The 57671-nt window shown below is 51.8% G+C and carries 45 protein-coding genes and 1 other RNA gene (2 of these 46 cut by a window edge); 26 read left to right on the top strand and 20 right to left on the bottom strand.

The features are described 5' to 3' along the window. A protein-coding gene (locus tag BT142_RS01770) for a glycoside hydrolase family 94 protein (RefSeq protein ID WP_072416477.1) crosses the window boundary here: on the top strand, window positions 1–121 show its 3' portion. It extends 2297 nt beyond the left edge of the window; only the last 121 of its 2418 coding nucleotides appear in the window; the start codon falls outside the window, past its left edge; the stop codon is at window positions 119–121. Window positions 122–193: 72 nt separating this feature from the next. Here BT142_RS01770 and BT142_RS01765 read toward each other — a convergent pair whose 3' ends face one another. Next, complete coding sequence (locus BT142_RS01765) at window positions 194–772, bottom strand: hypothetical protein (protein ID WP_139182152.1); 579 nt, start codon at window positions 770–772, stop codon at window positions 194–196. Window positions 773–915: 143 nt separating this feature from the next. Here BT142_RS01765 and BT142_RS01760 point away from each other — a divergent pair, with 143 nt between their 5' ends. The 3 genes from BT142_RS01760 (at window position 916) to thrH (ending at window position 3100) form a co-directional block, all read left to right on the top strand. Beyond that, a complete protein-coding gene (locus BT142_RS01760; RefSeq protein WP_072416475.1) occupies window positions 916–1128 on the top strand; it encodes a helix-turn-helix domain-containing protein in 213 nt (70 codons plus the stop codon). A gap of 187 nt (window positions 1129–1315) precedes the next feature. Continuing rightward, window positions 1316–2245 carry a LysR family transcriptional regulator gene (locus BT142_RS01755; RefSeq protein ID WP_072416474.1) on the top strand — a complete coding sequence of 310 codons (930 nt, stop codon included), beginning with the start codon at window positions 1316–1318 and terminating at the stop codon, window positions 2243–2245. 246 nt (window positions 2246–2491) lie between these two features. After that, on the top strand, window positions 2492–3100 hold the full coding sequence (thrH, locus tag BT142_RS01750) for a bifunctional phosphoserine phosphatase/homoserine phosphotransferase ThrH (protein WP_072416473.1): 609 nt from the start codon (window positions 2492–2494) through the stop codon (window positions 3098–3100). 79 nt (window positions 3101–3179) lie between these two features. Here thrH and BT142_RS01745 read toward each other — a convergent pair whose 3' ends face one another. Further along, on the bottom strand, window positions 3180–3551 hold the full coding sequence (locus tag BT142_RS01745) for a type II toxin-antitoxin system PemK/MazF family toxin (protein WP_072416472.1): 372 nt from the start codon (window positions 3549–3551) through the stop codon (window positions 3180–3182). A gap of 205 nt (window positions 3552–3756) precedes the next feature. On the opposite strand from BT142_RS01745, the gene BT142_RS01740 reads away from it, so the two are divergent. The 8 genes from BT142_RS01740 to BT142_RS01705 all read left to right on the top strand — a co-directional run bounded on the left by BT142_RS01740 (window position 3757) and on the right by BT142_RS01705 (window position 12385). Beyond that, complete coding sequence (locus tag BT142_RS01740; RefSeq protein ID WP_072416471.1) at window positions 3757–4359, top strand: DUF3592 domain-containing protein; 603 nt, start codon at window positions 3757–3759, stop codon at window positions 4357–4359. Window positions 4360–4373: 14 nt separating this feature from the next. Beyond that, on the top strand, window positions 4374–4820 hold the full coding sequence (locus BT142_RS01735) for a DUF3592 domain-containing protein (RefSeq protein ID WP_072416470.1): 447 nt from the start codon (window positions 4374–4376) through the stop codon (window positions 4818–4820). Between the two features lie 24 nt (window positions 4821–4844). Continuing rightward, a complete protein-coding gene (locus BT142_RS01730; protein WP_072416469.1) occupies window positions 4845–5351 on the top strand; it encodes a cob(I)yrinic acid a,c-diamide adenosyltransferase in 507 nt (168 codons plus the stop codon). Between the two features lie 306 nt (window positions 5352–5657). Then, window positions 5658–8006 (top strand): GH25 family lysozyme, encoded by a 2349-nt coding sequence (locus tag BT142_RS01725; protein ID WP_072416468.1) that lies wholly within the window; start codon window positions 5658–5660, stop codon window positions 8004–8006. A 340-nt stretch (window positions 8007–8346) separates the two neighbouring features. Then, window positions 8347–9267, top strand: a complete 921-nt coding sequence (locus tag BT142_RS01720; protein ID WP_072416467.1) for a hypothetical protein — start codon at window positions 8347–8349, stop codon at window positions 9265–9267. A gap of 24 nt (window positions 9268–9291) precedes the next feature. Next, entirely contained in the window at window positions 9292–10713 is a 1422-nt protein-coding gene (locus tag BT142_RS01715; RefSeq protein ID WP_072416466.1) for an ABC transporter substrate-binding protein, read from the top strand. A 155-nt stretch (window positions 10714–10868) separates the two neighbouring features. Beyond that, complete coding sequence (locus BT142_RS01710) at window positions 10869–11732, top strand: NAD(P)-dependent oxidoreductase (protein ID WP_072416465.1); 864 nt, start codon at window positions 10869–10871, stop codon at window positions 11730–11732. 65 nt (window positions 11733–11797) lie between these two features. Continuing rightward, on the top strand, window positions 11798–12385 hold the full coding sequence (locus BT142_RS01705; protein WP_072416464.1) for a dipicolinate synthase subunit B: 588 nt from the start codon (window positions 11798–11800) through the stop codon (window positions 12383–12385). Between the two features lie 49 nt (window positions 12386–12434). On the opposite strand, the gene BT142_RS01700 is transcribed toward BT142_RS01705, so the two are convergent. Then, window positions 12435–12686 (bottom strand): hypothetical protein, encoded by a 252-nt coding sequence (locus BT142_RS01700; protein WP_072416463.1) that lies wholly within the window; start codon window positions 12684–12686, stop codon window positions 12435–12437. 416 nt (window positions 12687–13102) lie between these two features. Here BT142_RS01700 and smpB point away from each other — a divergent pair, with 416 nt between their 5' ends. The 4 genes from smpB (at window position 13103) to ssrA (ending at window position 15179) form a co-directional block, all read left to right on the top strand. Continuing rightward, window positions 13103–13576: an SsrA-binding protein SmpB gene (gene smpB / locus BT142_RS01695; RefSeq protein ID WP_072416462.1), complete on the top strand. Its 474-nt coding sequence runs from the start codon at window positions 13103–13105 to the stop codon at window positions 13574–13576. After that, window positions 13573–14121, top strand: coding sequence for a hypothetical protein (locus BT142_RS01690; RefSeq protein ID WP_072416461.1), 549 nt, complete (start codon window positions 13573–13575; stop codon window positions 14119–14121). Before smpB ends, BT142_RS01690 begins: the two co-directional genes overlap by 4 nt. Continuing rightward, window positions 14118–14624, top strand: coding sequence for a hypothetical protein (locus BT142_RS01685; RefSeq protein WP_072416460.1), 507 nt, complete (start codon window positions 14118–14120; stop codon window positions 14622–14624). Before BT142_RS01690 ends, BT142_RS01685 begins: the two co-directional genes overlap by 4 nt. A gap of 182 nt (window positions 14625–14806) precedes the next feature. Then, window positions 14807–15179: a transfer-messenger RNA gene (ssrA, locus tag BT142_RS01680) on the top strand. 1048 nt (window positions 15180–16227) lie between these two features. Here the strand turns inward: ssrA and BT142_RS01670 are convergent. Further along, a complete protein-coding gene (locus BT142_RS01670) occupies window positions 16228–17340 on the bottom strand; it encodes a cohesin domain-containing protein (RefSeq protein WP_072416459.1) in 1113 nt (370 codons plus the stop codon). Window positions 17341–17992: 652 nt separating this feature from the next. Here BT142_RS01670 and BT142_RS01665 point away from each other — a divergent pair. Then, entirely contained in the window at window positions 17993–20371 is a 2379-nt protein-coding gene (locus tag BT142_RS01665; protein WP_072416458.1) for an amino acid permease, read from the top strand. A gap of 65 nt (window positions 20372–20436) precedes the next feature. Here the strand turns inward: BT142_RS01665 and BT142_RS01660 are convergent, their stop codons facing one another. The 7 genes from BT142_RS01660 to BT142_RS19490 form a co-directional block, all read right to left on the bottom strand. Next, window positions 20437–21294, bottom strand: coding sequence for a MetQ/NlpA family ABC transporter substrate-binding protein (locus tag BT142_RS01660; protein WP_072416457.1), 858 nt, complete (start codon window positions 21292–21294; stop codon window positions 20437–20439). Window positions 21295–21362: 68 nt separating this feature from the next. Then, window positions 21363–22073 (bottom strand): methionine ABC transporter permease, encoded by a 711-nt coding sequence (locus BT142_RS01655; RefSeq protein ID WP_072416456.1) that lies wholly within the window; start codon window positions 22071–22073, stop codon window positions 21363–21365. Beyond that, a complete protein-coding gene (locus tag BT142_RS01650; RefSeq protein WP_072416455.1) occupies window positions 22070–22858 on the bottom strand; it encodes a methionine ABC transporter ATP-binding protein in 789 nt (262 codons plus the stop codon). Before BT142_RS01650 ends, BT142_RS01655 begins: the two co-directional genes overlap by 4 nt. A 413-nt stretch (window positions 22859–23271) precedes the next feature. Beyond that, window positions 23272–23454, bottom strand: a complete 183-nt coding sequence (locus tag BT142_RS01645) for a helix-turn-helix domain-containing protein (protein ID WP_072416454.1) — start codon at window positions 23452–23454, stop codon at window positions 23272–23274. Window positions 23455–23468: 14 nt separating this feature from the next. Further along, entirely contained in the window at window positions 23469–23861 is a 393-nt protein-coding gene (locus tag BT142_RS01640; protein WP_072416496.1) for a pyridoxamine 5'-phosphate oxidase family protein, read from the bottom strand. Window positions 23862–23866: 5 nt separating this feature from the next. Beyond that, a complete protein-coding gene (locus BT142_RS01635; RefSeq protein ID WP_072416453.1) occupies window positions 23867–24349 on the bottom strand; it encodes an HD-GYP domain-containing protein in 483 nt (160 codons plus the stop codon). Then, window positions 24247–25557, bottom strand: coding sequence for a hypothetical protein (locus BT142_RS19490; protein WP_072416452.1), 1311 nt, complete (start codon window positions 25555–25557; stop codon window positions 24247–24249). The genes BT142_RS01635 and BT142_RS19490 overlap by 103 nt, the downstream gene beginning before the upstream one ends. Window positions 25558–26186: 629 nt before the next feature. On the opposite strand from BT142_RS19490, the gene BT142_RS01625 reads away from it, so the two are divergent. Both BT142_RS01625 and BT142_RS01620 read left to right on the top strand, forming a co-directional pair. Further along, window positions 26187–26927 (top strand): LytR/AlgR family response regulator transcription factor, encoded by a 741-nt coding sequence (locus BT142_RS01625; protein ID WP_072416451.1) that lies wholly within the window; start codon window positions 26187–26189, stop codon window positions 26925–26927. Then, on the top strand, window positions 26924–28252 hold the full coding sequence (locus BT142_RS01620; RefSeq protein ID WP_072416450.1) for an ATP-binding protein: 1329 nt from the start codon (window positions 26924–26926) through the stop codon (window positions 28250–28252). The genes BT142_RS01625 and BT142_RS01620 overlap by 4 nt, the downstream gene beginning before the upstream one ends. Before the next feature lie 808 nt (window positions 28253–29060). On the opposite strand, the gene BT142_RS01615 is transcribed toward BT142_RS01620, so the two are convergent. Genes BT142_RS01615 through BT142_RS01600 form a run of 4 tightly spaced genes read right to left on the bottom strand, consistent with a single transcriptional unit; the run spans window position 29061 to window position 33675 of the window. Further along, window positions 29061–30467: a DUF4340 domain-containing protein gene (locus BT142_RS01615; protein WP_072416449.1), complete on the bottom strand. Its 1407-nt coding sequence runs from the start codon at window positions 30465–30467 to the stop codon at window positions 29061–29063. After that, window positions 30464–31981: a GldG family protein gene (locus tag BT142_RS01610; protein WP_072416448.1), complete on the bottom strand. Its 1518-nt coding sequence runs from the start codon at window positions 31979–31981 to the stop codon at window positions 30464–30466. Before BT142_RS01610 ends, BT142_RS01615 begins: the two co-directional genes overlap by 4 nt. A gap of 16 nt (window positions 31982–31997) precedes the next feature. Then, window positions 31998–32729, bottom strand: coding sequence for an ABC transporter permease (locus BT142_RS01605; protein WP_072416447.1), 732 nt, complete (start codon window positions 32727–32729; stop codon window positions 31998–32000). Window positions 32730–32742: 13 nt separating this feature from the next. Further along, window positions 32743–33675 carry an ABC transporter ATP-binding protein gene (locus BT142_RS01600; protein ID WP_072416446.1) on the bottom strand — a complete coding sequence of 311 codons (933 nt, stop codon included), beginning with the start codon at window positions 33673–33675 and terminating at the stop codon, window positions 32743–32745. A gap of 711 nt (window positions 33676–34386) precedes the next feature. Here BT142_RS01600 and BT142_RS01595 point away from each other — a divergent pair. Continuing rightward, window positions 34387–37026, top strand: coding sequence for a glycoside hydrolase family 48 protein (locus BT142_RS01595; protein ID WP_072416445.1), 2640 nt, complete (start codon window positions 34387–34389; stop codon window positions 37024–37026). Between the two features lie 140 nt (window positions 37027–37166). Here BT142_RS01595 and BT142_RS01590 read toward each other — a convergent pair whose 3' ends face one another. Beyond that, window positions 37167–37949 carry an AraC family transcriptional regulator gene (locus BT142_RS01590; RefSeq protein WP_072416444.1) on the bottom strand — a complete coding sequence of 261 codons (783 nt, stop codon included), beginning with the start codon at window positions 37947–37949 and terminating at the stop codon, window positions 37167–37169. Window positions 37950–38276: 327 nt separating this feature from the next. Here BT142_RS01590 and BT142_RS01585 point away from each other — a divergent pair, with 327 nt between their 5' ends. The 4 genes from BT142_RS01585 (at window position 38277) to BT142_RS01555 (ending at window position 47269) form a co-directional block, all read left to right on the top strand. Further along, complete coding sequence (locus tag BT142_RS01585; protein WP_072416443.1) at window positions 38277–40547, top strand: cellulase family glycosylhydrolase; 2271 nt, start codon at window positions 38277–38279, stop codon at window positions 40545–40547. Between the two features lie 628 nt (window positions 40548–41175). Next, window positions 41176–44568, top strand: a complete 3393-nt coding sequence (locus BT142_RS18385; protein WP_175444864.1) for a GDSL-type esterase/lipase family protein — start codon at window positions 41176–41178, stop codon at window positions 44566–44568. 683 nt (window positions 44569–45251) lie between these two features. After that, complete coding sequence (locus tag BT142_RS01560; RefSeq protein ID WP_072416442.1) at window positions 45252–45965, top strand: LytR/AlgR family response regulator transcription factor; 714 nt, start codon at window positions 45252–45254, stop codon at window positions 45963–45965. 2 nt (window positions 45966–45967) lie between these two features. Then, the gene (locus BT142_RS01555) at window positions 45968–47269 is read left to right on the top strand and encodes a sensor histidine kinase (RefSeq protein WP_072416441.1); all 1302 of its coding nucleotides are present in this window, start codon (window positions 45968–45970) and stop codon (window positions 47267–47269) included. Window positions 47270–47708: 439 nt separating this feature from the next. On the opposite strand, the gene BT142_RS01550 is transcribed toward BT142_RS01555, so the two are convergent. Continuing rightward, complete coding sequence (locus BT142_RS01550; protein ID WP_072416440.1) at window positions 47709–50252, bottom strand: glycoside hydrolase family 9 protein; 2544 nt, start codon at window positions 50250–50252, stop codon at window positions 47709–47711. Window positions 50253–50876: 624 nt separating this feature from the next. Between BT142_RS01550 and BT142_RS01545 the strand changes: the two genes are divergently transcribed. After that, complete coding sequence (locus BT142_RS01545) at window positions 50877–53405, top strand: family 43 glycosylhydrolase (protein WP_072416439.1); 2529 nt, start codon at window positions 50877–50879, stop codon at window positions 53403–53405. 87 nt (window positions 53406–53492) lie between these two features. Here the strand turns inward: BT142_RS01545 and BT142_RS01540 are convergent, their stop codons facing one another. From BT142_RS01540 to BT142_RS01530, 3 genes are all read right to left on the bottom strand, one after another. Then, entirely contained in the window at window positions 53493–55040 is a 1548-nt protein-coding gene (locus BT142_RS01540) for a hypothetical protein (protein ID WP_139182153.1), read from the bottom strand. Window positions 55041–55188: 148 nt separating this feature from the next. Then, window positions 55189–55713, bottom strand: a complete 525-nt coding sequence (locus tag BT142_RS01535) for an RNA polymerase sigma factor (protein WP_072416437.1) — start codon at window positions 55711–55713, stop codon at window positions 55189–55191. 595 nt (window positions 55714–56308) lie between these two features. Further along, window positions 56309–56782, bottom strand: coding sequence for a hypothetical protein (locus BT142_RS01530; protein ID WP_072416436.1), 474 nt, complete (start codon window positions 56780–56782; stop codon window positions 56309–56311). A gap of 258 nt (window positions 56783–57040) precedes the next feature. Here BT142_RS01530 and BT142_RS01525 point away from each other — a divergent pair, with 258 nt between their 5' ends. Then, a protein-coding gene (locus BT142_RS01525) for a hypothetical protein (RefSeq protein WP_072416435.1) crosses the window boundary here: on the top strand, window positions 57041–57671 show its 5' portion. It continues 326 nt past the right edge of the window; 631 of the gene's 957 nt are visible here — the first part of the coding sequence; it begins with the start codon at window positions 57041–57043; the stop codon falls past the right edge of the window.

Here is a 57671-nt window from a genome sequence, read left to right as displayed (position 1 = left end):
CCCCGACCACGTTGAGAGCGGCGTAAAGAGCGTTACTGTCAACGGCGAAAAGCTCGACGGCAACTTCGTTTGCGAGTGCAAGATGACCGATGACACCAATATTGTTGTTGTGATGGGCTGAGCTCGTAAATAATATCCCGAAATAATTACCGCCCGACGGATGAAAGATGCCGTCGGGCGGTTTTTGTGTGTATTACTCTACGCCGCTTTTTTTCAATTTGGCTAATAGATAAATCGAGAATATTACACACACGATCGCGAAAATATAGAACAAATAACCAAGAATACAGCTGAAAACTACTTGGATAAAAATGGCTAAACAACCATTATCAAACCTAAGTTTGTTAAGTTCATTAAGTATTTTTTCTTCAGTTGTTGTTGGCATACCCATAATAGCTGTAGCAATAGCACCGGGAATGCCTCCTATTGTCAGCGCGATCACTTTTTCGATAAAACTTGAATAATGTAAAAAATAGTTCAATCCTGCTGAGCCGGGGTAATTGCAAACACTGGCAAAGCCCAAGTTTGTAAATATAAATCCAAGGAATAATACCAAAATATATATAATGAGCCTTTTCTTCAAAGACTTTTTGTTTTTCTTTAAATCATCCTTTGCCTGATACTCAGCTTGTTCATTTAGGGCTTTTGTACAGTCAGGACATAGTATTTTCAGCGTTGAGTATTCCTGCATACAGCATTGTGAACAAATATACCTGCCGCAATTTGTACATTGTGCAGTTGCGTCAATATCATTATGATAAAAACATTTCATAGAATCATCCCCAATAATCAAACGTGCATTTATTTAAATGCCAAAACAATATTATTATAGCATTCAAACGAATGCCCGTCAAGTGCATTCGTTTGAATGTATGATAAAATATACATAATATACAAATGAAGGGGTTTGATATTATGTATTTTTATCAAAGAATAAGAGATATACGTGAGGACAGCGACCTTTCTCAGCAGCAGGTAGCGGATATATTGAACATCACCCGTCAGCAATACCAACTCTACGAAAGCGGCAAGCGGGAAATGCCCATGCACCTGTTTATCGAGCTTGCTAAATTCTACGGCGTGTCGCTCGACTACCTCGCAGGACTGCAAAAATACAGGTCGAAATAAGCGGTCGGACTTTCGCACGGGATGGATATTCCTTACTCAAATGTTAATTGGGATATGGTTATAAAACCACGATATTTCAATTGTTTGAACATTTTTTAAGCCCTATTGACAAAGTTTGTCATAAGAGGTATAATTTATTATACATATAGAAACATACATATCCTATATTCCCGAAAGGAGAACAAAAATGAATCTTACACACCTGAGATACATGGTCGAGGTCGAGCGGCACGGCTCGATAACGAAGGCGGCGGCGGCGCTTTACATGGGTCAGCCGAACCTCTCGAAGGCCATCAAGGAAATGGAGCTTGAAATAGGCATACCCATATTCAAACGCTCGGCAAAGGGCGTGGTGCCCACCGAAAAGGGTCAGGAATTTTTGCAGTATGCCAAAGCTATCATCGTTCAGATGGACAAGATGGAAGAGCTCTACAAGGAAACGGGCGACTCGCGCATAGATTTTCAGCTCATGCTGCCGAGAGCGAGCTACATCACCTACGCTTTCACCGAGTTCGTGAACAAGCTGCCCAAGACCGAGCTCGTGGACGTGAAATTCAAGGAGACCAACTCCCTTGAAGCGATAAACGCCGTCATCGAGTGCGAATGTACCCTCGCGATAATCCGCTACGAGCTTGGCATGGAGGACTTTTTCACGTCGCTGCTGAACGAGAAGAACCTCAGAAGTCATGAGATATGGACATACGACTACGTAGTCCTCATGAGCGAAAAAAGCCCTCTCGCGTCGGCAAGGTCTGTCACCGAAGCCGAGCTGGAGGACTATATCGAGATACTTCACGGCGACACTGCCGTACCGAACGTTTCGGCGGCGCTGCAAAAGAAGAGCAGCCGCATGAAGTCCCACAAGAGACACATTTATGTATACGAGCGCGGGAGCCAGTTTGATATACTGAGTTCGGTGCCGAATACGTTCATGTATGTTTCGCCGCTGCCCGAGGCGTTGTTGAAGAGATACGGGCTTGTGCAGAAGCCGTGTGCAGGCACAAAGCGGACGAACCGTGATGCGCTGATATATCAAAGCAGTTACCGTCTGAGTAAGACCGACCAGCTATTCTTAGACGAGCTAAAGGACGTAATAAAAGAAATATCGAGAGGATAACGCATCACCCTCCCGTCCGCGCCGGAGATCAGGCGAATCCATGCGCCCCGCCTCTGAAAAAGTCGAAAAGAGCAAAGCGATTTTTTCAACTCCTCCGAGGCGGCGAGAACCCTGCCAAAACCACATCCGAACAAATTGTTAAAAAACTATCAAAACTATTTACAAACAGTTCCAATGGGTGTATAATGGTTATTGTGATAAAGCGTCACAGCGATAAAGATACTTAAAATAACGGAGGAAAATACAATGATAGTTACTTGTCTTGACCTTGAAGGCGTACTCGTTCCCGAGATTTGGATCGCATTTTCGGAAGCAAGCGGTATCCCCGAGCTGAAGAAGACCACCCGTGACGAGCCCGATTACGACAAGCTCATGAAGTACAGGATCGCGATCCTCAAGGAGCACGGTCTCGGACTCAAGGAGATACAGGAGACCATCGCAAAGATCGACCCGATGCCCGGCGCAAAGGAATTCCTCGACGAACTCAGAGGCATCTGCCAGACCATCATCATCAGCGATACCTTCACCCAGTTCGCAAAGCCCCTCATGGAGAAGCTCGGTATGCCGACCATCTTCTGCAACGAGCTGATCGTGGCTGACAACGGCGAGATCACAGGCTACAAGATGCGCTGCGAGAAGTCCAAGCTCACCACCGTCAAGGCACTCCAGAGCTGCGGTTTCGATACCATCGCTTCGGGCGACAGCTTCAACGACCTCGGCATGATCCAGGCAAGCCGCGCAGGCTACCTCTTCAGATCCACCGAGCAGATCAAGAAGGACTATCCCCAGTACCCCGCATTCACCGAGTACAGCGAGCTTCTTAACGCTATCAAGGCTGAGATCGCAAAGGGCTGATATACGTATATCTTACGCCGCGGCTTCCGATGGATATTTCGGACGCTGCGGCGTTTTTTGTCCTTTGGCGATGCGGACGTCAGGTGGATCGGGTCGTCTGACCGCCTGTGGGCAGCCCGAAGGAGATGGACAGCGCTGAATCCACCCTGTCCATCGAGCCGCGGTCGAGCTCGCCCATGCGCTCTTTCAGACGGCGTTTGTCGAGGGTGCGTATCTGCTCCAGCAGGATTATCGAGTCCTTCGCGAGACCGCAGTCTCCGCCGCCGACACGGATGTGGGTGGGCAGACGCGCCTTGTCGTGGCGGCTGGTGATGGCGGCGGCTATCACCGTCGGGGAATGGCGGTTGCCTACGTCGTTCTGGACGATAAGTACGGGTCTGATGCCGCCCTGCTCCGAGCCGACCACGGGACTCAGGTCGGCGTAGTATATCTCTCCTCTGTGTATGCTCATATCGGTCGCTCCTTTGCCGAAGTATTCATGTAAGTATCATGCCCCGACTTCCGCAGAGCTATTCACCGCGGAGATCGTCGGCTGATGTCGGTTTTCTACATATTATGCCGAAATGCGGTCATCTGACCCGAAAAATCTGATTGACAAATCTGCACGTTTGTGATATTATAAATATGCATACTGTTAATTAAAAGGGGATAACGAAATGCTTGACAAGGATTATAACGGACTGACAGCGAAAAAAGGTGCGCTGATACTTTTCGTATGCCTGATGCTTGCGGCGACGGTGTTCGTCACGAACTACCTGCCCTACCGCACACAGACCAAATTCGAGGAAAGATGCACCACGAAAACGACCGCTACCGTTTTCGGACTGGAAGAACAGTACCGCGACGGCAATATGTACTACGGCCCTATGATGGAGTTCATCTACTACGAAAAGGGTCAGCTCGTACACGCGGAGGCTGCGAGCGCCATAATGCACGATCAGAATTATAAGGAGGGTGAGACCCTGCACATCGGTTACGACCCGAATTCGCCCGGAGACCTCTACATCGAGGAGGACAGGACTGTTCAGGAACGCTGGAAAACCGCGTCTGTATGCACCGTACTGATATGCGCCTGCGGCGTGCTGATGTTCACCATCGGATGCGTGCGCAGTATCAGGGGTACCGACAAGGAGCTCAGCGCCCGTAAGTTCATCAAGACCCCCGACGGCAAGACTTTCAGCGAGTGGGCGGCGGAACAGCAGAAAAAAGCCGCCGAACAGACTTCACAGACAGACGAAAACGAGACCGAAGACAGATAAAAAGGAGATAAAAAATGTCATATTATTCAGTAGTGCGTCAAACACCCCAGGGCAGACGCAACACCACGATATTGAGCTTTGTCATAGCGGCTGTATGCTTTATTGCAGGTATTTTCCAGTTCATCAACTATAAGAGGGTAACAAATGCCTGTACCGAGTCGGTGACGGCGACGGTCGTTGACGTGGACTCGAAGAGGGTTCGCTCCCGCAGAAGCTCCCACATGGAATACAGGGCAACGGTCGAGTGCGAGAAGAATGAAGCAGGCCTCAGCAGCGTGACTTCGAGATATACGAGATACAAGTTCGATTACGGCGACACGGTGCAGGTCTACTACGACCCGAATGATACCTCGACCAGATACATCGAGCACGCCGAACCCGAAAATGGCTTTGCATTGTTTGCATTTACAGGCATCATGCTCGTCATCGGAGTTGTGTACGTCGTGCGCCGCAAACCCTGATGCCGTAAGACCGAGGAAAACACCATGCCCGAAAAGTACTTTATACATTATTATTATGGAAACGGAGCGGGAAAGACCTCTTCGGGGTTCGGACTGCTTCTGAGAGCGAGCGAGGTCATGCCTGTCTGCGCCGTGCAGTTTCTGAAGGACGGCACGAGCGGTGAGGTGAGAGCCCTCGGGAAGCTCGGGATAAACGTCCTTGCGGTGACCGAAGGCGTGAAGTTCATCCGCAGTATGACCGACGAGGACAGGGAACGCATCACCGCACGCCACAACGAGATGCTGAAAACGGCGCTGTCGGGCGGCTACGGACTGATAATGCTCGATGAGCTGAGCGACGCTTACGCGAACGGGCTCGCCGACAGGGGGCTGGTGGATAAAATGCTCGCCTGTCCGCCCTGTGAGCTGGTGATAACGGGTCACAGACCGATAGAGGAGTTCGTCTCCCGCGCAGATTACCTGACTGAATTTGTCTGTCATGAGCACCCCTACAGCAAGGGCGTCGCCGCGAGACAGGGAATAGAGTACTGAAAATGACCTCCGACGGAAGAAAGACCGTCGGAGGTTAATATTGTTATACCGAATCTTGGGGGCACTTGATAATCAACGGCATTACACAAAAATTTCGTTTAGTTATCACAGGAAAGTTGTAACAAATCGATTAAAAAGGTTGACAAATCGATTAAAAAAAGGTATAATAGAATTCGACACGGGGAAAGCTGTACCATTTTTCGGATAATCGGAAGGCACAGCGGAACACATGGCGGGTTCACCGCCGCGACTCATGACTTGCGCCTGTTACGCAGGGCGCACGGCTTAGAAAGGAAAGAAACGCTCATGATGAAGAAAACCATCGGCTTGCTTGCCGCACTGACGCTCACACTCACATCTGCGGGGGCAGTGCTCCCTGCTTCGGCTGAAGAGTACGCATATGACAGCTATTCCGCCGAAACGGACGGGACCACGGCCGATAACGGAACAGACACCGAAGAAGCACAGGCTGAGGCAGAGCAGTTCGCTCAGGAAAACTTCGACCCTCAGTACGGCAAATATCTCAAGTCGCTGGAAGCTGCCGAGGAAACTGCCGCAGCAAAGGCGAACAGCTACAATATGCCCGTTTACGGCGAAAAGGGCAGCGGAGATACCGACAAGTACACGGGCTATACCTACACCCATCAGGATCGCTTCAATAACTGCGAAAAGGTCATAGGCATCGACGTTTCCTATTTCCAGTATCAGATCGACTGGAAGAAGGTAAAGGCGGACGGCGTTGATTTCGCCATCATCCGTCTCGGCTACAGAGGATACGGCTCGTCGGGCGATCTCGTGCTCGATTACCGCTTTGAAGAGAACATCAAGAACGCAAAGGCAGCGGGACTTCAGGTGGGCATCTACTTCTATACTCAGGCTATCACCACTGCCGAGGCCAAGGAAGAGGCTGACTTCTGCATCAAGTACCTGAAAAACTATTCCATCGACCTGCCCGTATATTTCGATATCGAGAGCGTTGACTACGATATCGGCAGACTCGACAGCGCAAATCTCACCGTCGCTCAGAATACCGCTAACTGCAAGGCTTTCTGCGACAGGATCATAAAGGCAGGCTACAAGGCAGGCGTTTACGCTAACCCCTACTGGCTGAACTACAAGCTCAACGCCGCAGAACTCGCGAAGAAATACCCCATCTGGCTGGCTCACTATGTGACCTACACGGGCTATGAGGGCGATTTCTCCATGTGGCAGTACGCTTACACGGGTCAGGTAGACGGCATCTCCACCAACGTTGACATGAACGTTGATTACCGTGAGAAGACCGCGGCTCCCGCAAAGCCCGACGCTCCTGACGACATCACCGCTACCCTTAACGGAAACACCGCTGTTCTTGAATGGACTCCCGTTGCAGGCGCGGACAAGTATGAGGTGTACAGATACAATAAGGACATCGACAGATACATCAAGGTAAACACCGTTGTCAGCCCGAAGGTCACCGTTTCGGCTACGGGCACGGTCATCCCCTACACCGTCAGAAGTGTCAGCATTTCGGGCACTACCAAGGTGTACGGCGAATACTCCGATCTGGTATACATATCCAACAAGATCATTTCGGGTCTGGGAGCCGCATCGGACAACAAGAGCGTTACCGTATCCTGGAACGAGATAAGCACGGCTAATGGCTATGCGGTATACCGCTCGGTACACGGCGGCGTGTATACTAAGATAGCCACTGTTGAGGAGCCTTCCTACACCGATACCAATACGGAGATGGGCATCAAGTACACCTACAAGGTAGCTCCCGTATTCGGCAAGAGCGACGATGACGCTACCGAGGGTGCGCTCTCTACCGCGGTCTCGGCTATCCTCACCCCCAAGCAGATAAACACGGTGAGCCAGTACTCGCGCACTTCGAGCGCTGTCACCATCAGATTCGGACACGTTCTCGGCGCTTCGGGATATGAGTTCGCATTGTTCAATCCCGTTACCAATGCTTACAAGACCGTCGGCAAGACCATCGCTTCCGCGTCTATGTATACCTTCAAGTCGCTCAGCGCTGGCACTGGCTATCAGGTATGCGTAAGAGCATATTCCGAGGCTGACGGCGTGACTTCGTATGCACCCTGGTCGAGAGCCCTGAAGGTCGCTACGAACATCGAAGCTCCCACCATACTCAAAACTACCATCACCCCCTCTAACGTGACTGTTACCTGGGACGCCGTTGAAGGCGCGGTAGGATACAAGGTCTACAGACGTTCGGGCGTTTCCTACATCAAGCTGGCTGATACAACATCCCTTTCGGCATCCTTCACAGATACCTCCAAGGGTTCGAGAAGCTACGCCGTAGCAGGCTACTTCACCGCCAACAACAGGAACTACACCAGCCCCTACAGCGAACTCTGCACCATCGACGGCACTCTTCCGTCCACTCCGTCCTTTACCTCGGGAAGCAATTCGGGCGGCAACGTGACCCTCAAATGGTCGGCTGTACCGAACGTTACGGGCTACAGAGTGTATATGTACAACAACACCACAGGCGTTTACGATAACATGAAGACCATCAACGCAAAGAATACCTCCTGCAAGCTGACAGGAATCTATTCCACTGCGAAGTTCAGGATCAAGGCGTTCAGACGTGAAACAGGCGGTACCGTCTGGAGCGACGCTTCGGCTGTCAAGACGGTAAAATACTGATCGGCCGTGACAGATCAGTGCTTAAATTTTTGAGATAAAAACTCTCCGCAAGGCGTTGAAAACACTTGCGGAGAAATTTTTTTGCATAAAGTCATCACATTTCTGACACAAAAAGTAAACGTTTTCATGACAGAGGTGTGCAAAGGATAAATGTGTAAATAATTACCATAAAAAGTAAAATATTGTTTACAAAATATTTATAAAGTAGGTTATATGGATGATACTTATGTTAAGATTATGGTATATTTTTAGAAAGAAAAGAGATATAATAGTCACGATGAAGAAAAGGACAATCTTCTGAAATCCAAAAATTTTAAACAAGCTATAGGAGGAACCTATTATGAACATCAAAAAGCTTTTCGCAGTAATGTCTGCAACTGCACTTGCAGCATCTTGCTTCGCTATCACCGCTTCTGCGGCTACCAAGCTCACCGACGTTGTATACCCGACTGAGGACAACGCTGAGATCAACGACGCTTACTACAAGATCGGCGCACTCGGCTTCTTCATGAACGGCAACTGGGACGAGTGGTGCCAGAGCGAGTGGGCAGGTATTGCTGACGACGGCACTATCGACATGACTTATGAGATCAACAAGGTTCTCGCTGACAAGACTATCAGCGGCAAGGGCTCCCTCGGTATGATGGGCATCATGGTATGTAATCTGCCTGAGGAGAACTATCCGTATGAAGTTTCTGTACTTGAGGCTACTTTCACTAAGGATGACGGCACTGTTATCGAGCTTGAAACCGCTAAGGCTGTTACCGAGGCTACCAAGCACCCCGAGGGCAACTTCCGCATCATCCTTCGTCCTACTGACGACGTTGACGAGGCTTCCGGTGAGGTAAAGGTAAAGGCAGCTCCCGAGCTCGCAGGCATGGATCAGGAAGGCGGCTTCAACGGCGGTACTCTCCACATCAAGGTAGACTTCGGCAAGAAGGCAGCTGACGACAGCTCTTCTCAGACCGACAGCAGCTCGAACACCGATTCCAGCTCCACCACCGACTCCAGCTCGAAGACTGATTCCAGCTCAACTGCATCTTCTTCTTCGACTGCATCCACTGCTTCGACCACTTCCAAGGCAGGTACTTCCACCACTTCCAAGGCAGCTACCACAGGCGGTGCAGCAGGCGGCTCCACTTCTTCCGCAGCAACTTCTGACGCTACCGAGAGCTCCGGCACAGGCGCAGCAGCAGGCGTTGCACTCGCAGTAGGCGCACTTGCAGCTTCCGCTATCGTAGTAAGCAAGAAGAGACGCTGATAACTTTACAGGGGGAACTGATTGATGAAAGCAATTAAGAGAACTGCCGCAGCAGTACTTGCTGTGGTTATGTCCGTAGGTTTTGCGTCCTGCGGCAGCAAGTCGGGCGGAGACGGATCAAGCTCCTCGATGCCTGAAAAGAAGCTCGAAGCAGATCAGCAGGATGTTGTTGACAGCCTTGCAGAGGATATGGAAACAAGAACTCTTGAAAACTCCGAGATCAAGTGGTTCTCTTTCTACGACATCAATCCGACTGCTTCCGAAGATAAAGAGATCGGTGCCGACCTGGCACTTTTCCAGACAAAATACAACGGCAAGATCACTTACATCCAGACTACATGGGATACCAAGTTCGATGACCTCGCTGCAAAGCTGATGGCTAACGACTCTCCCGACTTTGTAGGCGCTGATGATATGGATATGTTCCCCCGCGGAGCTATCAAGAATATGATCCAGCCGCTTGACGATTATATCGATTTCGACTCTGCGCTGTGGGCTGATATGAAGTCCGCAAATGACCAGTTCGTATTCAAGGGCAGCCACTATGTTGCGGTTTCCCGCGTAGACCCCAGCTACATCTGGATCTACAACAAGAATGTTATCGCTGACAACGGTCTCGATGACCCCGCTGAGCTTTACGCTAAGGGCGAGTGGAACTGGGATACTATGAGCGCTATGTGCAAAGAATTCGTTGATGCTGACGCTGACAAGTGGGCTCTCGATGGCTGGTACTATGAGAACGCTCTGACCGAATCTTCGGGCAAGGCACTCATCGCTATGGAGAACGGCAATATCGTCAACAACATCGAGTCTCCCGAGATCGCTAAGGCTCAGAATATGATGTATGATCTCCAGAAGAACAACGTCGTATATCCTAAGCACGAGCGTGACTGGAAGGTGCGCGGAGACGTATTCGGTACAGGTATCGCTTCGGGTCTGACTCTGTTCTATCCGATCGGACTCTGGGCTATTGAGGACGCACCGTCCGTTACCGAACCTTACGGCGATCTGTCGGCAGGCGAAGTAATGTTCGTGCCTGTTCCCTGCGCAGCTGACAGCGATGCACAGTATGTACCTTCGAGGATCCACGGATTCTGCATCTGCAAGGGTGCTAAGAATCCTGAGGGTGTTGCAGCATGGATGGACTGCACAAGATATGCAGAGACCGATGCTGACGCACACGCTATAACCATCCAGCAGTATAAAGATAAGTACGGCTGGACTGATGAAATGCTCGAAATGCGCGAGGAGATCTACGCTAAGGCGGCAGCTCATCCCGTATTCGAGTTTGCGACCGGTGTTTCGCAGGATATTTCCAACATCACCGATGGCATCATAAAGAAGACCATGCACCCCGGCGACCCTGCCGGCTGGGCTCAGACCGTTGAGGAGAACAAGAACGCTCTTGATTACCTCATCGAAGAGGCTCAGAGCAAGATCGAATGATGCCGCTCTAAATATTTGAACTCTTCTGTATTGAGATTGTCCTAAAGGGTAAGCGCCGCACGGTTTTGTTCCGTGCGGCGTTTGCTTTGTATACGCAGTAACAAACCGCTGCCGTAACGCATAATATGTATCATTCCGAGAAAGGAGCACAGAACATGAACGATACCGTTACCGCTCTCGTGACAGGGCTCGACAGACGGATGTCCTACGCCGCCGAAGCACTGACGGCAAAGGCGAAGGTCTTTGGATACGGACTGTCCTTCACGCCCGAAAATGTGACCGCCGTTGGCTCTCCCGACGAGCTTTCGAGGTCGGCTGACCTTATACTGCTGCCGATGATGAACAGCTGCGGGAGCCGCATCCCCACCGAACTGGGGAAAGTCTCGCTGCGTGAGATCGCACTTGCGGCGAAACCCGAAGCCCTCGCGGCAGGCGGACTCATCCCCGATGCGGCAGTCGAAGAACTCGCATCGCTGGGATTGCGGACTGCCGACTATTTCCGAAGCGAGGAACTGCAAATCAAAAACGCCCTGCTCACCGCCGAGGGTGCGCTCTCGGTCATAGCCTCTCAGTCGGATGAAGTGATATGCGGCATGAGCATTCTCGTGACGGGCTGGGGCAGGGTCGCAAAAGCCTGCGCAAAGCTGTTCGCGGCGGTGGGGGCGAGGGTCACAGTGGCGGCGAGAAAACCCTCGGCGCTGGCGGAGGCGGGCTGTCTCAGGCTTGAGACCGTGCCGCTGACAGAACTCGCCGACCGTGCGGAGAAATACCGCGTCATCGTTAACACCGTGCCTGCTCCCGTCATTTCGGCAGAGGTCATACGCCGCACTCAGCGGAACTGCCTTATCGTTGACCTCGCGTCGAGACCCGGAGGCACGGACGCCACAGCCTGCGCAGTGTGCGGCAGGAATTTCGTTCATGCGCTGGCTCTTCCCGGAAAATACGCACCGAAGACCGCAGGCGGGATAGTCGCCGAAACGGTCATTGATATGTTCGAGAAATACCGCTCCGCACCGTGACCGCCCTCCGACGGCAGCCGCCGAGTGGGGGCACGTGCGCAGCGACCCCGAAAGGAGCGGCAGTAATGTCTCTTAAAGGAATCAAGATCGGCTTCGCCATGACGGGCTCTTACTGCACGTTTAAAAAGGCGTTCGCCGAAGCCGAGAAACTCGCAGCCGAGGGTGCCGAGCTGACCCCTGTGCTGTCCTGCAACGCCGCTGAGACCGACACACGCTTCGGCACGGCCGCCGACAACCTTGCCCGTATCGAGGGCATCTGCGGACGCGAGGCGATAAGGACGCTGACGGCTGCCGAGCCCATAGGTCCGAAGCAGCTGTTCGACCTGTACGTCATCTGTCCCTGCACGGCGACCACGATGGGCAGGCTCGCAAACGGCATCTACGACGACCCAGTGACGCTCGGCGCGAAGAGCCACCTGCGCGGCGGCAGACCCGTGCTGATAGCGCTCTCGACCAACGACGCGCTCTCAGGCAGCGCCAGGAGCATCGCAGAGCTGCTTGTCCGAAGGCACTTCTACTTCGTGCCCTTCGGTCAGGACGCTCCCGAAGCGAAGCCCTGCTCGCTGTCGGCGGATTTTCCGCAGCTGGGGGCGGCAGCCGAAGCCGCGCTGGCAGGAAAACAGCTCCAGCCGCTGCTCGTCACACCCCGATGAACCTCTCCGCGACCGTCCCGAACACAGCTGTCGGGGCGGTCGGGTCTCGTTACAGCAGAAACAGCATGAGGGCAGCCGCGGCGGACGCCACAGCCAGAGCACACGCCGCCCCGATCCACAGCCTGCTGACCCTGCGGCGGCTCTCACCGCTCAGCTGACCCGTGAACTGCTCGGCACTTCCGAGCAATTCGTCGTAGGGAAGCGTGCTGCTGCCCCTTCGCACAAATAACAGAGCTTTTTCAAAATGTTCGTTATCTGTACATTTTATCTCGATTATTTGTTTATTTATGCCTTTCAACATTTTTCGACACACTCCTGACTCTGGCCAATCGGCAAGATCGTTCCCATATTAAGGTAAAAAACGCCGCTTTTTCAACAAAAAGTTGAAAACTCGGAAGATTTCAACCCTGAAGGTCGATTTTCTGTTGAAAAACCTGTTGAAACTGTTAAAAACTTGCGTTATTTACTGAGTTTCTTCAACAGGGGTTTTTCAACAAAGTCCTTTAATTCGTACTTGAACGATTGAATTATTGGCATTTTATGGCGGATTAATCGGCAGGCGTGATTAATATTGTGTGAACAGATGTCTGTTTGCGTACAAAATTCGCGGGCAGAAACTTTGTGAACAATGTGTAAAATCAGCGGATGAAGCCTTGACAATCTCCGCGCGGGATGCTATAATATAATACTACCCAAGGACAGAAAGAGGTGAACACAATGTCCGAAAAGAAACAGGAGAACTTCAAGACCATCGCCGACAACCGAAAGGCGTACCACGAATATTTCGTCCTCGAAAAATTCGAGTGCGGCATCGAACTCTGCGGCACAGAGGTCAAGGGCATCCGCACGGGCAGCGTGAACCTCAAGGATGCATGGTGCGCCATCGAGGACGGCGAGTGCTGGGTCAAGGGTATGCACATCAGCCCCTACGAAAAGGGCAACATCTTCAACCGCGACCCGCGTCGTGAGCGCAGGCTGCTGCTCCACAAGGCGGAGATCAACCGCCTGTTCGGCAAAGTCCAGCAGGAGGGTCTGACGCTGATACCGCTGTCCCTCTATTTCAAGGGCAGCCGCGTGAAGCTGTGCATGGGGCTCTGCAAGGGTAAAAAGCTCTACGACAAGCGCGACGACATGGCGAAAAAGTCCGCTCAGCGCGATATCGACAGGGCGATGAAGGACTTCAACAGATGAGATGGTCAGTTATTCTGGCTGTGATATCTGCCGGTATTTTCGCATTGTCAGGGTGCAGTCAGACAGGGAGCAGGCTCGATTCCGAATGGCAGATGAGTGCAGCCGCTGCGGATTATCCTGTCACTTATTCTGACAGGCTTACCAATAAGCTCTCCGAGACGGAAGTCAGGCAGCTCACAGCAAGGGCTTTGAAGATCGCAGCTTGTGTTCAGGATGATGATAAAAGCGCAGCATTCGATGAGATGCGCTTCGATGAAGCGAGAGAAGAGTTCAACACCGAAATGAGCCGCAGCGAATACTGGGACATGATACGCGCTGAGGATTGGGTCACGGACTGTAAGATCAGCACCGAGCCTTCGGATATTATCAAGGCAGGTCAGGCGGACGCTGAATCGGCGGAGTATCCGGACAAGACCTTTGACATCGGTATCGACGTTAAATGCGACAAGGGAACGGCGTTTATTCTTTTCCACGCCTTTAAACTGAGCAGCGGCGAATATGCGATCGAGCTCGAAAGAGTTTATATATTTAGTTCAAGCGAATGAAAAACGCACTTAAAAGATCCGGCTGGACGTTTGCGATACTCATCGGCGCTCTTGTCATCACTACGGTGCTGATGCTTGTCGGGAACGGCGTTATCAACGCGGTCTTTTACCGACCGAACTGGCGGCGCATAGAGAAGGATATCGGCGTTAAGAAGGGCGAAACTTACCCGACCGAGTTCGTCGGGAACGGGTTTGAACCCGACCCCGAATGGGGCTTCACCGCGGAGGATATCCGCACGGCATGGCAGAACGGTGTCAGAGAGCTGTCGAAGGACGGCGAGCTTTACTTTCTTGAGGTGAAGTTCAACGCCCGCGATTACAACGACTTCGACCCCGAGAATGAGTACGGGCAGATCTGGTATATCTGCAAGATCTACGTCGGGTATGTCGAGCCTGGATTTCAGGGCTGGGCTGACAATTACAGCACGACCGATGCTTTCAGTTTCTGCATGGAAAAGGACGCGACCGGCGAATGGCAGATGGTCAATCACGGCTTCGCGTGAAAGGTCACAAGCCCGAACGGGCATGACATATAGCTCAAAACCAACGTGATGTGAGCAAATAAGCTCACAGTATCGGGGCAGTGAGCACAAACGAGGGTATCAGGCAAACCGCAAAAACGCGGTGCGATAGCCGCATACCCAAACAAAGTAAGCATGGCTCCGCCATGCGTAACGTGAATTAAGGGGGCGTAAAGGTTTCGACGGGGATCTTGAAGCATGATAAGCGAGTCGGGAAGCGAAAATCCCGTAAAAAGGCGCACGTTTTAAAATTAGACGACAACGATAATTTTGCTTTAGCTGCTGCTTAAGTCAGCGCTCGTCTTGCCCGTGAGTACCACGGCTCGGGTAAAGGCGTCGATCAGTGGTGAACGTCAGCGGACGATGGCTGTAGTCCGTTGATGTATGACAGCCTACCGACCTCCGCTGCGTGCTTGTTTGCGGCGTTGGGAGGGAATTGGCTTAGTTCGGAGACTGTGCCGAAATAACAAGCTACACTCGTAGAAATTCGTGGGGATGGGTTTTCGGACAGGGGTTCGACTCCCCTCGCCTCCACCATACGGAATAGCCCGTAATTGCCGCAAACCGCGTGATTACGGGCTTTTTTGCGTTTTTGGATGTGCGGCCAAAAGTGAACATTTGCGGTTTGAAATGCACTATAAACAGTCAAAAATGCACCAAAATCACATGAAATCACACAGAATCACACGGAAATAATGCCCGAAAACGGTGTAATGATGGGACTTTTTTAAACTGATTTGACGGCACCGTCACACGTTCATGTGGATGATGTGAGTAAACTATCGGTATCGTGCTGTGCATCTAAAAGAACGATGCGGTAGTGGAATACACGCTGCCCGAGGACAATAATCAGATCTTTGCTTCAAAGTACCTGACTTATCTTCCGACAGAGGATGAGCTGAAAAGGGAATTACGACTGGATGAGTTTGGATGGGTGGAGAAGTTTAAAATAAAAATATAGCGGAGAGTCATACTGATATAATCCCCTTAGAGTAGACACACGAAAAAACGAAAGTGTGGAAAATCTAAGGGGGTATTTTTATGCCAAGAAGAAGTAAGCTAACGGATGAAGAACGAATAGCAGCTGTGCAAGAGTACCTTGAAGGAAAAGGAAGTTATGCAGCAATATATTCTTTGCAAGCCTGCTCTCGTCAGCATGGTTGACGAGTATTTGTGGCAAAATAATGATCGCGGTCAAGCGGCTTGTTTTCGTCGTATAGCTCTATGTTTCGCGGTTCGTCCCATACCATGCAGCGCTCGTTATCATCAACAAGCCCGACAGAAATAAACTTGCGCCCGTCGCTTTCGGTAACGTGCTTGTATTCCTTGATACCCGTCTTATCGCTGAGGGGCTTAAATTATAGCGAATATCGAACAAAGAGTAAGGAATAATATTATTAGGGGCGTTTCTGTATTATTGCGTATTCTTTGTTCTTTATTATTTATTCTTTTGATTTCGGGCTTATCAAGGTTTTAGACGTGCAGCCGAAAGCGAAAATTTGCGGCTCAAAATACACATAAACAACAGCAGACCTGCCACGTACAGCGCGGCAGGTCTGCGAAATATTATAGGAAGAGTTGTTTGTCATCTGATAGTGATGGTGGTCGCGCTCTTGGCTATGGCCGATGTGTCCCAGTTGCCGTTTTTCTTGGCGATGACTGCCACCTTGTATGTGCCCAAGGGAACTCCGCTCTGGGAATAGGAAGTGGTCGAAGCGGAAACGCTCTTGAGGATCTTCCACTTGCCGCCCTTCTGATAGCCTACGGCATATCCCTGAGCGCCCGAAACGGCAGTCCAGCTGAGCTTGAAAGTGTTGCCCTGAACCTGAGAAGATACTTTTGGGTATGCAGGTGCGGCGTTGGGGGTCACGTAGATGGCTTTGGAAAAGTCTCTGGTGTTCCATCCGCCGTATACGTATGCGAGGACAGCTACCTTGTACTGATCGCCTGCGGTAAGACCCCTGACGGTGTAGGTGTTGGTGTTGCCTTCTGCGAGGGTCTTCCAGTTTCCGTTAAGGTAAGCCACTACAGCGTACTTCTGCGCTGTGGGAACGGAAGTCCAGCTGAGTTTCACGCTGCCGTCGCCGGGGGTGTAGCTGACAGTCGGGTTCTTGAGAGCGGGATTGTCGGTGACGTTTACCCTACCCGTGCCGTAGTTGAACTTGACTCTTGTGCGGGAAGCGTTGTAGATGTCGGCAGCGCTGCCCGAAAGGGTCAGGTTGTAGCTGCCTGGAGCAGCTTCGGGCTTGACTTTGAAGCTGATGGTCGCGATAGTGCCGTTTGAGGTGTTATTGCCCTTGGAATTATCGTTCCAGTAGAAAGCGAACGGATCGGAATTCAGCGAGCCGCATGACGCGTTCTTGAACGCTCCGGGAGTGATGCCCGTGATCTCGATAGCGTTTGAATCGTAGTCGAGTAAGAACTTCCATGACACAAGACCGGGGTTGCTGTCCATGCTGACAGTAATAGAACCTGTTTCGCCTGCCTTGACGGTAGTGGTCGAGACCCTGACGCTCGGTGTCACGGTAGTTGAGCTTGAGCCCGAAGTATCATCGTGCCATCCGCCCTGAGTATCAAAAGCAGCTGTTTCAGCCATGGGTGCAGGCGAATTTGCGGCATTTGCCTGAAGCACCGCCATGCTCGAGAGGATGACTACGGAAGCAGCACAGAATGCGAGCGTTTTTCTGAATTGATTCATGATCTACCTATCCTTTCGCAATAAAACAACTCCCTTTTTACAAAAGTGTTCCTGCATATGGATCAGAGTTTGCGCTGTTGCCTGTGGGTTTTACCGGGGGAAACCCGCCTTAGCTTCGCACGTCCGCCTTAGCTTCGCACGTCCGCCTTAGCTACGCACGTCCGCCTTAGCTTCGCACGTCCGCCTTAGCTTCGCACGTCCGCCTTAGCTTCGCACGTCCGCCTTAGCTTCGCACGTCCGCCTTAGCTTCGCACGGCTAGAAGAAAGGTTTCCCCAAATAGCACTCACAGTCAGCACTACTTTGTTTTATTAGCAACACGAAAGTAAAATGGGGCTAAAACAAACAAAAAAATGTATCCGAGGCAGCGCGTATGCGGTTGACCTTTGTCAAGTGTTGCCTCGGTACAGATTAATTCTAACACAACTCCCCTGTGATGTCAATACAAAAACGGACAAATTGTAGATTTGAACGGTTATCGAGCGGAAATAAAAACCGATGCTGTGATATTTGTAAAAGACCCGTTTCCCGCGTCGGCTGGACAGGGCTGAAACACTTGAAATCACAAGGGAAATGTGGTATAATATATACGGATTTCTTCAAATATTTAAAGGTCGGCACAGACTGCCGCCCATATGAAAGAAGGTCTGGAAAATGTCAGCTTCGGAGAGAAAGGTCAATGAGCCCGAGAAATTCATGACGCCTGTCATGGCGGCCGCATTCGCCGTCGGGACAAGCGTGGGCTGGGGCTCCCTCGTCGTCACAAGCAACACCTACCTCAGACAGGCAGGGCCGCTGGGGAGCACCCTCGGTCTGCTCATCGGCGCCGCCATAATGCTGCTCGTCTGCCGCAATTATCACTATGTTGCGAACAAATACCCCGACAGCTCGGGGATATTCTCATACACGAAAAACATTTTCGGGTACGACCGTGCGTTTCTCATATCATGGTTCGTTTTTCTGCTGTACATATCCATATTCTGGGCGAACGCCACGGCTGTTCCGCTGTTCGCAAGGTACATCTTCGGGGACTTTTTCTGTTTCGGGCATCTGTACACCATTTTCGGGTACGATGTCTGCCTCGGGGAGATGTTTCTGACGGTGGCGGTGATATGGCTGACCGCCCTGTTCCTGATGAGGAGCAGGAAGCTGTCAGCGGTGCTGATGGTCGTGCTGGCGGCGGTATTTCTCATCGGCATAACCGTCTGCTTTGCGGCGGCAGCGGTGAAGCATCCCGACCTGTCCTCGGGCATGAGACCGCTGTTCATCCCCGACAGCAAGCCTTTCGGGCAGGTGATGAAGATAGCCTTCATATCCCCCTGGGCGTTCATCGGGTTTGAGAGCATCACCCATTCCTCGAAGGAGTTCGGCTTCCCGAAGAAAAAGCTGTTCGGGATACTGTCGGTGTCGGTCATCATCACGACGCTGATGTACATATTCGTCACGCTCCTTTCGGTGACGGCGTATCCTTCGGAGTACGAAAACTGGCTCGGCTATATCAGCGACCTCGGCAGTCTGAACGGTATCGAGGCTCTGCCCGCATTCTACGCCGCGGAGCATTACCTCGGGGACGCGGGGCTGATACTGCTGTTCGTTTCGCTGTTCGCGCTCATCGTCACGAGCCTTATCGCAAACACATGGGCGCTTAGCAGGCTCATGTACGCCGTCGGCAGACACTCGGTCATATCCGAAAAGTACGCCGAACTCAACAGCAGGGGCATCCCCTCGAAAGCGATAGTGTCGGTGGCGGTCATGTCGTCCTTCGTGCCGTTTCTCGGGCGGTCGGCTATCGGCTGGATAGTCGATGTGACCACGATAATCGCGACCTTCCTCTACGGTTTCATCTCGGCGGCGGCGATGAAGTGCGCAAAGGCGAACCGCGACAGAAGGGAATACTTCACGGGGCTCACTGTGCTTGCGGTCATGATAGTCTTCGGGGCTGTGCTGATAACCCCGGGGCTCGGCACGGGCACGCTTGAAACGGAGACATATCTGCTGTTCATACTCTGGTCGGTGTTCGGGCTGATATTCTTCCACAGGGTCATCGCGAAGGACCATGCGCGGCATTTCGGACGTGCGATAGTCGTGTGGGTGGCGCTCATCTCGCTGATAATCTACCTTGGCATCATCTGGATGAACAAGATAGAGAGCGACGCTACCCGTCAGGTCATCGCCGCGCTTCGGGACTACCATGCAGGCACCGCTTCCCCTGACATTCTCGCCATGAGCGAGGACGAATATATCGAACTGCTCGACCGTGAGCTGAAGACCACGAGCCTTATCAGCATACTCAGCGTGCTCGGGCTGTTCGCGGTGGCTGTGGGCGGTTTCGTCAGCAACTACTTCTTCATGAAGAAGTACGAGACTCGTCTTGAAAATGAGGTGGCGGCGAAGGCGGAGCACATCATCGGGATGCAGAACGACCTTGTGGTGGGCATGGCGACCATGGTCGAGAGCCGCGATAATTCCACGGGCGGTCACATCCGAAGGACAAGCGACCTCGTGCGGATGCTTGTGGACGAGATGAAGAAGGACGGCGGCTTTTCGCAGAGCGACGAGTTCTATGAGAACGTCATAAAAGCCGCCCCGATGCACGACCTCGGAAAGATAGCCGTTGACGACGTTATCCTGCGCAAGCCGGGAAGGTTCACCCCCGAGGAATTTGAGGTGATGAAGACCCACGCCGCGGAGGGCGCACGCATCGTCGGGGAGATACTCCGCAACACCGACGACGTTGAGTTCAGACGCATCGCGGAGAATATGGCGCACTATCATCACGAGCGCGTTGACGGTTCGGGCTATCCCGAAAAGCTCAGAGACGAGGAGATACCGCTGGAAGCGAGGATAATGGCTGTGGCGGACGTTTACGACGCCCTCGTTTCAAAGCGCGTGTACAAGGAAAGGATGTCCTTCGAGAAAGCCGACAGCATCATCCTTGAGGGGATGGGTACCCAGTTCGACAGCAGGCTTGAGGAATGCTACAAAAAAGCCCGCCCGAGGTTTGAGGAATACTATTCTTCCGATACGGAATGAGCCCGAAATAAAAGGAGCTGCCTTGCGGCAGCCCCGAAAGGAGATTATTATGGCTTTGAAGTGTATCAGCCTGAAACTTTGGTCACGGGGATAACTGCGCCGTTGTACTTTTCGAGAATGAACTTTGCGGTGTCCTCGGACTGGAGTACCTCGACGAGAGCTTTAAGACCGGGGTCGTTTGCCTTGTCGGGGGTGGTCACGATGATGTTTGCGTAGGGGGAATCCTCACCCTCGCGGAACAGGAACTTGGTGGCGTCAAGACCTGCCTCGATGACCTTGTTGGTGTTGTTGATGTAAACGTCGAACTCGCTGATGTGAGCGTTGATCTGGTAGCTGTCCAGCTCGGTGATCTCGATGGGCTTCACGAATTCGGTGATGTCAGCGACGGAAGCGCGGGCGTTCTCGGTCTCGCCGAGCTTTATCCAGCCCTGCTGTTCGAGGATGCGGAGCGCTCTGTACTCGTTGGTGGCGTCGTCGGGGATGACGATGGTCGCACCGTCGGGGACTTCGTCGGCAGAGGTGTACTTCTCGGAGTACGCCGCGATAGGTTCGACGTGGATGTTGCCGATGTTCACGAGGTCGCCGTTGTTGATCTCGTTCCACTCGATGAGGTAGGGCTCATGCTGCATGAAGTTGAAGTCCACCTCGCCGTTCTCGGTCTTTTCGTTCCATGTGGCGTCGGAAGCGGTGCTGACGATATCCACGGTGTAGCCCTTCTTGTTCAGCTCGGGCTCCACGTATTCGAGTATCTCGCTGTGGGGGGTAAGGTCTGCAAGACCCTTGATGACTGTGAGCTCCTTGCCGTCGGCGGTCTGCTTTACCTCAGCCTCCGAGCTGCTGCTGTCCGACTTGCCGCAGCCTGCGAATACCGTTGCTGCCAGAGCTCCTGCTAAAAATGCTGCTAAGATCCTTCTTGTTTTCATGATGATTTCCTCCTTGAAATTTTTTCCTTTTCATATGGTTTGTGTTGACTTGGATAAGTTTGGTCTGCTCAGATAAGATGTCTCTTCCTGAGTATCAGATTCGAGAACAGGTCGCCGAATATCTGCGCTATCTCCACCATGACTATCAGTACCAGTACCGACGCTATCAGCATATCGTGGTAGAAACGGTTGAACCCGAACCTCACCGCTATGTCCCCGATGCCGCCTGCACCGAAGCTGCCCGCCAGCGCCGTCATCGAGATTATGCCGATGAGCGCCACTGTGAAACCGCGGATTATCGAGGGTATCGCTTCGGGGAGCATGATGCGGAAAACTATCGCCGCGGAGCTTGACCCCATCGCCTTCGCCGCTTCGATCTTGCCCTTCGGTATCTCAACGATGGCACCCTGAACGAGCCTTGCGTACATCGGAATGCAGCTCGCCGCCAGAGCGATGATACAGGCGTTCACGCCGTAGCTCTGTCCCAGAAGCATTCGTGCCAGCGGCAGCGTTACGATTATCATTATCATCTGCGGCAGTGAGCGCAGACAGTTGACGATGGTGCTTGCCGTTTCGTTCAGCACGGGTATGGGTCGGACGCCATCTTTCGAGATGACCGACAGCCCGATGCCAAGCAGTACGCCCAGCACCAGCGTGATGACCGCGCTGAGCACCACCATGTAAAGGGTGTCCCAGACCGCAGGCCACAGGGTGTCCCACACCTCCTTGCTGAAAGCGTGCTTCACAACATCCCAGAACGGGTATTTCAGAAAACTCATATTCCCTCACCTCCCGCGAACGTGCTCTTGTGCCTGAATTCCTTGTATACTTCCAGGAAGATCTTTCCCGTACTGCTTTTCGGGTCGAGGAAGATGTCCTGTGTTGTGCCGCTTTCGATCATCCTGCCGTTTTCCAGCACCGCGACCTTGCCGCAGATGCGTTTTGCGGCTTCAAGCTCGTGGGTTATCATGATGATTGTAACACCCAGCTCGTCGTTTATCTGCTCCAGCAGGTCGAGTATCGCCAGCGTCGAAACGGGGTCGAGAGCGCTGGTGGCTTCGTCCGAGAGGAGAACATCGGGGTCGTTCGCAAGCGCCCTTGCGATGCCGACGCGCTGTTTCTGACCGCCCGAGAGCGACCCGGGGTAAGCGTCCTTCTTGTCCGAGAGCCCCACAAGCTCAAGCAGCTTGCTGACCTTTTCCTCGATCTCCTTCTTCGGAGTTTTCACGAGGGTCAGCGGATAAGCTATGTTCTGATAGACCGTCATCGAATCGAACAGATTGAACTGCTGGAATATCATGCCGATCTTTCGTCTGCGCTCGGTGAGCTGTTTCTTGTTCAGCGCGGTGATCTCGGTATCTCCGATCCACACCTTGCCGCTGTCGGGTTCTTCGAGGCGGTTGATGCAGCGGACCAGCGTTGACTTGCCCGCCCCCGAAAAACCTACTATTCCGTATATTTCACCTTTATTTATCTCAAGGTCGATACCCCTGAGGACTTCGATCTTTTCTTTTTTATTCTTAAAGGTCTTGTGAAGGTCCTCTATCCTTATATACGCTCCCATATTCTTTCCCTCATATTTTCTTCGCCGTATAAAAACTTTTTATCGGTTTGCTTTCTTTGCTCAAATATATTTATACCACATGATCTCCGCCCCGTCAATCGGTTACTTAGATAACGTTGTCACGTTCATCTTTTCTTACAATATCTGTTCCCGATTTTTAAAACTAACTTTAAAATAAAGACCGATGTCATGCGAAAATAATTACATGACATCGGCTTTGTTTTGAACAAAAAATTACCTGCGCTGAAAACGTGATAACGTTATCCGAGAAAACCATGCCGTATTTTCAGAATTTGCCAAGACAACACAGCTCGCGCTCTGAGCCGAAAAATCCATTACGAGACAACGTTATCACATACACGCAAAGATAAGATCCCCGACAGCCGCGCAGACCGTCGGGGATCGTTGATGTATCACTTTTCGGCTGGCTCCCACTTGCATCTCACGGGAGACACGATAGAACCGTCCTTTTTCATGGCCGTCATGGCCTTGTCAACGGCCTTGCGGTCAAGACCTGTCAGCTCGGCGATCTTGCCTGCGTTGAGCGGTTCGCCTGCTTTTTTCATTGCGTCTAAGATCTGTTCCTTTTCTGTCATTGTGATGACCTCCTTCAGAAGCTGATAGTCTCGGGGGCTTCGGTGAACGAACTGAACACGGCAGTCGCGTTTTTGAAATACAACACCTGAGTATTGTCGTCGTCCGCGCTGTACATTGCCTTCAGCGCAGGCATCTTTTCAAGCATTGCTTCCTTGACCGCTCTGTCGTCGTCGTTCACGAGCTCGCCTGCTATGCGGAGCCACTTTCCGTCCTTGAAAGCACATACCTCGACCTTGGGGTTAGCCGCTATCTGCTTTGAAACATCCTTGACCTTTCCCGTCTGGATGTAGAGCTTTCCGCCGTACAGAAGTGCCGTCCCGAAAGGTCTTACCCTCGGCTGGTCGCCCTCGGCAGTCGCAAGATAGTAGGTCTGTGCTTCGTCAAGAAACTGATAAACTTTTTCAATGCCGCTCATGATATGTACCTCCAAAAAATGTTTTCACAGCAGTGCTGTGTGGATATATTATAGCATATAATTCTCCGACAGTCAATATCCTTGCCGAATATCAAGTGTCCTGTCCGCTGCTCTCGCGCATGGAGTAGGCGGTGTCCTCCGCCGAACCTTTCATGGTGCCATCTCGCGCCCATCGAAAGCTCGGGCTTTTCGCTGATGTTGTCGAGGATGATGCCGCCCATTGTGGGATGCTTTTTAATGATGTCGTACTCTTCGGGTGTGAGCTTGCCGGGCTTGTTGATGATGGCGTCGGGGATGCCTGTCTTTCCGATGTCGTGCAGGAGCCCCATCATGTAGATGTCGTTGAGCTCCGTTTCATCGTAGCCGTACCGCCGCGCTATCTCACGCGAATACTCCGCCACGCGGCTCGAATGACCCTTGGTGTAGGTGTCCTTTGCGTCGATGGTGCCTGCAAGCGTCTGAACGATATGTATGAGCATCTGCTCGTTCTCCCTGATCTTGCTGTTGACCTGATCGACCAGGTGCCGCTTCTCCTTTCGGATGTCATCACCTGCTGGAACATGACGAGTATCAGCAGGCATAGCAGGCCTGCGAGTATCGGTATCTCACTGTTGAGCTCAAACACCAGAAGCATCACGATCTCGGTTATGGACAGCACCATGAACAGCGCAAAGCCGAGCGCCGTGTAGGGATACTCCCTGGTATGCCCTTTCCTGATGTCGATGATGAGCGTCACAAGCACGCTCACTATCACAAGCCCCAGGATCAGATCCATGTAGATGAGCGAGGTCTGGAAGGACTGTATGCCCGAAAAATGCAGCACCGTCCACAGCACGAAGCTCGTCAGCGACAGCATGAAAAGCGCCGAATAACACCTGATATATCTCTGTTTCTGGATGGCGTTGATGTAGATGAGCAGTGCGAAGGGCATCAGCATACAGAACATGAACCCCATGATGCCGTCGGCGAAATAGATGCCCGTGATGAGCGGCGTGAACTGCGACACGGACAACAGCCACAGCGCCACGTCCGCGACCCCGAGGGCGGCGTACAGCATATCTATAGGTTGTCGGTACCAGAACCGCATCACGAGTCCGATGAAGAGCACCGGCAGTGCCGCCACCAGCAGTACTACCGACATGACGAAGGACAGCCCGTACCTCTCCGCCATGTAATTGTTCATCCCGTGGTTCGTGGTCACGAATGTCTCGGAGACGACTGCGGGATGCCAGTCTGTTCTGTATCTTATCATTTTCAGCTCCGCGCCCGCGTCCGAGTGTTTGAGGGGCACGGTCATGTAGAAGTCTTTCAGCGAACCGCCCGGGATATTCACGTCCCTCGACCGCTTGAATTCCTTGCGCAGGGAGCCGTTGATATAGACGCTCACATCGCTCCTGTTTGAAAAGCACAGGATGCTCCCGTTCGAGATATTGTCGGGCAGCACCGCGGTGATGACGAAATCTTCCGTCAGCGCCCGCTCGTCCTCGTATGTCCTGCCTGCCTTGAAGCTGTTCCCCGAAGCGTCGGTGACAGTCCAGCTCTCGATGTACTCTATCGCGTCGGCGTTTTTGTCGGACAGCCGCCCGACACGCTTCGTCAGATACCCGCCGACAAGCAGACTGACTATGAACACTGTAAAGAACAGTATCTTAAAGACCTGCTCACACTCACGCTTTTTTGCCAGCAAAGTTCTCAACTTCTTCCCCCGAATGCTCTCAGTCCTGCCGTCCCACTGCGAATGTCACATAATATACACAAATTATTATTACAAGTATACCATTTTATTCCGCTTTTGTCAATCCGATGCCTTGGATATTTTTACTGCGCGAGGTTTTTTCTTGGGGGAGACCCTTTTGAAAAAGGGTCTTCCCCCAAACCCCCTCACTAAAACTTTTAATACTTTTTGGCTTTTGGGTGATTCTTTCTTAGTTTGTGCAGGTCGGGGAATTTGTAGTTCTTCTCTTCAATAGTCCGCCCTTGCCAAAAAGACGTTCAAGAGAGGTTTACGCCTCATTTGCGTGATTTTTCGGATGGTCTCTTTTGAAATGTCAAGGGACTATATTCCCGTCCACAACAAACGAACAACATATTAAAAGTCTTTGGAAAGGGGGCCGCCTTAGCTTCGCACGGCAAGGGGAGAACCTTTCTTCAGAAAGGTTTCCCCCAGTTGCTTTCCCCCAGTGAATTACAGCACCCACGGCGTGAGAGGTGGTTTTTTTTCGTGAGTTGCAGGGGAAGGTCATTGTATTTTTCTCAAAAGTGTGATATAATGGTATTTATACTGATATGGTGTCAAAACGATGAGGAGGAATGTGAATGGAATTATCCGCAGCGATAATAGACGACCTTGCTGACGACCGCAAACTTATTGCGGATCATATAAACAGATTTTTTTCGGAGACCGAGCGGTTCAGCTGTCGTGTGACGGAATTCGCGAGTGCCGAGAGTTTTCTGAAAGCGTACCGAAAGGGCGAGTTCGATATCATCTATCTTGACATCTGCATGGGCGAGATGAACGGCATACAGCTTGCCGAGCGGCTGCGCATGGGGGATGACCGCATCAACATCATCTTCATGTCCACCACCCGTGAGTTCGTGTTCAAGACCTTTGCTTCGGCGCCCAAGGGATACCTCTGCAAGCCGTACAGCTACGAGGACTTTGCGGAAGTGACCAACAGGACTATAAAAGTCTACACCGAAAAGGAGCGTTTCATAAAGATAACGCTTCCTCACAACGTGCTGACCGTCCCGATAACCGAGATAGTCTCGGTCATGTCGAACAACCACAACACCGAGATAAAGCTGCTGACGGGACAGGTTATCCGAAGCAATATGCTTTTCAAGGACCTTGAGGACGCGCTTTCGGGGGAAGAACGTTTTCTGCTGCCCATCCGCGGAGTCCTGATAAACATGGACTATGCCGTGAAGATAAGCAACAACAATATCATCATGCAGGACGGTTCGAGCAGTCCCATCCGACAGCGTGGCAGCAAGGAGATCACTTCAAGATTCACGAAATATCTTGTCGAGCGAATGCGAAGGAGACCTGATATATGAATCCCGACATCATCATCCGCTACGCCATCGAGCTTGCAATGATAGTGCCTGCCGCGGCGTATGCGATAATGCCCGTATACCATGCCCGACGGGTAAAAAAGCCGCTGCTGTTCGGGCTGCTCGCGGTCTCTCTGGGGCTATTCATCGCGGGCGGTGCTGTGGTATGTTCGATATTCATGCTGCCGTCGAACGCGGTCTTATTTCCCTGCATGGTGTTGTTTTACATCGCATACTACCTGTGTTTTGACTATTCTCACGCGAAGAAGATATTCTGTTTTGCGAACTCGGTGATGATATGCGGTTTTGCGTCCACCTATTCAACATTCCTGACAGCCCCGATGGAGCTTGACAACGACCAGACCGTGCTGTACAGGAGCACGGCGCTGATACGGCTGGGGGTAAGTGTGCTGATAGGTGCGATGTACACCCGTGCGCTCCTTGTAAAGTTCCCCGAGCTGTTCGAGAACGAAACGCTTGACTCGACGTGGAAAGTGCTGATGGCGGCGCCGATAACGGCTGCGGCGGCTATGATATGGATAAATCCGCAGAGTGCCTCGAACGTAATGACGGGAAGGCTGCGACCTATATGTCTTGTAGTACTGTTATCGCTGCCGTTCACGTCGTTATTTCTCTACCACATCCTATGGTGGCTTGCGAGGAAGATGACGGACACAGCGGATCTTCGTCAGCGGTATGACCTATTGAAGATGGAGGAGAAGCAGTTCATCAAGACGCAGCAATATCTGCGGGAGACGAGTGAGCTGAGGCATGATTTCAGGCAGCATCTGCTCATCATCGAAGATATGCTGAACAGGAACGAGATAGAGAATCTGAAGAAGTACATAGCGCCGATAGTAAGGACAGCGAACAATCCGAACCGAACGTTATGTGCGAACCGCATAGTTGATGCGATAGCGAGGCATTATGACGAGATCGCGAAGGAGAGTGGAGTAGCGATAACGTGGTCGCTGGATCTTCCCGAGAAGTTAGGATTCAGGGAGAGTGATATGTGTGCGGTATTAGGCAATCTATTAGAGAATGCGATAAATGCCGCGTCGAAGCTTGAGGGTGACGATCGACTGGTGAACATCAAAGTCGGGATGTTATTATATGAGACGTTAGTGATCTCGATATTCAATCCGTACAGAGGCGGGATAATGTTAGACAAGAACGGGTTGCCTGTAACGACGAAAGCGGATCATGGGATAGGGTTAAGATCGGTAGCGAGTATAGTAGACAGGTATAATGGTTCGATGGAGATAGAGACGCACGAGCACATATTCAACGTAAGCATCCTGATGTACAGACCCACGGAAGAAGAATAAAAACAAAAAAGATCCAACAAACGACCCGTCCTCGCCAGAGACTAAAAAGTTTAGGAGGGGGTCTGGGGGAGACCCTTTTCAAAGGGTCCCTCCCAGCAGGGGCTCGGGGACGGCGTCCCCGCCCTGGGAATAAGGCTTTGAAGCCAAAGCGCACAAACGCCCCGACCGAAAATAAAATCGGCATTTCCCGAAAACCCGAGGAAAAGAACTCCGCATGAAAGCGTAGCTCAAACAAATCCTCGAAGCGTGAAATGCCGATTTTATTTTGCCAAAAGAGCGAAGCGACTTTTGGCAAAGCCCCAAAAATCGCGCCAGCGATTTCTACAGCCCAGCGCAAAAATATGTAGTCCTCGCGCCGTTTTGTCGCACCTTCGGCGCGATGGGGTGTTTCACTCGAATCGCTTGCGCTCTCTCGCAAAAATAAAATCGGCAAATCGGTGTGTTCTTGGGAGTTTGTGATAGTCTTTCATGTTGCGCCTTTCGGGACGGTTTTTCGGGATTTGCCGATTTTATGTTGGTGGGGGGATGTTGGTGCGCTTTGGCTTCAAAGCCTTATTCCCTTGGCGGGGACGCCGTCCCCGAGCCCCTGCTGGGGGACCCTTTGAAAAGGGTCTCCCCAGACCCCTCCTAAACTTTTTGAGTCTCTGGCGTATACGGGATGGAGGCTCTGTCCCTGAGTTACTGTTTGGGAACCCTTTGTAGCCGTGCGCAGCTAAGGCGGGGGTCTCCCTCCTAAACTTTTTAGTCTCTGGCGTGTACGGGTCATTTGTGATGAACAAAGCCCCGAGGTTTTCCTCGGGGCTTTCGCTTAATTCTTGTTTTCAATACCGAGGTCTTTTGATAAAAGCTCGATAAATTTCAGACAGCCGTTCGCTCCCGTGATGGCAGCCTTGCTTACCGTCATACCAAAACACTCGCCGTCTATATACGCCCAGTATGTCTCGTCATCGATCGGTACCAGCGCAAGCTCGCGCGTTGTACCGTCCGTGAGCGTGTACCTGAACGTGCAGGTCGGCTCGCCCATCTTCTCGGGTACGTCATCCCTGAATTCGTCATGCTTGATCTCGGATACCGACGCATATAAATACTCAAAATTCGCCGACGCATCCTCGTTTCCGCTCGCAATAACGTCGGTGTCGTCAAATACGTAACCCTTGTTCTCGTGGTCGATGGCTAACGTGTGCTTCTCGCCGTCAACCACGATCTCTAACGATGCCGCAGACATGAACGGAACACTCATCGCCTGCTTTGCCGTCAGATCGTACCACTTGCCCGACAGGAAAGCCGCACTGCCCTTTGACAGCGAGAACACCGCATAGGTGTCGGGGTCGTAGCCCCAGATCTCGGTGTCGTCCTCGCTGAATTCGGGGAATTCCAGCGTGATGGTCTTGTCGTTGGTCACAACCGTGTAAGTGTACGCGGGCTTGTCCAGTCCGTACTTCGCAAGCTCGGAACTGTCTTTGATAAAGCCCTCGAACTTTTCCGACTGTATGCGCACCATGTTCGTTATTACGGTGTTGACGATGATCGAGTCGATCGCGACATTGGTCTGCGGAGAGTTCAGCTTCCATATCGATGTGCTTTCGGTGTCGCGCGAAAGGTCGTAGCTGGTCTCGCCGTTGTGTACGACCGAGAACTGCTGTATCTCGCTGTCGTAGCAGTTGAGGAGGTAGGGACTGCGCAGGTCGGAAAGATCACAGCGCAGGCTCTTGCCCGTCTCGTCGTCGATGCAGTAGACCGTGTCGTCGTCGGGGAGCTTGACATAGCGGAACTCGTTCGTCGCCGTGCTGTTCCCGACGAGTATCGTGTAGTCGCTGTCGGGGGTGTGGCATACGACCGTTACGGGCGAGTCAAGACCGTACTTGCTCAGGTCGGCGGGATCCGCCTTGTGGTCGGCTGTGAGCTTGCCCATCGACGCCGCGACGACGTTGAGGAAGTAGCTGTTGAGCGTGAAGCTGTAAGGATAATCCGAATCTTCGATCACCCAGTCGCCTGTCTGCCCGAGCGTCACATGGAAATGACCGTCGGCGTTCGTAATGTCGATGCTGTTTACATCGGTGGAATTGAACGTGAGTAGCTTGAGCGCTTCGGTCTCCGCCTTCGAGAGGGCTTCCTCGGACGTCTTCTTGTGATCGACATAGAAGTACGCGCCTGCGGCACCGCCGAGAAGCGCTGCCAGCGAAACGCCTGTGACGATCAGTGATTTACGGTTCATTCTGAATACCTCCGTCTGAGCCATACTGCGCCGCCGAGAAGTCCGACAACGACAGGTACGGCAATAAAGAGAACGTTGGTCGCGGTTGCTTTTTTCTGGGTCTCGATGCTCATTTCGTCGAAGATGCGCTCCTTGCTCGCGATACCGAAGTCGAGAGCCTTTTCCGAGTCATACATCCACGAGAAAACAGACAGCTGTAAGTTTACGGAGATGACATTGTATGCCTGATAGATATTATCGTCGTCGATGAATTCGGCGTTGCCCATTACCATGATCTTGGAATTTGCACGGTTGCGGTCGGTGGAGAACATCGAAAGGTCGAGCACGCAGTTCTCGACGCGGTCACGGGGTTTTGCGCCGCCGAGAGGTTCGCCTACAGCGGTAGAGGAGCCATCGCCGATCCTGTCAACGGTCTGGAGCAGGGAGCCCACGGTAATGTTCTCCATGCTGTTGCCCTCGTTGTAGATCTGTGCGAAGCTGCGGGTAGCGGACATTACAGGCAGAGCGCCCTGATCGGTATATGTCTTCAGCTCGCTTGTGAGGTCGATGCTGTCGGTCTGCTCTGCTGCGACGATACTACAGAAGAAAGAGGTCTCATCATTCGGGGAGTGCAGGTCATCATCCTTCTCGTATACCATGTCGTAGTCCATCATGATGCTGTAGTCATGGAGGATCTTTTCAATGTTGGTGTAGTCGGTCTCGGCGCTGTTCGGAGACATCCAGAAGCAGATGTTTCCGCCGTTGTCGAGGTACTTGTTGAGTGTAGTAAGCTCGCTGTCGGAGATATCGTTCTGTGGTGCGGCTATGATTATTACAGACGCATCGTCGGGAACGGTATCGCTGGTGACCAGACTGAGGGTCTCAGCTTTGTAGTTGTGAGCCGAGAGGGCCTTTTTGAGGACGGTGTAATCGGTGTCGATGGACTTTTCGCCGTGGCCTGTCAGGAAATACATCTTGATCTCCTTACCGCTGACTACAGCCTCGATCGCGCCTGTGATGAGATTCTCACCTGTGAAGTAGACCGAGCTTACGGTCTGATTGCCGTCGGAGCTTTTGCTGCTGCGGGTCTCGAACATAGAGTTTGCGGGGATGAGCTTGCTCCTGCCCTCGCACTCGATTACGATGTCGCCCTGAGATACCGTGTAGCCCAAATCCTGGAGCTCCTTGGTCTTGTCGGGGTCGTTGTCGGGGTTGAACGATTGGAAGTTGATGCAGTCGTAGGACGAGTACTCTTTAAGTGCGTTGTAGAGCGGCATACTTTCGGTATCGGTGGAAAGCACGTCCATGTCGAACAGGAAGTAGAAGTTGACCTTCTTATCCACTGTTTTCAGGTAGTTCTTGGTCGGATCCGTGAGCTTGTAGATGCTCGTGGGGGTCATATCCCATATGATGTTCAGACGGGACACCATCAGATTGATCAGGACGACGATCGCCAGTGCGATCGCGGCGAACACAGCGGCAGCGACAGTAAAGCTGCGCGTCTTCTTCGGTTTTGCGGTTTCTTTATTTGCCATGTTCTATTCCCTCCAATCAGCGATGGCTCCAGCGGCGCTTTTCGATGTACAGAATGTTCCAGAACAGTACCAGTGCGGTAAGGCTGAGGAAGAACACGAGGTCTTCGAGACGGAACATACCCTGTGCGAAGAAAACGAAGCGGCGCTGCATAGAGAACCAGGTCACAACGGAATTAAGGTGCGGATAGCTCTGTACCATCTTGGTAGCGGCGAACTGATCGAGGAACAGGAAGCCCTCCATCACGATCTCACCGATTATCGCTGCGATGATGGCGCTGCTCTGCATGGACGAGAACAGCATACCGAGAGCGATGCACACCAGACCCCACAGGAAGAAGCTGATGTAGCCGCAGATGAGCGACGACCAGATAACTGCGCCGTGGAAGGATATGTAGATGGGGTAGAACAGCGAGAGCGCGATCATGAACAGAAACACGGTCACGATCGCAAGGAACTTCGCAAGGACGATCTGTGTAACGGTCAGCGGGCTCGTGAGCAGCTGTACCTCTGTACCGCCGCGGCGCTCGTCAGCAAAGGAACGCATCGTCAGGAGCGGTATTATAAAGATGAAGTAGAAGAAGTTGTTGTAGAACATATCGGGAAACGAGAACTGGAATACGCTCGACTGCATACTTGCGATCCTGTTCACGAACGCGAAGCCGAAAATCAGCATGAACAGCGCTGAGAGCACATACGCGAACGGCGAGTAAAAGAACGACTGGATCTCTTTTTTATATAAAGAAAACATTTTGCACACTCCTTTACTTCTTGCCCGTGAGTTCAAGGAATACCTGCTCAAGATCAGGCTTTTCCATAGACATCTCGGTGATGTTGATGTTGTTCTTGACCATTTCGCTCATGATCTCCTGACGAACCTTCTCGTTTTCGAGCCTGAGCCTGAAAACGTAGATATTGTCGTCCATATCCATGACATCTTCGATCTCGGTGACGCCGCTTATCTTCTTCAGAACAGCTGTGGCAGCATCCTGATCGCCCTCGATGGTAAGGATGAGCAGGGGCGAACCCGATGCCTTGCGTTCAAGGTTCTCGATGGTGTCGATGGCGCAGAGCTCACCCTTGTTGATGATGACTACGCGGTTGCAGACAGCGCTGATCTCGCCGAGGATGTGAGAGGACAGGATGACCGAATGATCCTTTCCGAGTTCGAGGATGAACTTTCTCAGCTCAGCCACCTGTGTCGGGTCAAGACCTACGGTCGGCTCATCGAGGATGAGCAGTTCGGGGTCGCCGATTATCGCCTGAGCGAGACCCACACGCTGCTTGTAACCCTTCGAGAGATTGCTTATCAGGCGGCGGCGCATATCGGTGAGTTCGAGGCGGACCATAGCCTTCTCGACCTCCTTCTTGCGGTCTCCGCGGCGGATGCCCTTGATGCCCGCACAGTAGCGCAGGTACTCCTCGACGCGCATATCGGGGTAGAGGGGCGGTATCTCGGGGAGATAGCCGATGCAGCGCTTTGCGGCTCTTGCGTCCTCTTTGATATCGTGTCCGCTGACGGTGACAGTGCCCGAAGTTGTGGGCAGATAGCCTGCGATGATGTTCATCGTAGTGGATTTGCCCGCACCGTTCGGACCGAGAAATCCAAGGATCTCATTGTCCCTGATCTCAAAGCTCAGGTCACTTACAGCCGTAACGTGACCGTATTGCTTTGTCAGGTTCTTAACTTCAACCATAAAAGGCTCCTTTCATCTTATTAACAGGATCGGTTTAGTCAAATTGTTGATGTGCCCCGATGTCCCTTTCGGGCGGATACACATATACTTGTATTATCCTATATAAAAGTGAACCTGGAATGTATAAAATATGCATTTTTGGAGAATACTTGGTGAGAACAAATAAAACTTTGCGCCGACAGCAAAAAAATGTAGACGAAGTGTTGCCGTAAGGCGGCAGACACAAAAAACGCGAAAAAACGCGTTATGTTCAGAAAAGTTACACCTGAAATTTACCGAAAATTCAAAAACGTCCAAAAAATTGGATATAATAAACAAGGCGTGAGCGGCTGTAGTGGTCAAACCGCCGAAATTTGATTTCTAAACGATTAAGTACCCCGAAAAGCTTGAAAATTAAAGATATTAGATAATATAGACAAATGAAATACAGTTTTGGTGTTCAAACCGCTGAAAATGTTGCTTTTAAACGATTAAGTGTGCAAAAACACTTGCAAAATAAAAAAAATAGTGTATAATAATTTGTAGGAATAGTGGTATATTTGTGTGGTTTTTGTGCGCGGTGAAGATCGCGGCAGTGTGTTAGCCTTTGATACACTGCAAAAAAGACCCCATGGATATCATTCACTGTTACGTTCAAAAGCGCAGGCTAAGCCTGCAAACAAACCAACGGCAAGAGATTGCCGGATCATTCTTTTGAGAGGAGAATATTAAATGGTTTCTAAGAAAATCAAGGCTGCAGTTGCAAGTGTCCTGACCGCAGCAATGGCTGCAAACGTTGTTTCCGCAGCTATCCCCGCATCCGCTGCTACTTCTCAGAGAACTAAGGCTAACCAGTATGGTGAAGATACCTATGCTCAGCGCTTTATGTCTCTCTACTACGATGTAGTTACCCAGGGTCAGCAGAACGGCTATATGTCGTCCAACAACGGCGGTGCTAATTCCTTCGGTATCCCCTACCACTCCAAGGAAGAGGTTATCATCGAGGCTCCTGACTACGGTCACGAGACTACTTCCGAGGCTATGTCCTACCTCGTATGGGTTGCAGCAATGCACGACAACATCGTTAAGAACTCCGGTCAGACCTTCAGCGGTCAGTCCGTAGGCGACCTCGCTAAGGCTTGGAAGACCATGGAGGTAATGATCCCTGATACTCAGGATTCCTTCTGGGCTGCCAGCTCTGTAAGCGCTCAGTACTGCGGCGAGTATGATACTCCCGATCAGTGCCCGAACGCTTGGGCAGGCGAGGCTAGCAAGACTGCTTCCAACCCGATCTTCAGCAAGTTCACAAAGGTTTACAACGGCAAGAACAGCAAGGGCGGTCTCTACCTGATGCACTGGCTGGCTGACGTTGATAACTGGTATGGTTTCGGCTCCGGCACAGACTTCACCTTCATCAACACCTTCCAGCGCGGCGAGCAGGAGTCCTGCTGGGAAACTGTTCCGTTCCCCTGCATCGAGGAGAAGAAGGCCGGTAACAAGGAACAGGGTATCAAGGGTATCTTCAACAGGGATGCTGTAGTAACTCCTCAGTGGGCTTACACCAACGCTCCTGACGCTGAAGACCGTGCAATCCAGGGTGTATATGACGCTACCAAGTGGGGTCTTGAAGGCATTGATGACATTCAGGCTAAGGCTTCTGAGATGGGTGATGAGCTCCGTAACAATATGTACGATAAGTACTATCAGACCATCGCTACCAACACCAGCTGGACCAACGGCAACGCAGGCGACAACTCCAAGCACTACCTGATGAACTGGTACACTTCCTGGGGCGGCGCTCTCAAGAGCACAGGTCAGGATTGGTGCTGGCAGATCGGTTGCTCGCACGCTCACGAGTTCTATCAGAACCCGCTGGCTGCTTACGCTCTGCTTAACGACCTGTCCTCCGACATGAAGGCTGAAGGCGCTAAGGCTGATTACCAGAAGTCCCTCGAGAGACAGCTCGAGTTCTACCTCTGGCTCCAGTCCTCTGACGGTCCTATCGCCGGTGGTGCTACCAACTCCTACCATGGCCGTTACGAAACTTATCCTTCCGGCGTTCCTACCTTCTATGGTATGATGTACGTTGAGCATCCTGTATATGCTGACCCGGGCTCCAACCACTGGACCGGTAACCAGGTATGGGCTGTACAGCGTCTCGCTGAGCTCTACTACTGGGTAAAGAGCGGCAAGGGCGGCGACACCACCGGCGTTAGACCCGGCGGAATGTCCATGGAAGCTGCTCTTGAGCAGATCCTCGACAAGTGGTGCGCATGGTTCGTTAACAACACCGTTCTCACCTCTGACGGCGACTTCTATATGCCTTCCAACCTTGATTGGCAGGGTCAGCCTGACAGCTGGAACGGCACCGCTACTAACAACAGCGGCCTGAGCTGCACTATCTCCGGCTACGGCAACACTGACCTCGGCTGCGTATCTTCGCTCGCTAACACTCTTATCTACTATGCAGCAGCTAAGGGCGTTAAGGATTCCGAGATCAGCGGTCTTACCGAGACCTCTGTAGGCGGTTCCTTCAACTACAACATTGAGGGTGCTACCAACATTAAGAAGGGCACTAAGGTTTACGCTTCCTCCAAGGATGCTAACCTGCCTAAGGCTTCTCTGTACCTCGCTCAGCAGCTGATCGACCGTGCATGGACTCTCGGCCGCGACGACATCGGTATGTCCAGAACTGAGCACAACGGCTCGCTCGCACGTTTCTTCAGCCAGGGCGTATACATTCCTGAGAATTACCACGGCGAGATGCCTAACGGCGACAAGCTTGAGCACGGCGCTACATTCGAGAGCATCCGCTCCATGTATGCTGATGCAAGCAAGTGCAAAGGCGCTAAGACTTCTTCTGAGGCTACTCAGCTCGTTGCTAAGCTCAGAGAAGCTTACAATAAGGACGTTGCTAACGGTGCTAAGTGGTCCGGCGACTACTCCGCATCCAGCGAAGAGGGTAAGGCTGAGCTCGCGAAGTTCAAGAACGTTGCTGCTGTTGACCTGAGCTACCACAGATTCTGGCACGCAGGCGACGACATGATGGCTCTCGGCGTAATGGCTACTCTGTATCCTAACCTGAAGCCTACCGGAACTACTCCTACTCCTAAGTATCCTGTAGCTAAGGCTACTACCTCCAAGAACGCATTCAAGCTTGACTGGACCGCTGTTGATGGCGCAGACAAGTACTGTGTTGCTTACTACACCGCTGGTAAGTGGAAGATCCTTGCTCAGGGCAATGTTCTTACTTACAGCAGAACCGGCGTTCCTGCTGGCACTTACAAGGTTGTTGTTGGCGCAAGAATCAACGGCAACTGGGATACCAGCAACATCAACAAGAGAGCTATCACCCTCACTATCCCGGGCTGATAAGGTCTCTGAACCGAATATCGGATCAACTTCGGCAGTTCCTTCGGGAACTGCCGTTTTTTTGTGATAAAAAACGGCGAACTTCCCGATCTGAGGCGATCGGAAAGTTCACAGCCGATGTATAATGTGTTCTTCGATGGTTATTCGTGGTGCTTTCGGTATTCGAGCGGTGTGATGCCGCATCGTTCCTTGAACTGCCGCGTGAAATGCTCGTAGTTGCGGTAGCCGCATTTTCCCGCGATGTCGTGGGCGGTCAGGTTCGTGGACGTCAGGAGCATCATCGCGTATTCCATCTTGGCGTTGATGAAATCCTGCACGAAAGTCACGCCGAAGGTCTTTTTGTAGTAGTACTGGAAGGAAGCGGGGCTCATGCGGACTTCATGAGCCGCCCAGGTGATGGAACGGGGGATGTACGGCTCGGCGTAGATCTTGTGGCGGATGGTCAGCAGCATCTCGTGCTCGGAATCGTGTATCTGCTCGTCGGGCAGATGGAGCACATCGCTGACGCGGTTGAAGATCAGCCACATATAGTGCTGCATATTCTCCTGAGCATAGGGTGACCTTGAAGCGAACTCGTCAGCCACCGCCTTGATGCACCAGCTGAGAAACTCGATCGAATCTGTCCTGATCCCCTGCGCGTAGGGGATCTTTCTTTTGAGGAATTCTTCCTCCTCGCCCTGCCCGAAACTGAAATGCACCCAGTCGTTTGCGAACTCGTGCTTGGGGACGCAACGGTAGTACTGCGGCATCCCCTGCGGGAACAAAAAGAACGAATCCTTCGGTATTTTTACGTCTTTTTTGTTCAGCGTGAAGATGGCATTCGTCTTCAGCAGCAGCAGCAGACAGTCGCCGCTGCCCGTCGGACGATCGATAAAAAAATCCGCATCGTGCCTGTGATTATAGCCGACATTGTTAATTTTCATCTATATCACCCGATTTTCAAAAAACATCATCTATCTTATATTATATATCATTGCCTATACATTGTCAATAGTATATAATAAATATAGTTAATGTATATGCGCATATTTCACAGACCGACTATCCCCGAAGCCGCCGATCACGGCTGAAAGGATGCGTCATCCCCTCACAGCTGACCGTCAGCAAGCGCTGTGAGTACAAATGAAGAAGCTAAGGCAGTAACGCTGTGCTTGCGGTACTGCCCGAAGGTCTGCCGTCAGATCAGGGAGGGTAAGGCGGCAGGCTGAATCACAACCATATTTACTTGTTCTTAAAAAGGAGAATGTATTATGATGATAAAAAGCCGAAAGGCTCTAACAATTTCAATGGTCTGTGCTCTGGCTCTGTCAAGCCTGACGTTCGTTGAACCGACAAACGCAGAGGCAGCAGGCTTCGATAAGACCGCGCAGGAAACAGTCACAGATATGGGCTTCGGTTGGAACCTCGGCAACTCGCTCGACAGCTACTCGGGCACGACATTCGGCTCCAACAGAGGAAGCACCTCTTCCGAGACTGCATGGGGCAACCCCGCGACCACCAAGGCAATGATCGACATGGTCAAGCAGTCGGGCGTCAAGACTATCCGCGTTCCTGTCACCTGGTATGAGCATATGGATCCCAACACCTACCAGATCGATCAGGTGTGGATGAACAGAGTCGAAGAGATCGTCAACTGGGTGCTTGAGGATGATATGTACTGCATCATCAACGTTCACCACGACACAGGCGAAAAGGGCTGGCTCAAGGCTAACAGCAACAATCTCCAGAACAAGAAGCAGATATTCACCTCTATCTGGGAGCAGGTGAGCGATAACTTCAAGGATTACGGCGACAAGCTGCTGTTCGAGGGCTTCAACGAGATCCTCGACGGCACCGAGAACCAGTGGTGGATTCCCGGCTCCGAGGCTTGCCCCATCTCGAATGATCTCAACCAGATCTTCGTTGATACCGTCAGAAAGTCGGGCGGCAACAACAGCAAGAGAACTCTCGTCTGCAACACCTACTGTGCAGGCGCGAACAACGAGATCACAAGCCAGTTCGTTCTTCCGAGAGATACCGTAAGCAACAAGATCATCGTTCAGACTCACGTTTACCAGCCGTTTGAGTTCACCCACGAGGACTACCCGAACGTTACTACCTGGACAAGCGGCCCCCTTGACAACGTGCTGAATAACATCAACAGAACCTTCGTAAAGAAGGGCATCCCCGTTATCGTCGGTGAGTTCGGCTGCGCAAACAAGGGCAACATGGATCAGATCACCTCGTGGTCGAGATACCTCGTTGAAAAGTGCACCAACTACGGCATCGGCTGCATCTGGTGGGATAACGGTAATCAGTACAAGATCTACAACCGCCGTACTCTGAAGGTGTCCCAGCCCGAACTGCTCAACGCTATGCTTGAAGCGGCTGGCACAGGCACTACCATCGTTGATCCCCCCGCACCCGCTGAGGTAAGGGGCGACGTTAACGGCGACGGCAAGCTCGACAAGACCGACGTTGAGCTGACCCAGAAGTACATCGTTGAGCTCATCTCTGACATCAGCTACAAGGCTGACTTCAACATGGACGGCGAGATCAACGTGACCGACCTCATCGAGATGGAGAGAGAGATCGCTAATCCTACTCAGCAGGTAAGCGACCCCAACAACCTCTGCGCTAACGAGGACAACTGGGCAAGCTGGACAGAGACTTCCAACGGCGCTTCGGGCGAGATGACCTACGTTGACAACGGCGTTTCGATGCAGGTCAATGCAGGCGGCAAGAACGACTGGGACGCTCAGTTCTTCTATGACGCTATCACCCTTGAACAGGGCGCTACCTACAAGGTATCCTTCGACTACGTTTCCGAAAAGCCCCAGTCCGCATTCTTCATGATAAATCAGGGTCACGGAGACTACCTGCATTTCTACAGCGACACCCTTGACTGGTCCACCAACGTTCAGCACTACACCGCTACCTTTACCTACACAGGCGCTACCGATCCTGCCTGCCGTGTAACATTCAACCTCGGCGGCACAGGCGCAGTAGTTCCGAACAAGTCCACCGTGACCAACCTTTCGCTCGTTAAGGTGAGCGGCGGCTCCAACACTGACCCCCAGACCCCTCAGACCCCTGATAACCCGCAGACAGGCGTTAACCTCACCCCCGACGCTTCCAAGTTCTACGGCTGGTGGTCGGAGGAGAGCGGCGCATCCGCAAACTTCACCAATCTGAGCAACGGCTTCCAGATCCACGTAAACAATTCGGGCACCGAGAACTGGCAGGTGCAGGGCGCATATCCCGGCATCGAGTTCGTAGAGGGCGCTACCTATGAGATCTCGTTCGACTATCAGGCGGACAGAAATCTCGACCTGGGCTGCAAGATCCAGCAGAACTACGATCCTTACGGTCAGTACCACTACATTCCGCTGACCTTCACTAACCAGAAGCAGCACCACTCCTCCAAGTTCACCATGACCGAGGATACTGACGACGATACAGCATTCGTATTCACATTAGGCGCAGCAGGATCGAACTACAACGTTACGGTCACCGATCTGGTCATCAAGAGGATCTCCTGATACGATTTATTGAATAGAGAAGTGCTATCATAGTTTCTTGGAAAATCCCCTGTCGGTACACCCGTCAGGGGATTTTTTTGTCGCTGCCTGCGGGTTTAACCGGGGGAAACCTTTCTGAAGAAAGGTTCTCCCCCAGACCCCCTTCCAAAGACTTTTAATACTTTTTGGCTTTTGAGTGTCTCTTCCTTACTTTGTGCAGGTCGGAACATTTGTGGTTCTTCTTTTCATTAGTGCGGCCATGCCAAAAAGACGTTCATGAGAGCGTAACGCTTCATTCAGATAACACTTTATAAATGGCAAGAGCCTATCTTCCCCAACACATCTAAATGACGAAAATATTAAAAGTTTTAGGAAAGGGGTTCGGGGGGGAGGACCCTTTTTCTAGCCGTGCGAAGCTAAGGCGGACGTGCGAAGCTAAGGCGGACGTGCGAAGCTAAGGCTGGTCTCCCCCAAGAGCATCCGCAGTCGCCACTGCATCTGGTACAAAAAATGTGCGGAATACAAACAAAATATGTAAATAATCCACTATTTTTTCAAAAATATTGATTGACAGGTAAATATGTCATCTGATATAATTAAAATAATGGTCTTACTGTGAATAAAGATGCATAGAATGGAGGTAATAAACATGAATCTGTTTCACAGAAAGAAAGTGTCACGATGTTCAAAAGTTCTGGGCGGAATGTCCGTGGCGATGATGGCACTTTCGACTTTTTCGGCAGGCACGGCTTTAAAAGCTGATGCCGCAACGGTAAACTGGAAGTTCGACCTCGGCGGGTCGGGCACGGCAGGCGGCTACACGGGAGTTTCCGCGGGCGACGGCTACAACAGTTCCAGAGGGTACGGCTTTTCGGGAAGCGTTTCAAACGTCAGCGCAGGCGGCTCGGGCGCACTTTCCGATGCGGTCAAGTTCACGGGCGGCACGTTCAACGTCGATCTTCCGAAGGGACTTTATCAGCTGACCGTGGTAACGGGCAATACCAAGCGCACTTCCATCAAGGTCGAGGGTATGTATCAGATGATAAACCTCACGGGAACTAACGCGAGGGAGACTATACAGGTCCCTGTTACGGACGGACAGCTGAATATTCAGGCAGTTGCAGGAATGAACAATTCCGAATACTCCATCTCCTCGATCGAGATCACTCAGCTGAACACAACGGGCGAGATGAAACCGACTATCTGGATATGCGGCGACTCCACCGTTGCAAATTACTACAACACGGCTGATACCGCACAGCACGGCTGGGGACAGTATCTGAACAACTATGTCAACACCAACGTGTTTGAAGTCCGCAATCAGGCTTCGAGCGGTCAGTATGCAAAGGGCTTCTATCAGGATGGTCAGTTCGACCCGATAAAGACCTACGGAAAAGCGGGGGATTACTACATAATCTCCATCGGCATCAACGACACCAACTATTCCAACGCCGACGAGTATTATAACATAGTGACCGAGATGGTCAAGGCGGCTAAGGCTAAGGGAATGAACGTCATACTCGTTAAACAGCAGGGCAGACGCGGCGACTTCAACCGCAGTCCGAAACTCGGCGGAAGATGGTTCGGCGGTCAGCTCGACACTATCGCGAAGGAACAGAACGTCACCTGCGTTGACCTGTTCAACGCCTGGCAGGATTTCGGTTTCAGCATCGGCGGCTATGACGCTATGGGCGAATACTACGCCGCAAACGACGACCTGCACCAGAGTGCAAAGGGCGCTCAGAAAAACGCCGAGCTCGTGGCAAACCTCATGAAGATCGGCGATACCGAGATGGATACGAGCGTTTACTACACCTTCAAGAACACGAACAGCGGTCTTGTGATGGACGTTGCCAACGCCGAGATCAAGGAGGGTGCGAATGTCCAGCAGTGGAGCGCGAACGGTCAGAACAATCAGAAGTGGAAGCTGACCCCCTTCAATAACGGCACTACATATTATTATGTACGCTCTGCCGCTGACGAGAACTACGTGTGGAAGGCTATGACGGGCTCCGCAGGCGGAAATATCGAGCTTGTGCCCTATTCGGGCAAGGACAGCATGATGCTGTTCCAGTTCACGAAGCTCGGCGACGGTTCTTACTACATCTCCACCCGTTCGTCCAAGGACGCTTGCTTCGTTGAGACCGCTTCCGCAAGCAAGGAGAACGGCGCGAACGTTCAGCAGTGGGGAATGTCCTACAGCAAGTGCCAGAACTGGAAGGCGGAAAAGTGCGAGAAGACCGATGACCCCGTCGATCCGCCCGCACCCGAAGAACCCACCGCATCGGTGCCGACCATGATCGGCGACCTTAATCAGGACAGCATCATCGACCTTTCCGATCTGGTGCTCCTCAAGCGCGCCGCGGACAAGAACAGCGGATACGTTTCCCTGCCCGTTACGGTCTGCGACCTTAACGGCGACGGCGCTGTCACCGATGACGACGTCCGCATCATGCAGGAGTTCCTCGTGGGGCTGAGAGAACAGCTCGTTGAGAACAGCAGTCAGCGCTATTACGCGATCGACGCTGAGGGCTACGAAGGCATCGAAGAGACCATTAACGGCGGCTTTGAAGGTACAGCTTACTGGAATTACAACAATGTTCTCGGCAGTTACCTCAACTGGACGGTCACCGCTCCCGCAGACGGCGACTATACAGTCACCTTCCGCTATGCCAACGGTTCGACCGACGACCGCTCCATGAAGATCACCGTCAACGGCGGTTCGGCTTATTATCTGGATTTCAACGGCACGGGCGCATGGACGAACTGGGAAGAAAAGAGCATCGTCCTTCCGCTGAAGGCAGGCAAAAACACCATTAAGACCGAGTCCAACACTTCAAACGGCGGCCCGAATATGGACTATATGACGGTCGAGGCTTATAACGGCTCGGCACTCTCCGAAGGCGGAAATTACTACGCGGTGGATCAGACCTGGGAAGAGGGCGTTATCGAGACCACCAACGCAGGATACACAAGCGAAAAAGGCTACATCAACCTCGACAATAACGATTCGAGCAATATCACCTTTACGGTCAATGTGAAGAATGCAGGAAACTACATGACGCACATCCGCTTTGCCAACGGCTCCACCACCGACCGCCAGATGAAGATATATGTCAACGGCGATACCGGCCGCTTCTGGCTCCAGTCCTTCACGGGCACGGGCGCATGGACGAACTGGACCGAGTTCGGCATCGTGCTTCCGCTGGTGCAGGGTGTCAATACCATAAAGATGGTATCGGCAGTTGCAGGTCAGGGCGGTCCGAACCTTGATTACATCAACCTCACGCCCACCGACGAACCCTACGGCGAGACCTACGACCCCGAAAGCTATCAGCAGCAGCTGGACGCTAACAAGCCCACCGTCTTCATCCTCGGCGACTCGACGGTGCAGTCCTACCGCGCAAGCTATGCTCCTCAGCAGGGTTGGGGCTACTATCTGGCTGACTACTTCAACGGCGGCGTCAATGTCGAGAACTACTCGATGGCGGGCAGAAGCACCAAGAAGGCATACGACGAGGGCAGATGGAGCAGTCTTGTCAGCGCCCTGAAACCCGGTGACTACGTGCTGATACAGTTCGCGATAAACGACGCGGGCAAGTCGAACGCCGACCGTTACGCTCCTGTCTGCGGCAACGTTGACAACCCGACCTCGGGCTCGTATGAGTGGTACATGACACAGTTCATCAAGGACGCGAATGCCAAGGGCGCGACCCCGATTCTGGTAACTACCGTTATCGGCATGGGCGCGTACAACAGCTCGCAGGGACGCTTCGTGAACAGCTACACCGACTACTGCAACGCCTGCAAGAGTCTGGCGGCTAAGTACTATATCCCCTGCATCGACCTGAACACCATCATGGTGAACCACTACAACTCCGTGGGCTACAACACTGCGCTTTCCTATCATCTGATGGGCGCGGTAAGCGGCTCGACTGACGGCACACACTTCTGCGAGAAGGGTGCGAACATCGTGGCAGGTCTTGTGGCCAAGGCTGTCAAGGATCAGAAGATAAACGGTCTTTACGGCTTTGTGAAATAATACGGTCTGTTAAAAGAACAGTCGGCTGTGATGCGAAGAACATCATAGCCGACTGATTTTTTTCTTCTAAAACGGGTGCCGAAAAAGGCAGAAGCGCCGATACTTCACATCGAGGTATCGGCGCTTCCGATCTGGGAATATATGCTTACAAGTAAAAGGAACGGACATTTTAAGACCGTGTGCTTTTCCCCGATACGGCGAACGCTGAACAAAAGCACAAAAAAGTCAGAATTTTTTTGATGTCAAATAATTGACATAAAATTCAAATTGTGATATAATAAATTAGATAAAAGATCTAATGCTTACTCTGTTTTATACCGGATGCCGCGAAAATACGGTCGTTACAGACTTTTTTCGTCAGTCCCGAACGGCACTCGGTATACAAGATTTGTCACGATCACCAGTCCCACCAGCCGAACATAGTAAAACCTCCTTTTCTTCGGATACGCTCCGTTACTCTCGTTCCTATGGTTTTATTATAGCACATTATCTGCCGAAGGCAAATATTTTTTGGAGCAAACGGTATAAAAACCAGAGTAAACCGCATTAAGGGGGTCAGCTCATCGGCACTTTCCCGTAAAAACGATTACAAGGGGGATATTTGCGGCGGCTTTTTCATCCGTATCGCCGTGATGTGCGCATGACCACGATCATTATTGCTTTTAGTAAGGGGGGATCCTTGTATGAGAGTTGCGATCTGTGACGATCAGATGCTCTTTCATTCAGAGCTGATAAAGCATCTTGATAATTTTGCGAAAAAGAGAAATCTCATAATGGTATACCACAGCTATACCAGCGGATTCGATCTTATTAACAGTCAGAACGAGTATGATCTGATATTTATGGATTATCAGATGTCGGAGATCGACGGCCTTGAGACCGCCAGAAGGATAAGAGAGAAAAACGACAGAACAGCGATCATCTTCCTCACAAGTTTTCCCGATATCGTCTTTGATACATTTGAGGTGAACGCCTACAGGTTCCTGATAAAGCCCGTCAAGGTGGATAAGCTGGAGGCGGCTCTCGACTCGTATCTCGCGGAAAATGAGGGAGCGGGATTCATACTTATCAAGACCGATGAGAACAACCGCAAGATAAACATCAACGACATAATCTACATAGAGGCGACTGACAAATACTGCAATATACGGACGAATGAGGGTACTTTCCTTTACAAGAAGACCTTGTCCGAGATCGAAAAGCAGCTTCCGCAGGACAGGTTCTTCCGCTGTCACAGGACGTACCTTGTGGGGTTCCGCCACATCGTCTCCCACACGGCGACGGACATAATCTTCGACAATAAGGAGAGGGCGCTTATCAGCAGGGCGAAGCTCTCGCCCTTCAGAAAAGCCTTTGCCGACTATATCAAGCGGTATAATTTTCGGAGAGGTAGCTGAAAATGACGATCATTTCTTTCCTGGCGATGCTCGCCAATCTTGCGGAACAGCTCCTGATCGTTCAGCTTTCAAAGATCGTCTGCGGCATAAGGACGTCGCGAAGCAGGGTCTTGGGGTATCTTGTCCTTGTCATCTCCATTATCCCTGCGCCGATACTGATAAGCAAGCCCGATGTTTTTCCGAAAACGGTGACGCAGATACTGTTCATTTTCTACTGTGTCGGGCGGATAGCCGCGTTCAGCATGATACTGGACGGGTTCAGTCAGAAAATAATATACATCTTCTTTCTGACCATGTGTCCGCCTCAGATATACATGAATATCTGTCAGGCTTTCATCGACAACGGCGAGATCAGCAATCTGGTCTCCTTCATGATCGACGTCGCCGCGCTGTCGCTGATACTGTTCTATATCAAGCGGAAAAAGCTGGAGATGGTCGTCCATCGGACGGTGGGCTCCTTCCCGAAAAAGCTGTATGTGAACATACTCTTTCTCCTGCTGATAGCGGCGGTCTTCGTCATGGGCGAGAATAAGCCGAATCATGAGCTTTACTACAAGATATACATACTGCCCTGCATGATAGGGCTGATAATCACCGCCATCTCCATCATACAGATAAGCGTGTCGGAGGCGGAGAAAAAGACGACGGTGGATATGCTGTCAAAGCAGGTCGAGAATGAGGTCAAGTACTACGAGAAGATAAACGCCATCTACGGCGAGTTCAAGAGCTTCAGACACGACCTGAAAAACCACATGATCTGCCTGCGGAGCCTTATCGAAGCGGACGAGACCGAAAAGGCGCTGAGATACATCGACGAGCTGGAAGGTCTTTCGGCGGCGGAGAAGAATCAGTTCAATTCGGGAAACATCATCATCGACGCGCTCCTGAACGATAAGAACGAAAGAGCCGCGGCGATAAACACAAAGATAGTATTCTCGGGGCGTGTGCCTTCGGCAGGTATAAGCAACGTTGACCTGTGCATAATCACGGCGAACGCCATAGACAACGCCATCGAAGCCTGCGGAAAGGACACTTCGGGTATGCCCAAGATCATCAGGGCGGAAGCCGACTGTCAGCAGGGGTTCTTCTTTTTCACCATCACAAACCCTATCTATGAGGCTGTGGAGATAAAGGAGAACAACACCATCCCGACCTCTAAGGAGGACAAGGAACATCACGGTTTTGGCGTGATGAACATTATCACCACCGTCAAAAAGCACGACGGCGATGTTCACCTGTCAGCCGACGACAGGCAGTTCAGGCTCGAACTTGAGCTGGTGCTGAGTCAGGAAATAGCCGAATAAGAACAGCAAACGACCTTCCCCCGCAGCTGAGGGAAGGTCGTTTTTTCGAGGGTCAATATGGAGTGTCAGTTATACTGACCCCCAAAAGGCCGGCAGAGAGAGGACTGCTGACCTTTTGGCGATCGGTATCAGACAGCAAAGGGATAATTGTCCGTGCTTTTGGTGCCGTTCGCCGAAAGACAAGCGGAAGAAAGACAGACTCTGTGCCGTACTTATGGAGAGGGGTAAAGCCTGACAGCAGACTGCGCTGCCGTGAAAGGTCTGTCTGAAAACATCATGCGGTATGGCTGCACGAACAATCAGCTTCACTGCGTATTTATGATACCACATCTATCCCGAAAATAAAGCTGTTCGGAGTGAACGGTATCTTTTTCGGAGTAAACGGTGCTGAAACGGCAAAAAAGAGGGTGCTGCGTCTTACAGCACCCTCTCGTTTTCATCAGCTGAGAGAATTTACTTTGGATTTTGTAGTCGGAAGGTCTTTCTCGGAGAGAGCCTTGGTCGCTATCAGCTGAACCGCGAGAGCGTCTGCGGCGTTTACTCCGTCAGAATCAACACAGTCGGCGTTCTTCAGTCCTGTCTCTGTGATGGTGAATTTCGCGGGGTTGCCAACATACTGCTTGATGAGTACAGCGTCGTTGAGATCGACTGTGCCGTCGCAGTTGACGTCGCCGTACAGCGGAGCTGCTGTCTCGGTGTCGGGAGAATCGAACTCGGGCTTGGTGCCGTCGGGCTCGATACCGCCTACCAGCTTGTCGCCGCTGTAAACGCAGATGTTCTCGTTCTTGACCTCGTTGCCCGTGCCGAAGAACGCGTCATCCTCCTTGAAGATCTTCAGGTTCTGGTAGCTCCAGTCGTCGGACGGATCCCACTTGTCGCCGTAGTACAGACCAACGGTGAACTGATACTTCTTGCCCGAGTTTGCGATATTGTAGTCGCTCCACTTGATCTCGGCGTAGTAAACGTCATCCATCTTGTCGTACTTGTAGGGGCCGCTGATGGTGCCGTTAGCGGGAGCGGCTTCTGCGGATGCCTGGTCGTAGAGCTCCGATACCTTGACGTTGTTCGGGTCGCTCATGCCCTTGGTGCTGAAGTAGTAACGCACCGAAAGATCCTCGAGCTTCTTGGTAGCGCCGGTCATAACGTACAGGGACACCTTGGTGACGCCTGCACCGTTAGCGTTCAGGTCGTCGATACCGCAGGCAGTTACCCAGCACTCGTTGCTTCCGCCGCCGCTCGTACCTGTGAAGGTGGGCTTCGGCGGGAAGTTCTTGGTGGGAGCCATATCGGGAGTGCCGTAGTACTTGTAGAGACCTGCGCTCGCACCTACGAACGCTGCGTTGTAGTCGATGGTGACCTCGTTGTAGGTCCAGTCAGCGGTAGTGTCTCTGTGTCTGTCCTGATTGTCGGGACCGCCTGCGAGTGCGCCGAACAGCACGTATCTCTGCGGATCGGGATCCTCGCACTTGGTCAGACCCGAGCTTGCTCTGTGGTGAGGATACTGCACGGAATCCTCGTTGAAGCCGACGATGAAGCATCTCGGACCGTGAAGCTCATCCTCGCTCCAGGGTGCGGGCTCGCCGTTCTTTTCAGCCTCTGCGTTAGCTTCGATGCGCTCAAGGTAGGTGATATCGTTCTTGCCCATGATGTATTCCATCTGACCCTTAGCCCAGTCGCTGTACTTGTTGGGAGCGTCGCCGTTGTACTTGGTGTAAACGAGCGCCATGAGCTGAGCGGCGGTGTTGTAGCGGCAGCTGCCCCATGTGTTGAGCCACCAGTAGCCCTCGGGAGTCAGCTCGCCGATGCCGCCTGTCATGTAGGTGTTGATCGCCTTCTCGACCGACGACCAGCAGTCCATCTGCTCGTAGGGGCTCTTGTTCGCCGCCTTCTTGAACTCGTCGATGAAGTTCGGGTAAACGTATTCGCCCTTGGTGTACGGAGTGTCGCGGCAGATCTCGCCGAGCACACACTGAACGCCGCCCCATACATCGTTCCAGCAGTGAACGTAGCAGGGAGCTGCATAGTAGTCGTAGCAGGTGTAGATCTCTTCGAGGTAGCTGTGGTCGCCCGTGATCTTGTAGAGCCATGCGGCAGCCCAGCAGTAGTCGTCCTCCCACTTCTGGGACTTGTAGTAGCCCTTAGGGCCGTCAGCGTTGTCGGAGAGCTCCTTGGGGTGATCCTTCGCAAACTTGAAGAGCGCCTTTGCGTACTTCAGGTTCTTCTGAGCGTAAGCCTTGTCGGTGTCCTTGAAGTTCAGGTAGTTGATAGCCAGCGAAGCCGCGGCAGAAGCTGCGTAATCGGTCTGCGGCTTGTCGGGCGTCAGGAAGAATGCGGCTCTTCCCATCTCGTCCATTTCGGGAGAGTTCCAGTAGGAGTGGTCGATGTCGCCGTCGCCTACCTGATAGCAGTGCAGAACGACCTCACCCTTGTCGTCGAGGAAGGTACACTTCATAAGGTAGTCGTTGAAGTGGCGGAGGATAGTCTCGATGTGATCCTGCTCGCCGATCTGAACATACGAATCGCGGAACTCGTAGTAGCCCCAGCCGACTGTCGAAGCGGCGTAGTTCTCGGGCATACCGAACTCAACGTGGTCGCCTGCGTCGTGAAAACCGCCCGCAACGTCAACATAACCGTCGCCGTCGGGATCGAGGAGATCTCTGTACTTCTCGATCTGTTCTTCGGTGAGGTTCACGCCCTCCCAGTCCTCGATGGGGTGGAGCGGTACCTGCGAATCGTAGGTGTGGCAGTTGCCGCGCCATTCAAAACGGTTGTTGCCTTCCACGTCGTCACCGCACATATTCGCATCGTAGAAATACATGGAATACTGTAATGCCCGCGCAAAGTCGTAATCGACGCCCGAAGATTCGGCGATCGCGTCTTTGAGCTCATCGGCGGCATTGACAGACGGAACGACCGCTGCTGTCTGACTGAGCGCGAATACCGCGCCCGCCGCGGCTGAGACCAGCCTGTGTTTTAGCTTCATAATAACTCCTCCAAAAATATTTTTGAAATAAGAGGGAAGAAATACCGCCGTGTGACAAGGGCGTTTCGGTGACAGACCGAACCCGCGGCAGCCCTTTCCGAGCTCTTATTTCTGATTTCCTGTTTAAGAACCGTGTGCCTGCAACGCGTAAGATCGTTTACAGATATATCCAACTGTATACAAGCACCATAACAATAATATATCACGTTTTTGGGAAAATTGCAATAGATTCCACAAAAAGTTAAATAAATTATATTGCTAATTTTAAAAAATATAATAAAAGTGACATGGCGGCAGAGCTCCCCTATCCTGTCCGTCCGACGATACCATCAACATGACGATAGGAGAGATGTTTTTTTGGCGAAATTGTCCCAAAGGGTATCGCACGCCGATAAAAAAATACTATTTTATCGCTTTTTCTATTGACAATAGGCAAGCACTTGTGCTATAATAATTTTTAAATACAACGGAATATGCGAAGATATTGTCCGATATATCAAAACCGTAATAGTTTTGTTTAAGATGTGTCATAATGTTCATATATTTGCATATATCGGCTGTCTTGTCCGTATCACAGCACGCAGTTCCGATCGGTCCCGATGACCTGTTAAGGAGGAAAAAGAAATGATAAAACAAAGGATCGCCGCCGCCGTCCTCGCGCTCGGCATGACACTCTCGGGCATAAGCAGTATGCCAGCCGCCGCCGCAGGGCGCAGAGTCTCCGTCCATGACCCGTCCATCATCAAGGACGGCGGGACTTACTATGTGTTCGGCTCCCACATCGACGCGGCGCAGTCGGGCGACCTCATCAACTGGGACACCTTCTCCAACGGCTACGCCCGCACCAACAACGTTGAGTTCGGCAACCTCTCGGAGAACCTGAAAAAAGCCTTCGCATGGGCAGGTGAGGATCTTGAGGACTGCAAGGGCGGATTCGCGGTCTGGGCTCCCGACGTTATCTGGAACCCCGACTTCAGGTGCCCCGACGGCAGTAAGGGCGCCTATGTGATGTACTTCTGCACCAGCTCCACCTACAAGCGCTCGGTCATCTGCTACGCCTGGTCGAAGAACATCAAGGGCACCTACACCTTCGGCGATACGCTGATCTATTCGGGCTTCTATGATACCGACAGCTACGTCACCAGCGACACCAAAAACGTCAACCGCAAGTACACCTCCACCAACATCGACGAGCTGATCGCGAGCGGCGAGGTCACCTACAACAACAGCTGGTTCAGCAACCACGACTTCAACAATCAGCTCTTCCCCAACGCCATCGACCCGACCATCTATTACGGTACCGACGGCAAAATGTACATGACATACGGCTCATGGTCGGGCGGCATATTCACGCTGGAGATCGACCCCACGACAGGCAAGTGCATCCATCCCAAGACGGGCACCACCTCCGACGGCAGAATGGTGGACAGCTACTTCGGCACGAAGATCGCGGGCGGCTACGGCAAGTCGGGCGAGGGTCCCTTCATCGAGTACAACGCCGACACGGGCTACTACTACCTCTGGACGACCTACGGCGGACTGTTCTCCGACGGCGGCTACAATATGCGAGTTTCGCGTTCAAGATCGCCTCTCGGTCCCTTCGTTGATGCCGCAGGAAATCAGGCGGTTCTGAACTCGAACACCAACCTCGATTCCGTCGGGCTCAAGGTAATGGGCAACTACAAGTTCTCCACCCTCGATACGGCGTACATGGCGTGCGGTCACAATTCCGTGCTCCGCGATGACGACGGTCAGTGGTACCTCTTCTATCACGCGAGATTCGACGACGGCAGTGAATATCACTCGGTGCGCGTTCATCAGATGTACTTCAACGCCGACGGCTGGCCTGTTGTGACCCCGTTTGAGTATGCGGGCGACAAGCTCTCCAAGGGCGGCTACAACGAGAGCGATATAGTCGGCAAGTACGAATACATCAACCACAGCAATTCGACTGACGGCAAGATAATAGGCTACAAAAACATCACCCTGAACGCCGACGGGACTATCTCGGGCGACGTAAAGGGCACATGGAAGCAGGCTTCCTCGTCTGCTGAGGCGAACCTCGTCATCGACGGAAAGACCTATAAGGGCTACTTCTACGCAGGCAAGAACGAGAAGGGCACGAAGGTCATGAGCTTCACCGCGGTGGGCAGCAACAACCAGACTGTCTGGGGCGCGAAGAACGATCAGTTCACAGGCACCGACCGCGTGTATACGGGCGATTTCACCAATGCGGAGTACGACCTCGTGTACAACTGGGACAACGTGAAGAACGAGGCTCCCGGTGCGTCCCTGAAGATCAGCGGCACTGATCTGTATTCGGGCGTCAGCTACTACATCGTCAACAAGAACAGCAACCTCTCCTTCGACCTGCCCAGCGGCAAGACCGACGAGGAGACCAATATCCAGCAGTGGGAGCAGAACGGCTGTTTCGCACAGCAGTTCCGACTTATCGCGGATGAGGGCGGCTACTGCCGTATCGCGTCGGTCGGCGACGAGAGCAAGGTCATCACCGTGACTTCCGCGGCTGACGGCGCAAACGCTCAGCTCTCGACCTACACGGGCGCGGACACTCAGCTGTTCAAGGTGGTTGAGAACAACGGCTATTATGCGTTCCTCTCGAAGTGCTCGGGTGCGAAGAACTCGCTCGACGTGTTCGAGTGGTCGAAGGAAAACGGCGGCAATATCGCCCACTATCCCTACAACGCCTTCGACTGTCAGCTGTTCTCGGTAACTCCCGTATGCCCTGCTGTCAACGACGGCGTGTACAGCTTCCGCCGCGTTTCAGACGGCAAGCTGACGGGCAATCGCACCATCAAAAAGCGCGAGGACGGCAGATACACCCTCATCGAGGAGAGCGGCAAGACAGGTACCTACACCATCCTCTGCAACAAGGACGGCAGCTACACGCTTGTCAATTCCGCAAACGACAGATCGACCTACATCTTCGAGCCTGTTGCCGCAAAGCCTGCGGAAATACGCGGCGACGTGGATGCGAACGGTGTATTTAACGACGCCGACGCTGCCATGCTGCACGAATACCTTGTAGGGCTCACTCAGCTGACTGACGCCGTACAGGGCGATATGAATCGTGACGGCGAGATCAATATCTCCGACCTCATCCAGATGAAGCGTGAGCTTTCGGGCAGCTGAACCCAAAGACGTAAATAAATAATCCGTAAAGAAGACCCGAACAGTCTGATGGCTGTTCGGGTCTTTAACGTTTTGGTCATTATTGCTTTAGTCAGCGTTTGCGGAAGAGATGACAGTCACTTCGTCGCCGACACCGTCAAGGATCCTGGGGTCTACCTTGAAGTCGAGCTTTATCTCGGAGCCGTAGATAGCGGAACCGTCGGTGTTGTAGATGCCGCCGAGTGTGATGCTGAATTCCTTGTTGAGATCGAACTTCAGCTTTCCGTTAGGCTCTGCCTGATATAACAGTACAGTAAAGCTGATGCAGTTGTCGGGGTAGAGCGAGAACTTCGAGCCCTTGGTAACAATGATAGAGTCTGTATTGAAGTACTTGCCCATGTCGGCGAGGATCTTGTCGGGATTAGTCTTCAGATCATAGAATACGCCGTCGTTGAGGACGATATCGCCGCTCTTGGGCATGATCGTGAAGTCGAAGCTGACAGCATTTGACTTGGTGTTGAGGAACATACCGTTCAGGGCAATATCGAACTTGTCGCAGTCGCTTACAAAGATCGGGTCATATTCGGAGCCTGTCGGGTACTCGGTCTGGAAATAGTGGTAGTAGTCTTCATCATCTATGAGCATATGGGTGATATGATCCCACAGCGGGTTGGTGTTTTCGGACAGGATGTATTTATTCTGAGTCTCGTCCCAGTTTGCGAAAGTTGCTTCAAAGGGATAATTGTCGTCGTAAACAGTCTTCCACTCATAGTCTGCGCCGAAGATAGTATTGATCCAGTACTCAACGGTGTAACGGTCTCTGCCGTAAAGGACCTTGTTCAGAATGTAGTCTGTCATAGCGTTGTTGACGCTGTCAGTTCCCGAATTGACGCTCTTTAACTTGTGGTTGTTGTAAGCGAAAACGCCGTTGCTTGCGGTCTTTATCATTCCGTAGCTGCCGCTGTCGTATGCCATAAAGATCGCTTCGTCGTTGTAGCCGAGAGCAGGCTTGGTGCCCTCTGCTACAGGCTGATAGATGGTGGTGTTCCATTCGTCAACGAAAAGGAGCTGCTTGGTGTTCTTGAGGTAATTATACTGATGATAGATCTCATATGCGATGCAGTACTGAGTGCTGCCGTCAACGTTGGTGATGGTCACAGGCTCTGCGCTTACGATCTGACCTGCGATGACAAAATCAGCCGAAGCAAGAAGATCGTCGAAGGATGCCTTCACGTCGGGGTCGGGCGTAGTGGTCTTTGTTTTATTGTCAGCCGAGGACGAGGTGGTATCCTTCACGGAAGAGGATGTGGTTGCCTTTTTCGAGGATGTGTCGCTCGACGAAGAGGAAGAAGACTTCTTCGAGGATGTGCTGTCCGCAGACGAAGAAGTGTCATCTACAGAACTTTCATCGCGCGAAATGCTCTCGTCGGTGTCAGAAGCTGTGTCGTTCTCGTCAGCTTCTATGCTGCTCATAGCCGCCATGGAAGAGCCGCTGCTGCTTGTCGATGCGGTCACATGGGACACGTTGGGGTCTTTCTGGATATTTGACGATTTTGCGTAAATTGCTGCTCCGCTGCCGATGATAAGTGCTGCGCAGGCTGCTGCGATAGCGCCGCCTCTGAATCTGCTGACTTCGTTAAACATTGTTTCTTTCATGGTAATAGTCTCCTTTTCGTTTGTATTTGTTTCTGTTGCCTTTATTTCCGATCCGTCGTTGTCTGTGTAAAGGGCAGCGGCTTTTTCTTTTTCTGCCGCTTCAAGTATATTGCTCAATATTCTCTGCTTTGTTTCTTCTTTGTGTCTCTTAACAGCTTCTGAATAACGCATTTTTGTCGCCCTCCTTCATTTCTTTTTGTAGTTTTTTCAGAGTTCGGTAGAGCCTGTTCTTAACGGTCATCTCCGCTACTCCAAGCAGTTTTGCTGTCTCCTTTATTTTGAGGTCATAGCCGAAGTACAACAGGAAAATGCGGTACGTCAGTTCGTCGGTAGCTTTCAGGTTCTCCAGAACCTCTTCGTATATATAGCTGTCGCTCCGTTCAAGCTGCCTTAAAGCGTCCTCGTCCACGACCCCCATCGCTTCATCGATGCTTTCCATAACTATTCTCTTGCTGTAATGGTCAGCAAGCTTGTGCTTTACCATCCTTAATAGATAGTGCTTGGGGTCGAGCACGTTTGCACCTTCCTGCATTTTCTTATAGAATGCGAGGTATACGCTTTGCAGTATGTCCTCTGCCGTTTCCCTCGTGTCAGCTTTTAGAATCAGATACTTGTAAAGATAATCGTATGTGCTGTTGTATATCTTTTCAAAGCGCTTCGTAACTTCGTCCATGGCCTCATCGCCTCCTTTCATAATAATAGTCTGAAAAAAGCCAAAAAAAGTTTCACGGTTTCAAAAATTTTTTTATTTTTTTTGCGGGTTTTGCTGGGGGAAACCTTTCTGAAGAAAGGTTCTCCCCCAGACCCCCTTCCAAAGACTTTTAATATGTTGTCAGTTGGTTGTGTTAGGGAAGATAGGCTCTTGCCGCTTCAAGAGATACCGTCTGACTGTCGGTTAGATATGTAGGGTGGGTGGGCTTGATACCACCGCTCGACTAAGTCCGAATCGCTGAATGAAGCGTTATGCACTTATGAACGTCTTTTTGGCAAGGGGTATACTATTAATAAAGAGAACTACAAACATTTAAGTCAAGACTATCTATAGTGGCTCAACACCCCTTGCCAAAAAGTATTAAAAGTTTTAGGAAGGGGGTCTGGGGGATAACCCTTTTTCAAAAGGTTTTCCCCCAGCTGATCTCCGCACGCTGATCTCCGCGAAAAACAGCAGCGGTAGGGGCTGTATGAAGCTCCTACCGTGACTGTTTTCTTTGTTCTATTGTAGATGAATCTGCTGTCTTTCGGCAGCTGTGTAGATAGCTTTTTCTCTGTCAGCCCATTTTTGCGCTGAGCTTCTTTGCGAGGTATACGCCCTGATAGATCAGTGCTGCGGGAAGAACAGGGATAGCACACATTGCGAATCCCCAGTAAACGAAGGATGCGTTGAATGCTTCGAGGTCGCCGAAGTGTCCTGCGGGAACGCCGCTGAACATAGCGTAGATGCTCACGCCGAGCAGTACGGTGACGGGCAGGAAGGAAACAGCCAGAAGTGTCTTGAATGCCTTGTTTTCCTTAGCCTCTGCCGATGCCTTGTCGGGGCTGCTCTTTACGGAAATGAGGTGTACCATGTTGCAGATGAGCATTACTGCCGCATAGACCAGTGCAACTGCGGAGATCACCTTTGCGGGAACCGAGAACGCAGTTTCTTCTGTGAGAAGCGAATTATATATTATACCGCTTGCTCCAAGAATGATTGAGATGATGATTGATACGTTTTTTGCGCCGAACTTTTTCGTGTCGGTCACTCCTTTCTTTCTATGATGTGATTATACCACACTTTCGGAGTGAGCGCAAGATGTCATCTGTCACTTTATGCAGTTACATTTGTCACTATTTTTGTCGCAATTCGTTTTTTTCGCTTTGCGCCGCCCGCGGGAATATTTTCGGTAAACGGTTGACAAACCCTTCTGTTTCGGCTATACTATTAATTATGACGAGTGATGCTATCCGCCCGAAAGAGCACAGGACAGCGTCCCGCACAAAAGACGAAAGAGGATATTATTATGAGAGTACGGTTTCATTTGCCGGATTTTGCCGGACATTTCAGATTCAATCTGGTCTTTGCGGAGATGCTGAAACGGTGTCCGCAGTATTTCCGTGAGGGTGTGGAGATCGCTTCCGTCTACGGATGTTTTCCGCCTTCGCTGTGGAATGGCGGCAGACTGTGCGGCGGTTACTGTGACAGGGACTATATAAAGACCGTTACCGAGTCTTTCAACGAGAGGGGCATCCCCCTCAGATTCACTTTCACCAACCCCGTGCTGGAGAAAAAGCACATATACGACGATTTCTGCAACAGGGTGATGACGATCGCGGACAACGGTCTGAACGAGGCTATCGTATTTTCGCCGTATCTTGAGGAGCATATCAGAAAGACCTACCCGAAGTACAAGCTGACAAGCTCGACCTGCAAGCGTCTCACCGACCCCGAGGCTCTGTATTCCGAGCTCGAAAAGGACTATCATCTGGTGGTCATCGACTACGATCTGAACAATAAGTTCGATATTCTCGAAAAGATACCCGACAAGGACAAGTGCGAGCTGCTCGTGAATGCGTGCTGTGACCCAGCCTGCGAAAGACGCTCCGAGCACTACAGGATAATCGGCTCACAGCAGATAGAGATAGCTAACTACG

This window comes from Ruminococcus sp. YE71 (genome assembly GCF_900119155.1).
Lineage (GTDB): Bacteria > Bacillota > Clostridia > Oscillospirales > Ruminococcaceae > YE71.
Note: the sequence above shows the minus strand (reverse complement) of the source record. Positions and strands in the feature narration are given on the sequence as shown.

Excerpts from the sequence above, each read along its gene's own strand:
- BT142_RS01765 (WP_139182152.1), bottom strand. The coding sequence starts at position 772 with ATGAAATGTTTTTATCATAATGATATTGACGCAACTGCACAATGTACA.
- BT142_RS01760 (WP_072416475.1), top strand. The coding sequence starts at position 916 with ATGTATTTTTATCAAAGAATAAGAGATATACGTGAGGACAGCGACCTT.
- BT142_RS01755 (WP_072416474.1), top strand. The coding sequence starts at position 1,316 with ATGAATCTTACACACCTGAGATACATGGTCGAGGTCGAGCGGCACGGC.
- thrH (WP_072416473.1), top strand. The coding sequence starts at position 2,492 with ATGATAGTTACTTGTCTTGACCTTGAAGGCGTACTCGTTCCCGAGATT.
- BT142_RS01745 (WP_072416472.1), bottom strand. The coding sequence starts at position 3,551 with ATGAGCATACACAGAGGAGAGATATACTACGCCGACCTGAGTCCCGTG.
- BT142_RS01740 (WP_072416471.1), top strand. The coding sequence starts at position 3,757 with ATGCTTGACAAGGATTATAACGGACTGACAGCGAAAAAAGGTGCGCTG.
- BT142_RS01735 (WP_072416470.1), top strand. The coding sequence starts at position 4,374 with ATGTCATATTATTCAGTAGTGCGTCAAACACCCCAGGGCAGACGCAAC.
- BT142_RS01730 (WP_072416469.1), top strand. The coding sequence starts at position 4,845 with ATGCCCGAAAAGTACTTTATACATTATTATTATGGAAACGGAGCGGGA.
- BT142_RS01725 (WP_072416468.1), top strand. The coding sequence starts at position 5,658 with ATGATGAAGAAAACCATCGGCTTGCTTGCCGCACTGACGCTCACACTC.
- BT142_RS01720 (WP_072416467.1), top strand. The coding sequence starts at position 8,347 with ATGAACATCAAAAAGCTTTTCGCAGTAATGTCTGCAACTGCACTTGCA.
- BT142_RS01715 (WP_072416466.1), top strand. The coding sequence starts at position 9,292 with ATGAAAGCAATTAAGAGAACTGCCGCAGCAGTACTTGCTGTGGTTATG.
- BT142_RS01710 (WP_072416465.1), top strand. The coding sequence starts at position 10,869 with ATGAACGATACCGTTACCGCTCTCGTGACAGGGCTCGACAGACGGATG.
- BT142_RS01705 (WP_072416464.1), top strand. The coding sequence starts at position 11,798 with ATGTCTCTTAAAGGAATCAAGATCGGCTTCGCCATGACGGGCTCTTAC.
- BT142_RS01700 (WP_072416463.1), bottom strand. The coding sequence starts at position 12,686 with ATGTTGAAAGGCATAAATAAACAAATAATCGAGATAAAATGTACAGAT.
- smpB (WP_072416462.1), top strand. The coding sequence starts at position 13,103 with ATGTCCGAAAAGAAACAGGAGAACTTCAAGACCATCGCCGACAACCGA.
- BT142_RS01690 (WP_072416461.1), top strand. The coding sequence starts at position 13,573 with ATGAGATGGTCAGTTATTCTGGCTGTGATATCTGCCGGTATTTTCGCA.
- BT142_RS01685 (WP_072416460.1), top strand. The coding sequence starts at position 14,118 with ATGAAAAACGCACTTAAAAGATCCGGCTGGACGTTTGCGATACTCATC.
- BT142_RS01670 (WP_072416459.1), bottom strand. The coding sequence starts at position 17,340 with ATGAATCAATTCAGAAAAACGCTCGCATTCTGTGCTGCTTCCGTAGTC.
- BT142_RS01665 (WP_072416458.1), top strand. The coding sequence starts at position 17,993 with ATGTCAGCTTCGGAGAGAAAGGTCAATGAGCCCGAGAAATTCATGACG.
- BT142_RS01660 (WP_072416457.1), bottom strand. The coding sequence starts at position 21,294 with ATGAAAACAAGAAGGATCTTAGCAGCATTTTTAGCAGGAGCTCTGGCA.
- BT142_RS01655 (WP_072416456.1), bottom strand. The coding sequence starts at position 22,073 with ATGAGTTTTCTGAAATACCCGTTCTGGGATGTTGTGAAGCACGCTTTC.
- BT142_RS01650 (WP_072416455.1), bottom strand. The coding sequence starts at position 22,858 with ATGGGAGCGTATATAAGGATAGAGGACCTTCACAAGACCTTTAAGAAT.
- BT142_RS01645 (WP_072416454.1), bottom strand. The coding sequence starts at position 23,454 with ATGACAGAAAAGGAACAGATCTTAGACGCAATGAAAAAAGCAGGCGAA.
- BT142_RS01635 (WP_072416453.1), bottom strand. The coding sequence starts at position 24,349 with ATGCTCATACATATCGTTCAGACGCTTGCAGGCACCATCGACGCAAAG.
- BT142_RS01625 (WP_072416451.1), top strand. The coding sequence starts at position 26,187 with ATGGAATTATCCGCAGCGATAATAGACGACCTTGCTGACGACCGCAAA.
- BT142_RS01620 (WP_072416450.1), top strand. The coding sequence starts at position 26,924 with ATGAATCCCGACATCATCATCCGCTACGCCATCGAGCTTGCAATGATA.
- BT142_RS01615 (WP_072416449.1), bottom strand. The coding sequence starts at position 30,467 with ATGAACCGTAAATCACTGATCGTCACAGGCGTTTCGCTGGCAGCGCTT.
- BT142_RS01610 (WP_072416448.1), bottom strand. The coding sequence starts at position 31,981 with ATGGCAAATAAAGAAACCGCAAAACCGAAGAAGACGCGCAGCTTTACT.
- BT142_RS01605 (WP_072416447.1), bottom strand. The coding sequence starts at position 32,729 with ATGTTTTCTTTATATAAAAAAGAGATCCAGTCGTTCTTTTACTCGCCG.
- BT142_RS01600 (WP_072416446.1), bottom strand. The coding sequence starts at position 33,675 with ATGGTTGAAGTTAAGAACCTGACAAAGCAATACGGTCACGTTACGGCT.
- BT142_RS01595 (WP_072416445.1), top strand. The coding sequence starts at position 34,387 with ATGGTTTCTAAGAAAATCAAGGCTGCAGTTGCAAGTGTCCTGACCGCA.
- BT142_RS01590 (WP_072416444.1), bottom strand. The coding sequence starts at position 37,949 with ATGAAAATTAACAATGTCGGCTATAATCACAGGCACGATGCGGATTTT.
- BT142_RS01585 (WP_072416443.1), top strand. The coding sequence starts at position 38,277 with ATGATGATAAAAAGCCGAAAGGCTCTAACAATTTCAATGGTCTGTGCT.
- BT142_RS18385 (WP_175444864.1), top strand. The coding sequence starts at position 41,176 with ATGAATCTGTTTCACAGAAAGAAAGTGTCACGATGTTCAAAAGTTCTG.
- BT142_RS01560 (WP_072416442.1), top strand. The coding sequence starts at position 45,252 with ATGAGAGTTGCGATCTGTGACGATCAGATGCTCTTTCATTCAGAGCTG.
- BT142_RS01555 (WP_072416441.1), top strand. The coding sequence starts at position 45,968 with ATGACGATCATTTCTTTCCTGGCGATGCTCGCCAATCTTGCGGAACAG.
- BT142_RS01550 (WP_072416440.1), bottom strand. The coding sequence starts at position 50,252 with ATGAAGCTAAAACACAGGCTGGTCTCAGCCGCGGCGGGCGCGGTATTC.
- BT142_RS01545 (WP_072416439.1), top strand. The coding sequence starts at position 50,877 with ATGATAAAACAAAGGATCGCCGCCGCCGTCCTCGCGCTCGGCATGACA.
- BT142_RS01540 (WP_139182153.1), bottom strand. The coding sequence starts at position 55,040 with ATGAAAGAAACAATGTTTAACGAAGTCAGCAGATTCAGAGGCGGCGCT.
- BT142_RS01535 (WP_072416437.1), bottom strand. The coding sequence starts at position 55,713 with ATGGACGAAGTTACGAAGCGCTTTGAAAAGATATACAACAGCACATAC.